The sequence below is a fragment of the Vibrio sp. AIC-3 genome, from assembly GCF_013114515.1.
Lineage (GTDB): Bacteria > Pseudomonadota > Gammaproteobacteria > Enterobacterales > Vibrionaceae > Vibrio > Vibrio crassostreae_C.
Genome location: NZ_VTXG01000004.1, coordinates 1 through 57,671 on the forward strand (window position 1 = coordinate 1; position 57,671 = coordinate 57,671).

At 45.7% G+C, this 57,671-nt stretch carries 47 protein-coding genes and 1 other RNA gene (1 of these 48 running past the window's edge); 9 read left to right on the forward strand and 39 right to left on the reverse strand.

Annotated features, from left to right (window positions below):
• Window positions 1–166 precede the first annotated feature (166 nt).
• The 21 genes from carB to rsmI all read right to left on the reverse strand — a co-directional run bounded on the left by carB (window position 167) and on the right by rsmI (window position 28,192).
• Window positions 167–3,397, reverse strand: coding sequence for a carbamoyl-phosphate synthase large subunit (carB, locus tag F0229_RS04315; RefSeq protein ID WP_017059294.1), 3,231 nt, complete (start codon window positions 3,395–3,397; stop codon window positions 167–169).
• Between the two features lie 16 nt (window positions 3,398–3,413).
• Window positions 3,414–4,568 (reverse strand): glutamine-hydrolyzing carbamoyl-phosphate synthase small subunit, encoded by a 1,155-nt coding sequence (gene carA, locus F0229_RS04320; RefSeq protein WP_010434758.1) that lies wholly within the window; start codon window positions 4,566–4,568, stop codon window positions 3,414–3,416.
• 503 nt (window positions 4,569–5,071) lie between these two features.
• Window positions 5,072–5,896: a 4-hydroxy-tetrahydrodipicolinate reductase gene (dapB, locus tag F0229_RS04325; RefSeq protein ID WP_020628676.1), complete on the reverse strand. Its 825-nt coding sequence runs from the start codon at window positions 5,894–5,896 to the stop codon at window positions 5,072–5,074.
• Window positions 5,897–5,988: 92 nt separating this feature from the next.
• Window positions 5,989–6,387: an 8-oxo-dGTP diphosphatase MutT gene (mutT, locus tag F0229_RS04330; protein WP_017062897.1), complete on the reverse strand. Its 399-nt coding sequence runs from the start codon at window positions 6,385–6,387 to the stop codon at window positions 5,989–5,991.
• 348 nt (window positions 6,388–6,735) lie between these two features.
• Window positions 6,736–9,462 carry a preprotein translocase subunit SecA gene (secA, locus tag F0229_RS04335; RefSeq protein WP_171732323.1) on the reverse strand — a complete coding sequence of 909 codons (2,727 nt, stop codon included), beginning with the start codon at window positions 9,460–9,462 and terminating at the stop codon, window positions 6,736–6,738.
• 390 nt (window positions 9,463–9,852) lie between these two features.
• Entirely contained in the window at window positions 9,853–10,770 is a 918-nt protein-coding gene (gene lpxC / locus F0229_RS04340; RefSeq protein WP_010434751.1) for a UDP-3-O-acyl-N-acetylglucosamine deacetylase, read from the reverse strand.
• A gap of 96 nt (window positions 10,771–10,866) precedes the next feature.
• A complete protein-coding gene (gene ftsZ / locus F0229_RS04345) occupies window positions 10,867–12,096 on the reverse strand; it encodes a cell division protein FtsZ (RefSeq protein WP_017059291.1) in 1,230 nt (409 codons plus the stop codon).
• 31 nt (window positions 12,097–12,127) lie between these two features.
• Window positions 12,128–13,396, reverse strand: coding sequence for a cell division protein FtsA (ftsA, locus tag F0229_RS04350; protein ID WP_010434747.1), 1,269 nt, complete (start codon window positions 13,394–13,396; stop codon window positions 12,128–12,130).
• Complete coding sequence (locus F0229_RS04355; protein WP_029235089.1) at window positions 13,389–14,168, reverse strand: cell division protein FtsQ/DivIB; 780 nt, start codon at window positions 14,166–14,168, stop codon at window positions 13,389–13,391. The genes ftsA and F0229_RS04355 overlap by 8 nt, the downstream gene beginning before the upstream one ends.
• A gap of 191 nt (window positions 14,169–14,359) precedes the next feature.
• Window positions 14,360–15,820: a UDP-N-acetylmuramate--L-alanine ligase gene (gene murC, locus F0229_RS04360; RefSeq protein ID WP_171732324.1), complete on the reverse strand. Its 1,461-nt coding sequence runs from the start codon at window positions 15,818–15,820 to the stop codon at window positions 14,360–14,362.
• Window positions 15,821–15,833: 13 nt separating this feature from the next.
• Complete coding sequence (gene murG, locus F0229_RS04365; protein ID WP_017062898.1) at window positions 15,834–16,895, reverse strand: undecaprenyldiphospho-muramoylpentapeptide beta-N-acetylglucosaminyltransferase; 1,062 nt, start codon at window positions 16,893–16,895, stop codon at window positions 15,834–15,836.
• A gap of 12 nt (window positions 16,896–16,907) precedes the next feature.
• A complete protein-coding gene (ftsW, locus tag F0229_RS04370; RefSeq protein ID WP_171732325.1) occupies window positions 16,908–18,104 on the reverse strand; it encodes a cell division protein FtsW in 1,197 nt (398 codons plus the stop codon).
• 22 nt (window positions 18,105–18,126) lie between these two features.
• Window positions 18,127–19,443: a UDP-N-acetylmuramoyl-L-alanine--D-glutamate ligase gene (gene murD, locus F0229_RS04375; RefSeq protein WP_065584710.1), complete on the reverse strand. Its 1,317-nt coding sequence runs from the start codon at window positions 19,441–19,443 to the stop codon at window positions 18,127–18,129.
• Between the two features lie 57 nt (window positions 19,444–19,500).
• Window positions 19,501–20,583, reverse strand: coding sequence for a phospho-N-acetylmuramoyl-pentapeptide-transferase (gene mraY / locus F0229_RS04380; RefSeq protein ID WP_017059284.1), 1,083 nt, complete (start codon window positions 20,581–20,583; stop codon window positions 19,501–19,503).
• Window positions 20,580–21,953 carry a UDP-N-acetylmuramoyl-tripeptide--D-alanyl-D-alanine ligase gene (murF, locus tag F0229_RS04385; protein ID WP_171732326.1) on the reverse strand — a complete coding sequence of 458 codons (1,374 nt, stop codon included), beginning with the start codon at window positions 21,951–21,953 and terminating at the stop codon, window positions 20,580–20,582. Before murF ends, mraY begins: the two co-directional genes overlap by 4 nt.
• On the reverse strand, window positions 21,953–23,437 hold the full coding sequence (gene murE / locus F0229_RS04390; protein WP_171732327.1) for a UDP-N-acetylmuramoyl-L-alanyl-D-glutamate--2,6-diaminopimelate ligase: 1,485 nt from the start codon (window positions 23,435–23,437) through the stop codon (window positions 21,953–21,955). The genes murF and murE overlap by 1 nt, the downstream gene beginning before the upstream one ends.
• An 18-nt stretch (window positions 23,438–23,455) precedes the next feature.
• Window positions 23,456–25,213 (reverse strand): penicillin-binding transpeptidase domain-containing protein, encoded by a 1,758-nt coding sequence (locus tag F0229_RS04395; protein ID WP_171732328.1) that lies wholly within the window; start codon window positions 25,211–25,213, stop codon window positions 23,456–23,458.
• Complete coding sequence (gene ftsL / locus F0229_RS04400) at window positions 25,210–25,527, reverse strand: cell division protein FtsL (RefSeq protein WP_019824585.1); 318 nt, start codon at window positions 25,525–25,527, stop codon at window positions 25,210–25,212. The genes F0229_RS04395 and ftsL overlap by 4 nt, the downstream gene beginning before the upstream one ends.
• A gap of 3 nt (window positions 25,528–25,530) precedes the next feature.
• Entirely contained in the window at window positions 25,531–26,481 is a 951-nt protein-coding gene (gene rsmH / locus F0229_RS04405) for a 16S rRNA (cytosine(1402)-N(4))-methyltransferase RsmH (RefSeq protein WP_017062902.1), read from the reverse strand.
• A gap of 228 nt (window positions 26,482–26,709) precedes the next feature.
• Window positions 26,710–27,149, reverse strand: an RNA gene (rnpB, locus tag F0229_RS04410) — RNase P RNA component class A.
• Window positions 27,150–27,325: 176 nt separating this feature from the next.
• Window positions 27,326–28,192: a 16S rRNA (cytidine(1402)-2'-O)-methyltransferase gene (rsmI, locus tag F0229_RS04415; protein WP_171732329.1), complete on the reverse strand. Its 867-nt coding sequence runs from the start codon at window positions 28,190–28,192 to the stop codon at window positions 27,326–27,328.
• Window positions 28,193–28,253: 61 nt separating this feature from the next.
• Here rsmI and F0229_RS04420 point away from each other — a divergent pair, with 61 nt between their 5' ends.
• From F0229_RS04420 to F0229_RS04435, 4 genes are read left to right on the forward strand one after another with little or no spacing between them, the layout of a single operon-like run.
• Window positions 28,254–30,071: a penicillin-binding protein activator gene (locus F0229_RS04420; protein ID WP_171732330.1), complete on the forward strand. Its 1,818-nt coding sequence runs from the start codon at window positions 28,254–28,256 to the stop codon at window positions 30,069–30,071.
• Window positions 30,058–30,456 (forward strand): YraN family protein, encoded by a 399-nt coding sequence (locus F0229_RS04425; RefSeq protein ID WP_017059277.1) that lies wholly within the window; start codon window positions 30,058–30,060, stop codon window positions 30,454–30,456. Before F0229_RS04420 ends, F0229_RS04425 begins: the two co-directional genes overlap by 14 nt.
• A 2-nt stretch (window positions 30,457–30,458) precedes the next feature.
• Window positions 30,459–31,049: a phosphoheptose isomerase gene (locus F0229_RS04430; protein ID WP_004729817.1), complete on the forward strand. Its 591-nt coding sequence runs from the start codon at window positions 30,459–30,461 to the stop codon at window positions 31,047–31,049.
• 16 nt (window positions 31,050–31,065) lie between these two features.
• Entirely contained in the window at window positions 31,066–31,671 is a 606-nt protein-coding gene (locus F0229_RS04435) for a BON domain-containing protein (RefSeq protein ID WP_017062905.1), read from the forward strand.
• Between the two features lie 254 nt (window positions 31,672–31,925).
• On the opposite strand, the gene sspB is transcribed toward F0229_RS04435, so the two are convergent.
• The 8 genes from sspB to zapE form a co-directional block, all read right to left on the reverse strand.
• Window positions 31,926–32,420: a ClpXP protease specificity-enhancing factor gene (gene sspB / locus F0229_RS04440; protein WP_017072808.1), complete on the reverse strand. Its 495-nt coding sequence runs from the start codon at window positions 32,418–32,420 to the stop codon at window positions 31,926–31,928.
• 6 nt (window positions 32,421–32,426) lie between these two features.
• On the reverse strand, window positions 32,427–33,062 hold the full coding sequence (gene sspA, locus F0229_RS04445; protein ID WP_009848943.1) for a stringent starvation protein SspA: 636 nt from the start codon (window positions 33,060–33,062) through the stop codon (window positions 32,427–32,429).
• A 97-nt stretch (window positions 33,063–33,159) separates the two neighbouring features.
• Window positions 33,160–33,897, reverse strand: coding sequence for a cytochrome c1 (locus tag F0229_RS04450; protein ID WP_048614931.1), 738 nt, complete (start codon window positions 33,895–33,897; stop codon window positions 33,160–33,162).
• Window positions 33,894–35,159, reverse strand: coding sequence for a cytochrome bc complex cytochrome b subunit (locus F0229_RS04455; protein ID WP_017061435.1), 1,266 nt, complete (start codon window positions 35,157–35,159; stop codon window positions 33,894–33,896). Before F0229_RS04455 ends, F0229_RS04450 begins: the two co-directional genes overlap by 4 nt.
• On the reverse strand, window positions 35,159–35,749 hold the full coding sequence (gene petA, locus F0229_RS04460) for a ubiquinol-cytochrome c reductase iron-sulfur subunit (RefSeq protein ID WP_017061434.1): 591 nt from the start codon (window positions 35,747–35,749) through the stop codon (window positions 35,159–35,161). Before petA ends, F0229_RS04455 begins: the two co-directional genes overlap by 1 nt.
• A gap of 330 nt (window positions 35,750–36,079) precedes the next feature.
• Complete coding sequence (gene rpsI / locus F0229_RS04465; RefSeq protein WP_004740758.1) at window positions 36,080–36,472, reverse strand: 30S ribosomal protein S9; 393 nt, start codon at window positions 36,470–36,472, stop codon at window positions 36,080–36,082.
• A gap of 13 nt (window positions 36,473–36,485) precedes the next feature.
• Window positions 36,486–36,914 (reverse strand): 50S ribosomal protein L13, encoded by a 429-nt coding sequence (gene rplM, locus F0229_RS04470; protein ID WP_010434689.1) that lies wholly within the window; start codon window positions 36,912–36,914, stop codon window positions 36,486–36,488.
• Window positions 36,915–37,161: 247 nt separating this feature from the next.
• Window positions 37,162–38,265: a cell division protein ZapE gene (gene zapE, locus F0229_RS04475; protein ID WP_017061433.1), complete on the reverse strand. Its 1,104-nt coding sequence runs from the start codon at window positions 38,263–38,265 to the stop codon at window positions 37,162–37,164.
• 219 nt (window positions 38,266–38,484) lie between these two features.
• Here zapE and zapG point away from each other — a divergent pair, with 219 nt between their 5' ends.
• The 3 genes from zapG to degS all read left to right on the forward strand — a co-directional run bounded on the left by zapG (window position 38,485) and on the right by degS (window position 41,645).
• Window positions 38,485–38,940, forward strand: a complete 456-nt coding sequence (gene zapG / locus F0229_RS04480; protein ID WP_017061432.1) for a Z-ring associated protein ZapG — start codon at window positions 38,485–38,487, stop codon at window positions 38,938–38,940.
• 126 nt (window positions 38,941–39,066) lie between these two features.
• Window positions 39,067–40,422: a Do family serine endopeptidase gene (locus F0229_RS04485; RefSeq protein ID WP_017061431.1), complete on the forward strand. Its 1,356-nt coding sequence runs from the start codon at window positions 39,067–39,069 to the stop codon at window positions 40,420–40,422.
• Between the two features lie 158 nt (window positions 40,423–40,580).
• Window positions 40,581–41,645, forward strand: a complete 1,065-nt coding sequence (gene degS / locus F0229_RS04490) for an outer membrane-stress sensor serine endopeptidase DegS (RefSeq protein WP_171732331.1) — start codon at window positions 40,581–40,583, stop codon at window positions 41,643–41,645.
• Window positions 41,646–41,747: 102 nt separating this feature from the next.
• Here the strand turns inward: degS and parC are convergent, their stop codons facing one another.
• The 6 genes from parC to nudF form a co-directional block, all read right to left on the reverse strand.
• Window positions 41,748–44,006, reverse strand: a complete 2,259-nt coding sequence (gene parC / locus F0229_RS04495) for a DNA topoisomerase IV subunit A (protein ID WP_171732332.1) — start codon at window positions 44,004–44,006, stop codon at window positions 41,748–41,750.
• A gap of 3 nt (window positions 44,007–44,009) precedes the next feature.
• Window positions 44,010–45,890 carry a DNA topoisomerase IV subunit B gene (parE, locus tag F0229_RS04500; RefSeq protein ID WP_017061428.1) on the reverse strand — a complete coding sequence of 627 codons (1,881 nt, stop codon included), beginning with the start codon at window positions 45,888–45,890 and terminating at the stop codon, window positions 44,010–44,012.
• A gap of 239 nt (window positions 45,891–46,129) precedes the next feature.
• Window positions 46,130–46,735 carry an esterase YqiA gene (yqiA, locus tag F0229_RS04505; RefSeq protein ID WP_171732333.1) on the reverse strand — a complete coding sequence of 202 codons (606 nt, stop codon included), beginning with the start codon at window positions 46,733–46,735 and terminating at the stop codon, window positions 46,130–46,132.
• 31 nt (window positions 46,736–46,766) lie between these two features.
• Window positions 46,767–47,591 carry a 3',5'-cyclic-AMP phosphodiesterase gene (gene cpdA / locus F0229_RS04510; RefSeq protein ID WP_108194883.1) on the reverse strand — a complete coding sequence of 275 codons (825 nt, stop codon included), beginning with the start codon at window positions 47,589–47,591 and terminating at the stop codon, window positions 46,767–46,769.
• Window positions 47,592–47,650: 59 nt separating this feature from the next.
• A complete protein-coding gene (locus F0229_RS04515) occupies window positions 47,651–48,091 on the reverse strand; it encodes a DUF1249 family protein (RefSeq protein ID WP_008222561.1) in 441 nt (146 codons plus the stop codon).
• Window positions 48,092–48,095: 4 nt separating this feature from the next.
• The gene (gene nudF / locus F0229_RS04520) at window positions 48,096–48,725 is read right to left on the reverse strand and encodes an ADP-ribose diphosphatase (RefSeq protein WP_171732334.1); all 630 of its coding nucleotides are present in this window, start codon (window positions 48,723–48,725) and stop codon (window positions 48,096–48,098) included.
• 227 nt (window positions 48,726–48,952) lie between these two features.
• On the opposite strand from nudF, the gene tolC reads away from it, so the two are divergent.
• Window positions 48,953–50,272, forward strand: a complete 1,320-nt coding sequence (gene tolC, locus F0229_RS04525; protein WP_171732335.1) for an outer membrane channel protein TolC — start codon at window positions 48,953–48,955, stop codon at window positions 50,270–50,272.
• 114 nt (window positions 50,273–50,386) lie between these two features.
• Here tolC and hldE read toward each other — a convergent pair whose 3' ends face one another.
• The 3 genes from hldE to F0229_RS04540 form a co-directional block, all read right to left on the reverse strand.
• On the reverse strand, window positions 50,387–51,817 hold the full coding sequence (hldE, locus tag F0229_RS04530; RefSeq protein WP_017069485.1) for a bifunctional D-glycero-beta-D-manno-heptose-7-phosphate kinase/D-glycero-beta-D-manno-heptose 1-phosphate adenylyltransferase HldE: 1,431 nt from the start codon (window positions 51,815–51,817) through the stop codon (window positions 50,387–50,389).
• 121 nt (window positions 51,818–51,938) lie between these two features.
• Window positions 51,939–54,788 (reverse strand): bifunctional [glutamate--ammonia ligase]-adenylyl-L-tyrosine phosphorylase/[glutamate--ammonia-ligase] adenylyltransferase, encoded by a 2,850-nt coding sequence (gene glnE, locus F0229_RS04535; RefSeq protein ID WP_017062913.1) that lies wholly within the window; start codon window positions 54,786–54,788, stop codon window positions 51,939–51,941.
• A gap of 226 nt (window positions 54,789–55,014) precedes the next feature.
• Window positions 55,015–56,271, reverse strand: coding sequence for a methyl-accepting chemotaxis protein (locus F0229_RS04540; RefSeq protein ID WP_171732336.1), 1,257 nt, complete (start codon window positions 56,269–56,271; stop codon window positions 55,015–55,017).
• A 97-nt stretch (window positions 56,272–56,368) separates the two neighbouring features.
• On the opposite strand from F0229_RS04540, the gene F0229_RS04545 reads away from it, so the two are divergent.
• Entirely contained in the window at window positions 56,369–57,118 is a 750-nt protein-coding gene (locus F0229_RS04545) for a potassium channel family protein (RefSeq protein WP_171732337.1), read from the forward strand.
• A 51-nt stretch (window positions 57,119–57,169) separates the two neighbouring features.
• Here F0229_RS04545 and F0229_RS04550 read toward each other — a convergent pair whose 3' ends face one another.
• On the reverse strand, window positions 57,170–57,671 hold the end of the coding sequence (locus F0229_RS04550) for an inorganic triphosphatase (protein ID WP_171732338.1). The gene runs 1,016 nt beyond the window's last position; only the last 502 of its 1,518 coding nucleotides appear in the window; its start codon lies beyond the right edge, outside the window; its stop codon occupies window positions 57,170–57,172.

Sequence of the window (57,671 nt, forward strand, 5' to 3'; positions counted from 1 at the left end):
TCACGGTGAACACCCTTGCATAGGCTAACGGTTCTCGCTCGACTGAGCCCGTAGAGGACTTTCACCTCCTAGATCAACGCCATGCTCGGCGCACCATAAAAAAGCCCACTCCGAAGAGTGGGCTTTGAGCATTTATATCCGCTTATCAGCGATACACTTTAGGCGATTAAGCTTGAGAAGCTTTAACCTGAGCGTGTAGCTCTTGAACTGAAGTTACTGACGTTTTCGCGTCTGCAGTGTGCGCCATACAAGTCGCGAATGCAGCGTTTAGCGTAGTCGTGTAGTTAACTTTCTCAGCAAGTGCACCACGACGAAGAACTTTAGAATCTTCAATCGCTTGACGGCCAGCTGCAGTGTTCACGATGTACGTGTACTCGTTGTTCTTGATACGGTCAAGAATGTGAGGACGACCTTCATGTACCTTGTTTACTAGACGTGGGTTGATGCCCGCTTCGCCAAGGATAACCGCAGTACCGTGCGTTGCGTCTAGCTGGTAACCAAGTTTAGATAGCTTAGATGCTAGGTCAACAACACGCTCTTTGTCGCCTTCGCGAACAGAAAGAAGTGCACGACCGCCTTCTGGGTAGATGTTGCCACAACCCAATTCAGCTTTAGAGTATGCTTCTGCGAACGTCGCACCAACACCCATAACTTCACCAGTAGAGCGCATTTCAGGGCCTAACAGTGGGTCAACACCAGGGAACTTGTTGAATGGAAGTACAACTTCTTTCACTGAGTAGTAAGGAGGGATGATTTCTTTCGTAAAGCCTTGAGACTCAAGAGATTGACCCGCCATTACACGAGCAGCAATCTTAGCGATTGGCGCGCCAGTTGCTTTAGATACAAATGGAACCGTACGTGCTGCACGAGGGTTAACCTCGATTAGGTACACTTCATTGTTCTTAACAGCAAACTGCGTGTTCATCAGACCACGAACACCCAACTCGAACGCTAGCTTTTCAACTTGCTCGCGCATTACGTCTTGGATTTCTTGGCTTAGCGTGTATGCAGGAAGAGAACATGCTGAGTCACCTGAGTGAACACCCGCTTGCTCGATGTGCTCCATGATACCGCCGATTACAACGCGCTCACCGTCACAAATCGCATCTACGTCAACTTCAACAGCGTCATCTAGGAAGCTATCAAGTAGTACTGGAGATTCGTTTGATACGCTAACTGCTTCGTTGAAGTAGCGACGTAGGTCTTGCTCGTCGTATACGATTTCCATCGCACGACCACCAAGTACGTAAGAAGGACGCACAACCAGTGGGAAGCCGATTTCGCGAGATTTCTCTACCGCTTGCTCCATTGTTGTTACTGTCGCGTTTTCTGGCTGAAGTAGGCCTAGACGGTCTACAGCAACTTGGAAACGCTCACGGTCTTCTGCACGGTCGATTGCGTCTGGGCTAGTACCGATGATTGGTACGCCAGCAGCTTCAAGAGCACGTGCCAGTTTAAGTGGCGTTTGACCACCGTACTGAACGATAACGCCTTTTGGCTTCTCAACGCGAGCGATTGCTAGTACATCTTCCAGAGTTACTGGTTCGAAGTACAGACGGTCAGACGTATCGTAGTCTGTAGAAACAGTCTCAGGGTTACAGTTAACCATGATAGTTTCGTAGCCATCTTCACGTAGCGCTAGTGATGCGTGTACACAACAGTAGTCAAATTCAATACCTTGGCCGATACGGTTTGGACCGCCGCCTAGAATCATGATTTTTTCTTTGTCTGTTGGGTTTGCTTCACACTCGTCATCGTAAGATGAGTACATGTAAGCCGTGTCTGAAGAGAACTCAGCTGCACACGTATCTACACGCTTGTATACCGGGTGGATATCGTATTGGTCACGTAGACGACGGATTTCGCTTTCTGCTACACCTAGAATCTTAGATAGGCGCGCATCAGCAAAACCTTTACGCTTAAGCTTGTTTAGCTCGTCTTTATTTAGACCAGCAAAGCCTTTCGCTTTAAGTTCTTGCTCTAGCTTAACGATGTCTTCGATTTGAACTAGGAACCAACGGTCGATTTGCGTTAGGTTGAATACACCATCTACCGACATACCAGCACGGAATGCGTCAGCGATGTACCAAATACGCTCTGCGCCAGCTTCTTTAAGTTCGTGACGGATAGTCGTTAGAGCATCTGGTGCGTCTAGGTCTACCATTTCGTCAAAACCAGTCGCGCCAACTTCTAGGCCGCGAAGTGCTTTTTGTAGAGATTCTTGTTGGTTACGGCCGATAGCCATAACTTCACCAACCGACTTCATTTGCGTCGTTAGGCGGTCGTTAGCACCTGCAAACTTCTCGAAGTTAAAACGAGGAATCTTAGTTACTACGTAGTCGATTGTTGGTTCGAATGATGCTGGAGTTGCGCCGCCAGTGATGTCATTCATTAGCTCGTCTAGCGTGAAACCAACAGCCAGTTTCGCTGCAATCTTAGCGATTGGGAAACCTGTTGCTTTAGATGCTAGTGCAGAAGAGCGAGATACACGTGGGTTCATTTCGATGATAACCATACGGCCATCTTTCGGGTTGATACCAAACTGTACGTTTGAACCACCTGTTTCAACACCAATCTCACGCAGTACTGCTAGAGATGCGTTACGCATTAGTTGGTATTCTTTATCTGTCAGCGTTTGAGCTGGAGCCACAGTGATTGAGTCACCTGTGTGAATACCCATTGGGTCGAAGTTTTCAATCGCACATACGATGATGCAGTTGTCGTTTTTGTCACGAACCACTTCCATCTCGTACTCTTTCCAACCGATAAGTGATTCATCGATAAGAAGTTCATTAGTTGGAGATAGATCCAAACCACGACGACAAATTTCTTCAAATTCTTCTTTGTTGTAAGCGATACCGCCACCAGTACCACCCATCGTGAACGATGGACGAATGATACAAGGGAAGCCAACCATGTCTAAAACTTTGTAAGCTTCTTCCATCGTTTTCGCTGTATCAGCAGTTGGACACTCAAGGCCAATTGCTTTCATTGCTTTATCGAAGCGTGAACGGTCTTCTGCTTTATCGATAGCGTCAGCCGTTGCACCAATCATTTCAACACCGAACTCTTCAAGAACGCCGTGCTTTTCTAGGTCTAGAGCACAGTTCAATGCAGTTTGGCCACCCATAGTAGGTAGAACTGCATCAGGCTTCTCTTTAGCGATGATGTTACGCACAACTTCCCATTGGATAGGCTCGATGTAAGTTGCATCTGCCATGTCTGGGTCAGTCATGATTGTCGCTGGGTTCGAGTTTACAAGAATAACTCGGTAACCTTCTTCGCGAAGCGCTTTACAAGCTTGAGCACCAGAGTAATCGAACTCACATGCTTGGCCGATAACGATCGGGCCAGCACCTAGAATAAGAATACTTTTAATGTCAGTACGTTTTGGCATTGTCTACTACTCCGAATTACGCTGTGTGCTGTTTGATTAGTTCAATAAAGTGGTCGAATAACGGCGCTGCGTCTTCTGGACCTGGGCTTGCTTCAGGGTGACCTTGGAAGCTGAATGCTGGTTTGTCTGTACGGTGAATACCTTGTAGAGAACCATCAAATAGTGATTTGTGCGTTGCACGTAGTGTCTCTGGAAGGGTTTCTTCGTCAGCAGCAAAGCCGTGGTTTTGCGAAGTAATCATCACAACATCACGATCTAAATCTTTAACCGGGTGGTTTGCGCCGTGGTGACCAAACTTCATCTTCACTGTCTTAGCGCCTGACGCAAGAGCAAGAATCTGGTGACCTAGACAGATACCGAAGATTGGTAAGCCTTTTTCTAGGAACACTTTTGTCGCTTCAATTGCGTAAGTACATGGTTCTGGGTCACCAGGGCCATTTGAAAGGAAAACACCGTCTGGGTTCAGAGCAAGTACTTCTTCAGCTGAAGTCTCAGCAGGAACAACCGTTAGGCGGCAGCCGCGGTCAACAAGCATTCGTAGGATGTTTCGTTTTGCACCGAAGTCATAAGCAACAACGTGGTATGGCAATTCTGAGTCTGCTTTCGCTTCAGGAAGTCCACCCGTAAGCGTCCACGAACCTTGTTTCCATTGATACGCTTCTTTTGTTGTAACTTCTTTCGCAAGGTCCATACCTTTCAGGCCAGGGAATTCTTTTGCTTTAGCTAGAGCCAAAGCTTCGTCTAGGTTTCCGTCGTTTACTGAAGAGCCAGCTACAATACAACCGTTCTGTGCGCCTTTTTCACGAAGAATACGCGTCAACTTACGAGTATCAATATCAGCGATACCAACAACGTTTTGCGACTTAAGGTAATCAGAAAGGGATTGTTCATTACGGAAGTTAGAAGCGATTAGAGGGAGATCGCGAATCACAAGGCCTTGAGCGTGGATTGAAGAAGATTCTTCGTCTTCGGAATTGGTTCCGGTATTGCCAATGTGAGGGTAAGTAAGGGTAACGATTTGTTGAGAATAGGAAGGATCAGTGAGGATTTCTTGGTACCCCGTCATCGAGGTATTAAAAACGACTTCACCAACTGCAGAACCTACAGCGCCAATGGCTTCACCGTGAAATACTGTCCCATCTTCTAGGACGAGTAGTGCTGACTTCTTCAAGACAACCTCCAGAAATAAAAATGCATTAAAATTGATTTAATTTGCAAATCTACCTTCCTGCAACACCAAAAACTGCGTGTTTATGGAAATTAGACAAATTGGCGGTATTTTAGTGATCTGCGTGATACGTGTCAACATTTAACTCAAAAGAAATTAAACATTTGTAAGGACTAATTCAATTTACCCCCTCAAAGCTCCAAAAGTTCAACTTTCATGCGCATTTAGCTCGAATATTACGATTTTCTAATTTTCACTCCTCATTTTAGCCAACCATAGAGTGATAAAAATATCAGCAACAAAACGCAATCGATAAATACCAAGAGAAAACATGACAATTTAAAGATCTAAAACAAAAAACACACTAAAGACCACATAAACAGCATAGAAATGGAGTCAAAAAGGCGATAAGAAGAAAGTAGAAGGAAGATCGGAGAAGTGAGATTACTAAGGAAAATGCACCAAATAAAGAAAGCGCCGGCAATTGCCAGCGCATAAATATCTATTTATAGGTCATTCAAACCAAGCACATCCGTCATGGTATAAAAGCCTGCTGGTTTATCATTTAACCAAACCGCGGCCTTGATTGCGCCATTAGCAAAGGTCATTCGATCAGTGGCTTTATGGGTAATTTCCACTCGTTCACCGATATCAGCAAACATAGCGGTGTGTTCACCAATAATGTCACCGGCACGAATCGTCGCGAAACCAATCTCATCTTTAGTGCGCTCGCCAGTAATACCCTCGCGTGACCATACAGCTACATCGTTCAGCTCGTTGCCCATAGCACCCGCAATAGCTTCGCCCATACCAATCGCAGTACCTGACGGTGCATCGACTTTATGACGGTGATGAGCCTCAACGATCTCGACATCACAGTAATCGCCCATCACTTTAGCGGCCTTCTCTAGCAGCTTAAAGACCAGGTTCACACCAACGCTGTAGTTAGGTGCCATTACGATAGCCATCTCTTTTGAAGCAGCATCAATCACCTGCTTCTCTTCTTCAGAGAAGCCCGTTGTACCGATGATCAGTTTTTTACCGTGACGTTTACAAAGTTCAATATTCGCTAATGTGCTAACAGGGGCAGTAAAATCGACAATCACATCAAACTCTTCGATGGCTTTAGACAAATCATCGACTAAAGCAACATCAAAACGACCTTCACCGCATAACTCGCCGACATCTACGCCGACCAAAGATGACTCTGGACGCTCTGAACCAGCTCCAACACTTGCTTCTGAATTATGATGAGCGGCTTTCACCAAGTTGCGGCCCATGCGGCCCGCTGCTCCTGCAATTGCAATTCTTACCACTGCGAATATCTCCATTGTTTTGGTTACCGTTGCCACTTATCTCTTGCAGCAACGTTCAATCGATTAATCTCTTTAAACTAACAACAATCTCAAACTCAGGCTAGCAATTACGAAAACTCTTTTATTACTCGCTCTAAAATTGGCACATTTGCCTCTGGGAAGGCGTATTGATTCAATGATTCTAGGCTTACCCATTCACCTTGCTGACCTTCTTTACCATAAGGCTGCTCTTCAAAATCAGTCACGAGAATGAAATCGAACTTAAGTGACTTATCCGTGTAATCAAATTCAAGATGCTCAAACAGAGACTGCTCGGTCACCTTGATACCGACCTCTTCATCAAGCTCGCGAGTCATCGCTTGCTCAATAGTTTCGCCCTCTTCAACCTTGCCACCTGGAAATTCCCAGAAGCCACCTTTGTGCTTGTCATCTGGACGCTTAGTGATAAAGACCTGTGACTTATCTTGATTGAAGATAATACCCGCTACGATATGGATTCTTTTCATTGATGGTGTTCCTTAATAAAACGCTGAACTCACATAGTCCCTAAATACGTCATCCTCAAGAAAGAGGAACGACTGAGTTGGGGATCTAAAACTACGCGAGCCTAACTAAACAAGATTCCCTACTACGCTCGCTCCTCGCTATAGGGAATGACAACTTCCTTGCGTAACAAAGTAAGCCATGAAATTTACATACAAAAAGAGCCGCCTAAGCGACTCTTTATATTCTATTTGTCAGTTTTATGAAGCTAAGTTGTAGTGTATGAGAGCAAGGCGGTGGCACGGAGCTTACGACTGTTAGTGAGTACCACCAACGCAGCTACCATGCGCTACAGCAACGATTCATTAAACTTACGCGATTTTACCGTGACACTGCTTGTACTTCTTACCGCTACCACATGGGCATGGCTCGTTACGGCCAACTTTACGCTCGTCACGCACTACCGTTTGTGGAGATGCCGCTTCAGCTTCATCGTCAGCTAGCTGGTTTTCAGCTGTTGCATGTTGCGCTTGTGCACGACGCGCCGCTTCTTCAGCTTGAGCTTGACGTTGAGCTTCCATCTTTTCAACTTCTTCTTGTTGCTGAACGCGCACTTTAGAAAGGATGGTAACAACGTCTGTTTTCAGTACATCTAGTAGGCCTTCAAACAGTTCAAACGACTCGCGCTTGTACTCTTGTTTCGGGTTCTTCTGAGCATAACCACGTAAGTGGATACCTTGACGAAGGTGATCCATCGCAGCCAAGTGCTCTTTCCAAAGGCCGTCTAGCGTTTGTAGCATCACAGATTTCTCGAAGTTACGCAGTACTTGAGCACCAACCACTTCTTCTTTCTGTTTGTACGAATCAACCGCCATACCAAGAATACGCTCACGCAATGCTTCTTCATAAAGCTTGTCGTCTTCGTCTAACCAACCTTGAATATCAAAGTCTAGATCGAAGTCATTCTTCAGACGATCTTGCAGACCCGCGATATCCCACATATCTTCAAGAGACTGAGGTGAGATGTATTCATCAATCACTGATGCCAATACATCTTCACGGTTGTGTTCGATCATCTCGCTGATATCGTCAGAGCTCATCAGTTCATCACGAAGCTCATAAACCACTTTACGTTGGTCATTGGCTACATCATCGTACTCAAGAAGCTGCTTACGAATATCGAAGTTACGACCTTCAACTTTACGTTGTGCTTTTTCAATTGAGCGAGAAAGCATCTTAGATTCGATCGCTTCGCCTTCGTCCATACCACTTTGGATAAGACCAGCCATACGATCCGATGTGAAGATACGTAGCAGAGAATCTTCCATTGATAGGTAGAAACGAGAAGAACCCGCATCACCTTGACGACCAGAACGACCACGTAGCTGGTTGTCGATACGGCGAGATTCATGACGCTCAGTACCAATGATGTGCAGACCACCTGACTCAAGCACTTTATCGTGGATTACTCTCCAGTCAGCTTTGATCTTCTCGATCTGCTCTTTGGTTGGATTCTCTAGCTTCTCAACTTGTGCCTGCCAGCTACCACCTAATACGATATCGGTACCACGACCAGCCATGTTAGTTGCGATAGTTACCGCACTCGGCATACCAGCTTGTGCAACGATCTCTGCTTCCATTTCGTGGAATTTAGCATTTAGAACGCTGTGCTTAATTTTTGCTTTTTTCAGTGCGTTAGACAGTAGTTCAGACTTCTCGATAGAAACCGTACCAACCAATGATGGCTGACCAGCAGCTACACGGTCTTTGATGTCTTCAATGATCGCATTGAACTTGTCTTCTTCGGTACGATAAACCACATCTGGCATATCGTTACGAACCATAGGCTTGTTGGTTGGGATAACCACTGTTTCTAGGCCGTAGATAGACTGAAATTCGAAAGCTTCTGTATCGGCTGTACCTGTCATACCTGACAGTTTTTCGTATAGACGGAAGAAGTTCTGGAATGTAATCGATGCTAGCGTCTGGTTTTCATTCTGAATCTTCACACCTTCTTTAGCTTCAACAGCTTGGTGTAAACCTTCAGACCAACGACGACCTGGCATAGTACGACCAGTATGTTCATCAACGATAACCACTTCGCCTTCTTCAGTAACGATGTAGTCGACGTCTTTCTCAAACAGTACGTGTGCACGCAGCGCTGCATTAACATGGTGCAATAGGCTGATATTAGTTGGAGAGTAAAGCGTGTCACCCTCTTCCATCAGGCCGTTTTTGACCATTAGCTCTTCTACAAATTCTTGACCGTTTTCAGTCAGGTGAACCTGTTTCGATTTCTCGTCCATGGTGTAGTGACCTTCACCACGGTACTCTTCAGAATCTTCTTTATCTTGGCGCTCAAGGTTAGGGATCAACGTGTTAATACGCGTGTAAAGATCTGAACTATCTTCAGCTGGGCCAGAGATAATAAGTGGAGTACGAGCTTCATCGATTAAGATTGAGTCAACCTCATCGACAACAGCAAAGAAGCGCTCACGTTGAACACGATCTTCAGCACGGAAAGCCATGTTGTCACGTAGGTAATCGAAGCCAAACTCGTTGTTTGTTCCGTATAGGATATCCGCTTGGTACGCTTCTTTCTTCTCTGGTGGAGCCATGTTTGGCACGTTTACGCCAACAGTCATACCAAGGAATTCAAATAATGGGCGGTTTGTTTCCGCATCACGCTTCGCTAGGTAGTCGTTCACCGTTACTACGTGAACACCTTTGCTAGGTAGGGCGTTAAGATAAGCTGGTAGGGTTGCTGTAAGAGTCTTACCTTCACCAGTACGCATTTCTGCAATTTGGCCAGCATTTAGAACCATGCCACCAATCATTTGCACGTCAAAGTGACGCATGCCGTAAACACGCTTAGACGCTTCACGTACCGTAGCAAATGCTTCAGGTAGAAGTTGGTCTAGCGATTCACCTTTATCTAAGCGCTCACGAAATTCAACCGTTTTTGCTTTTAGCTCTTCGTCTGAAAGTGCTTCAAACGTTGGTTCGAAGTTATTAATTTCTTTTACAATTTTTCTAAGGCGGCGCAGTGTTCTGTCATTGCGACTGCCAATTACCTTTGTCAGCAGCTTAGTAATCATGTGCTTGGAATCTCTTCGTTCTCAGATCGTCCGCGATCTATTTTAAATGCCGTCAGTGTCTCTACTAGCTATGAACTAGTCTTCAGTTACTAACCAAGGATACTGAGATAAATCTAGTATCTTTGATATTGTACTTGAGAGTAGAGTTTTCAAGGCTTGAGTTAAAATTAATGCCCTTTAGTGTAAGTAATTTTCACACCAACAACCATTTATAACCCCATTTGTTTGATGTGCTTGGAACTTTTCTTTCTAATTGCTGATGGATTAGCCAGACTGCAGCTCATTGGGAGACAACTTTCGGATGTTGACGACACTGTATCTGGAAAATAGATACAAAAAAACCAGGTCAATGACCTGGTTTTCGAAATCTTATATTGCTGTAAACAACAATTACGCTAGAACCATTCCTGGTTCAGCAAATGCAACAGGAGAGCCTACTTCTTCTTCGAATGTTGCCCATTCCCAAGCTTCTGCGTCAGCAAGTACTGCACGTAGTAGTTGGTTGTTTAGGCCGTGACCTGATTTGTATGCACGAAACTCACCAATAATAGCGTGTCCACACATGTACAAGTCACCAATCGCATCTAGTACTTTATGAGTTACGAACTCATTGTCAAAACGTAGACCCTCTTCATTAAGAATTCGGTATTCGTCAAGTACGATAGCATTATCAAAGCTACCACCAAGTACTAGGTTTTGAGATTGTAGATACTCAATGTCGCGCATGAAGCCGAAAGTACGAGCGCGAGAGATTTCTTTCACAAAACCTTGTGAAGAGAAATCAAACAACAAACGTTGCTCATCAGATTCAATTGCTGGGTGGTTAAAGTCGATCTCAAAGTCCATACGGAAGCCGTTAAATGGAACAAACTCTGCCCACTTATCGCCATCTTCAAAACGGATAGGCTTTTTGATACGAATAAAACGCTTCGCTGCATTCAGTGTTTCTACACCCGCTTGCTGTAGCAAGTATACGAATGGGCTTGCGCTACCATCCATAATTGGGATTTCAGGAGCATCTACTTCAACAATAATGTTGTCGATGCCCATACCCGCTAAAGCTGCGTTAAGGTGTTCCACTGTAGAGATACGTACGCCTTCGTCATTAACAAGAGCTGTACATAGCATAGTGTCACGAACTGACGCTGGATCAGCTGGGAAATCTACAGGTGGATTTACATCTGTACGACGATAAACAATACCTGTATTTGCAGCTGCCGGGCGAAGAGTAAGTGTGACTTTACGACCAGAGTGGAGACCCACACCAGTTGTTTTCACAATTTCTTTCAGAGTACGTTGTCTGATCATCTGCTTGCCTCGTTATCAGTGCTACAAATCACGGTCAGTATTTACCGACCGCGAATTTTACCATTAATTCGACGATAGTCAAATTTTGGGTATTTGTTAATCAGCCTGACGTCGTAAGAATGCTGGAATATCTAAGTATCCACTCTCTTTCTCAGCCTTAGGTGCTGCACTTTGGCTAGCGCCTGTACCTGAAGAAACAGGTGACGTTGTTGGTTGCGGCTTAACTTGAGGTTTAACCTCAGTTTTTTCTTGCAATGGTTGTGCCACTTTCTCTTCCACTTTTGGTGCAGTTTGAGCCGCTACCTGTGGTTGAGGAGTTGGTGCAACCTTAGCTTTACCACCAGCAACTAATGTAATGTCTGGTTTTTTCTCTGTGCCGATACCTGTTGCAACAACAGTTACGCGGATTTCATCTGTCATATCAGGGTCTAGAGAAGTACCAATCACAACTGTTGCGTTATCAGATGCGAATGCCTTAACTGTATTACCTACTGTTTCGAATTCATCTAGACGCATATCTAGGCCTGCTGTGATGTTCACAAGAACGCCACGTGCGCCAGCTAGGTCGATGTCTTCTAGTAGTGGGCTAGAAATTGCCGTTTCAGCAGCTTCTTCAGCACGGTCTTCACCTTTTGCGATACCGCTACCCATCATTGCATGACCCATCTCAGACATTACGGTGCGAACATCCGCGAAATCGACGTTAATCATACCAGGGCGAGTAATTAGCTCAGCGATACCTTGTACAGCGTTTTTAAGTACATCATTGGCACTTGCGAAAGCTTCTAGCAGAGTTACGCCGCGGCCAAGTACTTTAAGTAGCTTTTCATTTGGAATCGTAATTAATGAATCCACATGTTTAGAAAGCTCTTCAATACCTTGCTCAGCAAACGCTAAACGCTTTTTGCCTTCAAAGCTAAATGGCTTAGTTACAACAGCAACCGTCAGCACACCCAACTCTTTCGCAACTTCAGCAATAACTGGAGCAGCACCTGTACCAGTCCCACCGCCCATACCAGCTGCGATAAATACCATATCGGCGCCAGTTAGAACTTCTTTAATTCTTTCTCGATCTTCGAGAGCTGCATCACGGCCTACTTGTGGGTTTGCACCAGCGCCCAAACCTTTAGTGATATCACCACCAATTTGGATCACGCTGCTCACGCTTGTTTTACGAAGTGCTTGTGCATCAGTGTTAACACTGATGAATTCTACGCCTTCGATTGATTCACGTACCATGTGCTCAACAGCGTTACCGCCACCGCCACCAACTCCAACGACTTTAATTACTGCATCGTCAGACATTTCCATCATCGGTTCAAACATGTGTTATCTCCGTTTTTTCCTGCAACTCAGGTTAAAACTCTTTTTGTATCCAATTACGCAATTTGCCAAATAAACCAGACATAGAAGGTGCTGAACGCTTAGGTTCGCTGTAATCACCTTCATCACTGATCTGACAATCTCTTGCGTAATGAAGTAAACCAACCGCCGTAGAATGATACGGCTCTTTAACATAGTCAGTTAAGCCACTAACTTCTAACGGCTTACCAACTCGAACTTGATTGCGGAAAACACGTTCCGCACACTCTACCAATCCGTCAATTTGTGCCGCTCCACCAGTGAGAACGACGCCAGCTGCAAGGTGGTGTTTAATACCTTCATCTCGTAGCTGTAATTGAACCGTATCAATAGTTTGGTTAACGAGACCCATAAGTTCAGTGTAACGTGGTTCAATCACTTCCGACAAAGTTTGTCGTTGCAAACTTCTCGATGGGCGACCACCAACACTTGGGACGTTAACAGAGTCATCCTTGCTTACGAGTTCACTCAGAGCGCAACCATGGTTTACTTTTATCTCTTCAGCATCGCTCACTGGCGTGCCGAAAGCGAAGGCAATATCACTGGTTACTGCATTTCCTGCGTAGGAAAAGACTTCTGTGTGTCGAAGTGCGCCGCCAGTCCAAATGGAAATATCCATTGTACCCGCACCGATATCGACAACACATACTCCAAGCTCTCTCTCGTCTTCAGTAATTACCGCATTGCTTGAGGCAAGTCCTGAAAACACGATTTGTTCTACTGTGAGACCACATCGTTCAACAGCTTTAATAATGTTTCTCGCCATGTCGCTATGGCAAGAAATTAGGTGAACACTGACTTCCATTCGAACACCAGATAAGCCAAGTGGGTTCTTAATCCCTTCTTGATAATCAATGGTAAATTCTTGTGGGATCACGTGCAGAATTCTCTGCTCATCACCTATTTTAATTGATTTCGCGGTATGGATCGCTCGATCCATATCGTCTTGAGACACCTCTTCATCAGAGATAGTGCCCATGCCTTTTTCAATTCGGCTTGCGATATGTTTACCCGATAGCGAGATAAATACATTGCTGATTTGGCATTCCGCCATCAACTCTGCTTGATCAATAGCTCGCTGAACCGACTTAACTACCGACTCTAGGTCGTTTACACCACCTTTATCCATACCTCTGGATGGGCTTTGCCCAGAACCAATGATATTGATTTGACCATCAGGCAATATTTCACCAACCAGAGCTGATATGGTCGCAGTGCCTATATCAAGACCAACGATTATGTTGTCATCTGCGGTCTTAGTCATCTGTGCTCTCTTCTAACTCTTGCTCTGGAAACCAGCCTACAGCGGCTCCCGTATCATACCTGAGGTCGATGTAGCTCACTTGATTCGCTTTACTACCAAGTTCGTTGTAAAGCGAAATGAAGCGTTCAACACGCTCATCTAAAGAATCTTTACCTAGTTCTAAACGGATACCGTTATCTAGGATTATTTGCCAAGCGCGACGCTCATTGAGAACGAGAGAGGTAACGGTTAACCCTAGACTGTTAATCAAAGGGGTTATCTGTCGCCACTTTTCTATCACTTCTTGGCTGGTGCCGTCTGGGCCGTAAAGCTTAACTCTATCGCCCTTCAACAGGCCGATATCACCATTAAACACCTGACCATCGTCATTCAGCAGCATGTTACCGTTCCAGATTGCTGCCGCATGGTACTCAGTCAAAAATACTTTTATTGTGTCTGGCCACTGCTTACGAATGGAGACCACTGAAACCCAAGGTAACGCTTCTAAACTGTCTTGCAACACACCGATGTCTTGCGACATGAAGGTTCCAATGTGCTCTAGCTCGCTAAAGGCATGTTGAACATCACCAGCGGTTACGTAAGTTAAGTCGCCTTGAAGTACTATTTTGGAGAGAGGCAATCGCTGATCGTCCCACATCCAAGTTAGTGTGGTATAGAAAAGAAACCCAATGAATAGCAATACCATGACAAAAAAAGACCCGCCTAAGGCGTGTTTCTTGAGCGACGGTAAACTGAATAGGTGGCGGTTTTCGCTAAAAGTACTTTCTACCAAAGCCCGCATTCCCTGTCGTTGGTTCGCAATTCTATTCCCTATCTTCGTAATAGAGGTAAAAGCACTTACTTTAACCTATGAATTATACTGAGCAAAATCAAACTATCAAACGTTGATAATAAGATTTTTGGTCAATTTTAGGTCAATCGCAAGAAACGAGCGATCGACCACAGTATGTAGACGCTATTCTGTTACGCGTTCTGCATTTTATTAATGTCTAACTGTAACGATTCCAACTGCTTCGCCACTCGACCAACATCGCCTGCACCCTGCGTTAAAACAAGGTCACCGCCTTGAATTACGTTGGCTAAAGCCGATGGCAGCGTGTTGATATCAGCAACAAAGATGGGATCAATCTTACCACGCCCACGAATAGTTCGACTTAACGAGCGTCCGTCAGCCCCTGCAATAGGTTTCTCACCTGCAGAATAAACATCTAACAGAATAAGCACATCAACCTGCTCAAGAACGTTCGCGAAGTCATCATACAGATCGCGAGTGCGGCTATAACGGTGCGGTTGGAAGATCATCACAAGACGTTTATCAGTCCAACCACTTCGTGCAGCTTGAATGGTGACATCAACTTCGGTTGGGTGATGGCCGTAATCATCGACCAGCATTGCAACACCCTTACCCGTTTCATATTCACCAAGGTGATCGAAACGACGGCCAGTGCCTTCCGTTCCAGCCATCGCTTTTAGAATCGCTTCATCGCTGATGTCATCTTCCGTCGCAACCGCAATCGCCGCTGATGCGTTCAGTGCGTTATGGCGACCGGGAATGTTCAACGTAATATCGAGATTGGCTTTACCTTTACGAACAACCGTAAACTTGCCTTGCTGACCTTGTTGTACATAGTTTTCAATGCGGATATCAGCGTCTTCAGAGAAGCCGTAAGTAATCACTTGGCGGCTCACCTGAGGGATAAGTTCACGTACAACAGGATCATCTACACACATCACAGCCTGGCCGTAGAACGGCAGGTTGTGTAGGAAATCGATAAATGTCTGCTTTAGCGTTTCGAAATCGCCGCCGTAGGTATCCATATGATCCGCTTCAATGTTAGTTACGATACTAACCATAGGTTGCAGATGTAAAAATGAAGCATCACTCTCATCGGCTTCAGCGATAAGAATACGGCTTGAACCTAAACGTGCGTTAGTGCCAGCACTTTTAACCAAACCACCGTTTACGAAGGTTGGATCTAGGCCGGCTTCCGAGTAAATCTGTGTCACTAGCGCAGTCGTGGTTGTTTTACCGTGCGTACCTGCCACAGCAATACCGTGACGAAAACGCATCAGCTCAGCCAGCATTTCTGCACGACGAACGATCGGTGTGCGCGCTTCACGAGCTGCAATAATTTCTGGGTTTTCTTCGTTGATAGCGGTTGAAACAACCACCACACTTGCGTCGGCAACGTTACTCGCTTGGTGACCGATATAAACGGTCGCACCCTTGCTAACTAAACGATCAGTCACTGGGTTTTGAGCAATATCAGAACCCGTGATCTGGTAGCCTTCATTTAGCAAGACTTCAGCAATCCCGCTCATTCCGGCACCACCAATACCAATGAAGTGGATAGATTTAACACGGCGCATCTCTGGCACCATTGCACGGATTTGCGCTAAGTCTTGGGTATGTTCAATCGTCATCAATTCAATCTCATTATTTTGCTAAAGCTTTAATCGCTTCAGCGACGGTCACATCAGCATCAAGCTTGGCGGCTTGACGAGCTTTTGTTGCCATCATTTTTAATTCATTTCTATCAAGCTGCGCGATAGTGTTCGCTAGCTTATCAGCCGTTAGTTGAGGCTGTTCAATCATTAACGCTGCGCCACATTCAACTAAATGGTCGGCATTCAACGCTTGTTGTCTGTCTTTGTGCATAAACGGAACGAAGATAGAACCGACACCTGCCGCAGACACTTCTGATACGGTTAATGCACCTGAGCGACACACTAATAGATCTGCCCACTCATAAGCTTGCGCCACATCATCAATAAATTCAGTCACTTGAACATTACCAACAGAATGTGATTTGTATTGCTCAATAACTTGTTGTTGATTGTTCTTACCCGCTTGGTGCATCACAGTGAAGCCTTCACCAAGCTGCGCCATCGTTACTGGCAAGGTATCGTTTAGGATTTTTGCGCCCTGACTGCCGCCCATAACCAAGATGCGGATGTCACCATCACGCTCAGCCATGCGTTGCTCGGGTTCAGCTAAGGCAACCACATCTTCGCGTACTGGGTTACCCACCACTTCTGCGGTAGGGAAAGCACCAGGGAAAGCTTGGAAAACCTTTTTAGCAATCTTAGACAGCCATTGGTTGGTTAAACCTGCCACTGCATTTTGTTCATGGAGAACCACTGGAATGCCAGACAACCATGCCGCGATACCACCCGGGCCACTCACGTAGCCACCCATACCAAGTACCACATCAGGCTGCCATGCTTTGATGTGTTGCCTTGCTTGAAGTATGGCATTAATAATCTGGAACGGCGCTTTAATTAACTTGCTAATGCCTTGACCACGCAGGCCTTTCACTTTGATGAAGTCGATTTCAATGCCATGCTTTGGCACTAAATCCGCTTCCATTCTGTCTGCTGTGCCTAACCAGCGAATTTCCCAACCTTGTTGCTGAAGCTTTTTCGCTACTGCTAACCCTGGGAAAACGTGACCGCCAGTACCACCAGCCATCACTAAAAGTTTTTTGTTTTGTTTCATCACGTTAGATTCTTATTCTACTAATTCGTTTTGACTATCAGCTTGTTCTTTTTTTTGCATTCGGCATTCGTGGTCAATGCGCAGCAGCATTGATACCGCCACAGACATAACAATTAAACTCGAACCACCATAACTGATTAGCGGTAGGGTTAGACCTTTGGTCGGAACGATGCCAGATGCAGCACCTACGTTAACAAGCGTCTGAAACGCAAACCAAATACCAATACCAAAAGCCAGATAGCCGCTGAACACTTGATCGTGTTCAAAGGCTTTTTTACCTATCAGAATGGCTTTTAACACCAAGCTGAAGATCAACATTAATACTAAGGTAACACCGACAAAGCCAAGCTCTTCAGCCAACACAGCAAATACAAAATCGGTATGCGCTTCTGGTAAGTATTCGAGTTTTTGAATCGAGTTACCAAGCCCTTGCCCCATCCAATCACCACGGCCAAACGCCATCAATGACTGAGTTAACTGGTAACCACTGCCGAACGGGTCGTTCCAAGGTTCCCAGAATGAGGTAACACGTCGAACACGATAAGGTTCTATAACAATCAAACCGACGACCGCGGCAATACCTGCCACCATCAAGGCGATAAACTGTGAAAGCTTGGCACCAGCAATGAATAGCATGCCGAACAGGGTCACTAGCATTACGACCACAGTACCTAAATCGGGCTGGCCTAGCAGCAGCACGGCAAAAGCGCCGAATACCATGATCGGTTTACCAAAACCACCGAAGAAGGTTTTTCTCACTTCATCTTGCTTCCGAACCAAGTAGCCCGCCATAAAGATAAACAGCGATAACTTGGCAACTTCAGCGGGTTGTAAGTTAAATAGCCCTAATGGGATCCAACGCGATGCGCCGTTAACCGACTTACCGACGGCTAATACCACAATCAGCAAGAAGAAGGACAAGCCCAGTAGATACATACTGTATTGAAACCAGCGTTGCATCGGGATTTGCAATATGACGCTAGAGACACCTAACGCCAATACAAGGAAGATGGCATGACGGAACATAAAGTGAAACGGCTGATCGGTTAAACGAGCACTGATGGGGAACGAAGCAGACGTCACCATCACCAAACCTGTCAGCATTAGCCCAAGAGCAATCCACACCAATTGACGATCGTAAAGCGCCTCGGGAGTAGCACGGTTTAGCCACTGCCAGATGGATTGATTAATCTCTTTGACTCTTTGCACCGAATGTTAGTCCTTCAACACGTTAAGCATACTCATGAGCAAGCTCAGTGAACGCATCACCTCTTGCCATGAAATTATTAAATTGATCGAAGCTTGCGCACGCCGGAGACAGCATCACCATATCTCCAGCCACCAGCTGTGGCGAGATAGATTCGATTATCTGCTGCATGGTATCGAACTTTTGTGCCGATGGGTGCAGAGGCATGAATTGATCTGCATCTTCACCGAAACAACACAGCTGAACACGCTCAAGTTGCGCCAATACTGGTTCAAGCTCACTAAAGTCAGCACCTTTACCAACGCCGCCAACCAAAAGATATAACGTACCTTGATACTCCAACCCAGACAGGGCTGCCAATGTGCTGGCTACATTCGTTGCTTTGGAGTCATTAACCCATTTGATTTCGCGCTTGTCAGCCACGACTTGGCAACGATGCGTCAAACCGTTATAGGCCTTCAAAGCATCAAGACTTTTGCTGTAGTCGATACCAACTTGCTTCAATAGTGCAAGTGAGACTAACGCATTCGCCACATTGTGACGTCCAACCAATGTTAAATCTTGGGTAGCAAGGACAGGTTTACCGTGATCGACCAACCACTCAGTACTATCAATCGTTGATACACCAAACTCTTGGTTATCTAGGCCAAAAGTCAACAATGGCATTGTCTGGTCAGGGTAAGTCTCTTTGTCTTCACGATTAACAGTCGCACACTGCGCGTTATTAAAGATTCTTAACTTGGCCTCACGGTAATCAGCCATGCCTTGATAGCGATCCATATGATCTTCAGACAGATTTAAGAATGCCGCAGCGGCAAGTTTTAAATTCGATGTAGTTTCTAACTGAAAACTTGAAAGTTCAAGGACATATAAATCCGCATCAAGTTCTAGAAGGTCTAGGGCAGGAATGCCAATATTGCCGCCAACGCCAACATTAAGCCCAGCAGCCTTAGCAAGCACACCAGTCAGATCAGTCACGGTACTCTTACCGTTTGAACCAGTAATCGCCACAACAGGCTTATCTACAGCCCAACCAAACAGCTCGATGTCGCCAACGACAGGCGTACCCGCTTGAAGCACATCTTGAATTTCAGGTGTCGCTAAAGCAATGCCTGGGTTAGCAACCACCAGATCAGCCTCAGCTAGCCATTGGCTATTCCAGCTTCCAGAATGCAGCTCAACCGACTCAGGCAAAGATTCCTTTCCTGGTGGTAGCTCTCGCGTATCAATTACCTTTACGCAAGTATGGGGCTGATATTTTACGAGATGTTTAACGACAGAGAGCCCGGTAATACCGAGCCCCACAACCACTACATTTTGAATATTTTGCCAACGTTCCATTTAAACAAGATGCTCTTAATAGTTTTAAAGAGCCTCTAATCTGAGGCTCACATAGGATTAACGAACTTTCAGTGTCGCTAGGCCAACCAGTACTAATACCATTGAGATTATCCAAAAACGCACGATAACACGCGGCTCTGGCCAACCTTTAAGTTCATAGTGGTGGTGAATCGGTGCCATGCGGAAAATACGCTGACCACGCAATTTGTAAGAGCCCACCTGCAGAATCACTGACAGAGTCTCCATTACAAACACACCACCCATGATCACTAGTACCAACTCTTGACGAACGAGTACCGCAATCACACCTAACGCACCACCCAGTGCTAGAGAGCCAACATCGCCCATGAATACTTGTGCTGGGTAAGTGTTAAACCATAGGAAGCCAAGGCCTGCACCAACGATAGCAGTACATACCACCACCAGTTCAGAGGTGTATGGGATGTATGGAATGTGTAGGTATGCTGCAAAGTTAACGTTACCTGTCGCCCAAGCGATAACAGCAAAACCCGCAGCAACCATAACCGTTGGCATAATCGCCAAGCCATCTAGGCCATCAGTTAGGTTTACCGCGTTACTAGTACCCACAATAACAAAGTAAGTCAGCACGATGTACAGCAGGCCAAGTTGTGGCATCACATCTTTAAAGAAAGGCACCACTAATTGTGTCGCAGCAGTGTCTTGCCCATGAGCATACAGAGCAAACGCCACAACCAATGCAATAGCCGATTGCCAGAAGTACTTCCAACGCGCAATCAAGCCATCAGTGTTCTTACGAACGACTTTACGATAATCATCAACAAAACCAACTGCACCGTAACCGCCTAGCACGACAAGTACGGCCCAAACGTAAGGGTTTGATAAGTCAGCCCAAAGTAAGACCGTAATGATGATCGCAGCAAGGATCATCACACCACCCATGGTTGGTGTACCACGCTTACTGAAGTGAGATTCTGGGCCGTCATTACGAACAACTTGGCCAATTTGCAGCATTTGCAGACGCTCAATTAAACGAGGTCCCATCCACAGCGACAGACATAAAGCCGTCAAAATGCTCGCGATTGCACGAAACGATAAGTATTCGAACAAACGGAAAAAAGAAAAGTGTGGCTGTAGTAGCTCTGCAAGCCAAATTATCATGAAAAGTTCTCCTTTAAAGCAGCGGCTATTTTACTCATTCCTGCACTATTGGCGCCTTTTACCAACAAGGTATGTGGCGCGTTTTCTGGCAAGCTCAAGTGCTGCTCTATGTGCGCGATCATCGCTTCATGCGTTGCAAAGTGAGTGCCGTTACACACTTCACTAATCACCTTGGTATCATCACCGTAAGTGAGTACATGCTCAAAAGCGAATGGGGCAGCATATTCACCGACTTGACGGTGAAGTGCAAGGCTTTCATCGCCTAACTCAGCCATATTGCCTAAAATCAACCAACGTTGACCTTTGAAGCTCGATAGCAATTTAGCTGCCGCCTTCATTGCAGGCACGCTGGCGTTATAACTGTCATCTATCAGCTTGATATTCTGACTTAATTGTTGAACCTCAACTCGTCCTTTGACTGAGATAAGATTCGCTAAACCATTTTTTATTTCATCGAGCGTTGCGCCAAACTGAATGCTCAGTGCTACTGCGGCTAATGCGTTGGCTACATTGTGCTGACCAATAATGCCAAGTTCGACATCGATAGCGCCTTGCGGGGTCTGCATATCAAAGCAAGCTTCACCCTGCTCGTTGATGCGAATATTCGTCGAAAAGTAATCCGCCGTGTCATCACTTTCAGAAAAGGTCAGTACGTTTTTGTCTGCAAGCACATCTTTCCAGAAGTCACCACCATTGCTCTCTAGGTTAACAATAGCAGTATCACCAGCAGCAAGCCCCTGAAAAATTTCGCCTTTCGCTTGTTTAACACCATCAATTGAGCCAAAGCCCTCTAGATGCGCGGCAGCAACGTTATTCACTAAGGCCACCTGTGGTTTCACAAGCTGCGTGGTATAGGCAATTTCACCAATGTGGTTCGCGCCCAGTTCTATCACGGCATAGTCGTCATTGGGTTCACTGCGCAGCAAGGTTAGTGGTACTCCAATATCATTATTGAAGTTACCCGCTGTAAACAGCACTTTGCCACGTTGTTGTAGAATACTCGCGACCATCTCTTTGACGGTCGTTTTGCCACAGCTTCCTGTTATCGCCATGGTTGGCACGTTACATTGTTTGTGGATCCAAGCACTTAGCTGACCTAAAGCAAGTTTAGTGTCTTCAACAACAACTTGAGTAATATTTAGGTCAAGTTTTCGTTGAACTAATAACGCACTCGCATTGGCCTCAACAGCCTGACCACAAAAATCATGCGCATCAAAACGTTCACCTACAAGAGCAACAAACAGTGCACCTTCTTCAACGGTGCGAGTATCGGTAGAAACCGCATTGATCAAACTATTGCTCGATTTGCCAGCCTCTATCAGCTGACCGTACACCGCTGAGCAGATCTGCTCGAGTGATACATCAATCATTATGAAATACCTAAAAGTTGTAGTGCTGACTCTCGATCCGAATAGTGGATCGTTTTGTCTTTCAATACTTGGTAATCCTCATGGCCTTTACCTGCCAGAAGAATAATGTCGTTATTACCCGCCTGCTCTAGAGCAAACTTAACCGCCTGAAAGCGATCGTGTTCAACAAAGGCGACTTCAGGCTCACTTAAACCTGCCAGCATGTCTTTAACAATCAATGCCGGGTCTTCACTGCGAGGGTTGTCATCTGAAATAATAATGTTATCGGCGAACTGCTCTGCGGTAACCGCCATCATAGGGCGCTTGCCTGTATCTCGATCACCACCGCAGCCAAAGATTGCCCATAGCTTTCCAGAGCAATGTACACGTAGTGCTGCCAATGCTTTCTCTAATGCGTCAGGTGTATGCGCGTAGTCGACAACCACTTTCGCTTTGTTTGGTACTTGGAACAATTCCATACGGCCAATCACAGGTTGCAATTGAGGTGCTGTGTCGATCAAGGTTTGCTTGTCGATGCCTAGTACAAGTAGGGTCGCGAAAGCAACCAATACATTTGATGCGTTGAACTGGCCAATTAAAGGAACAGACAGTTGTCCCTGCCCCCAGCTACCATCAAAAGCGAGTTTGATACCCGTCTCTGCATAAGCAACATCCGATGCCCATACTGACTGCTGGTAGCCCGATAACGGAAGCAATGACACAGCTACTGCATTGGACAGATCAGCCATCCAAGCTTTACCGACTTCATCATCAACATTAATCACAGCGTGCTTACACTTATGCTGAGTAAACAAGCTCTTCTTAGCCAGAGCGTACTCTTGCATCGTGCCGTGGTAATCCAAGTGGTCACGGCTCAAGTTAGTAAATACACCAGCCTCAAAATCCAATGCCTTAACTCGGCCTTGAACCAAACCATGAGAAGATATTTCCATAGCTGTGTAAGCCGCGTTTTCTTCCGCTAACTCACTCAGTGTGCGTTGTATTTCAATCGCACTGCCGGTGGTATTCGCCGCGGTTTTTAGACTATCTAAAAAGCCATTACCCGTGGTGCCCATTACCGCAGAGCGTTGACCAACAAGATCAAGCCATTGAACTATCAATTGGGTGATGGTGGTTTTGCCATTGGTGCCGGTAACACCAATCAGCTTAGTCGCCTGAGACGAGTAAACACGACCGGCCAACTCAGATAACACCAAGTTAAGGTCTTTAATGTAAACAACCGGAACAGCATCCAACCACTCAATCAGACCATGGGCCTTTTCAGCATCAGCTTGTGCGATAACGGCATTGGCTCCCTGTGAGACCGCTTTGTCAATGAAACGACGGCCATCAACAGCATGCCCAACTACAGCAACAAAAATATCGCCGTCTTTGATGGCACGACTATCCAACTCCAACTGTTCAACGGCAATCGCATCCAGCTCAGGTGAACTAAAGTCACCCCAAGGGGAAAGTAAAGATGACAGCGTGAGGCTATTACTCATATTGAATCCTGATTGGCTCTATTCTTGAAACTTGTTTTCATCAGCAGGGACATTCAGTATTTGCAATGCACCCTTCATGATTTCAGAAAAAACGGGGGCAGCAACTGAACCGCCATAGTAAAGGTCACCTTGAGGCTCATTGACCACAACAACCAGCGCGACTCTTGGGTCACTAACCGGGGCAAAACCTGCAGTAATCGCAATGTATTCGTCGCTGTATCCGCCAGCTTCAGCCTTACGAGAAGTACCCGTTTTTGCTGCAACTCGGTAACCAGGAACGGCCGCTCTTGTTGCTGTGCCGCCTTTTTGAGTCACCCCTTCGAGCATATTCAAAACCAGTTCAGCGTTCTCGCGCTTGATGATCTGCTTAGAAAAGTCTTGGTCGTTACTCTTAATAATATGAATCGGTTCATACATGCCTTTGTTGGCTAGCGTCGCATACGCATGGGCCAACTGCATCGGTGTAACAGACAAACCGTAACCGAATGATAGTGTTGCAATTTCAAACTTAGACCAGCGACGACGATTCGGGAAAATACCGCTCGTTTCACCGATTAAGTTCAGCCCAGACATTTCGCCCAGACCAACAGAACTGTACATCCCTAGCAGAGCTTCTAAAGGCATGTTAAGTGCCAACTTCGCCACACCGATGTTACTCGACTTCTTGAGGATCAGCGCTAAATCAGCCTTACCGACTTTAGACGAGTCTCGCACACGACTGCCACCGATCTGCATGATGCCGTTGCCAGTATCAATAACGATATCTGGATCAGCTGTACCGTTCTCTAGCGCTGCTAAAACCACAAAAGGTTTCACGGTAGAACCGGGCTCCATCGCATCGGTAAGTACGCGGTTACGCATCTTAAAGCTTTGTAAGTCAGCACGATTGTTCGGGTTATAAGAAGGCGCATTAACCATCGCCAACACAGCGCCGGTTTTTACATCCAACAAAATCGCTGAGCCAGAAGTCGCCTTATGATCGGCCACCGCCTGTTTAATCGCTCGGTAGGCGATCGCTTGTAATCGTTGATCGATCGTTAGCTCGAGTGGTTTGCCTTCTTCACGCTCTTCTAAAGCAATGTTTTCAACAACACGTCCGTAGCGGTCTTTACGAATCGTTCGCTTACCGGCCTCGCCTGTGAGCCATTTGTCATAGCTGCGCTCAACGCCTTCTAGGCCGTGTCCATCAATGCCGGTAACACCGATAAGGTGCGCACTGACTTCGCCTGCAGGGTAGTAACGTCGAGATTCCGCTTTCAGGCCAACACCCACCAGCTTAAGCTCACGGATATACTTAGCCATTGCAGGGCTAACTTGTCTTTGCAGGTAAATAAATCGACGGGATTTGTTGCTAGAGATCTTGTCGATCATCGATCGTCGCTCTAAGCCAAGTACATCGGCTAACGCGTACCAACGATCAATTTGGGCCATGCCGTTTTTATCGAAAATCGTTTTAGGATCGGCCCATACCGCTTCAACTGGAACACTCACAGCAAGCGGCTCGCCATTGCGGTCTGAAATAATACCGCGAGCAGAAGGAATGGCCTTAACACGTACTGAGCGAAGGTCGCCCTGACGAATTAAGTTATCTGGTTCAATAATTTGGATGTAAGCCACACGACCAACCAGCGCAGCAAAGGCAAGAAACACGAAAGCAATAACGACGTTGAAACGCCATTTAATAAGAATTGGACCCGAATCCTTTTCGCTCTTCACTCGCTCTTTCGTTGGTTTCTTAACGGCTTTTGCGGGTGCTTTTTCCTTTTTACCGGTCATTTCAGTGTGATCACAACTTCTTTTTCAGAGTCTGGACGTTTCATGTCTAGCTCTCTTTTTGCCGATGCTTGAACGCGACTATGTTCAGCCAGAGCCGTCTCTTCAAGCATTAAATTTCGCCACTCATCATCAAGCTGTTCTCGCTCCACCAACGCCGTGTCTTTTTGCGTGATCGCCTGACGTGACATATGTGTCGTAAGAACGACCCCCATCGCACTCGCGAAGATACAGATAAGAAGCATCAATGGGACCTTGCCCACGGAGATCAAATCAAAAAATATTATCTTGGCTAAGTTCGGTTTGGAGGTCTTCATTGACTATAGCTTTTCTGCGATTCGTAATACTGAGCTACGCGAACGAGTATTCTCATCCACTTCATCTTTAGAAGGCTTGATCGCTTTACCAACAGGCTTAAGATCAGCACTGCCTAGCGCTTTGATCTGCTCTTCTGTTAGTGGCAGGCCATGTGGTACTTGCGGACCTTGGCTCTCTTTACGGATAAAGCGCTTCACCATGCGGTCTTCAAGAGAGTGAAAGCTAATAACAGACAAACGGCCTTGAGGAGCAAGAATGCTTGCTGCGCCTTTCAGGGCTGTATCGATCTCTTCAAGTTCACTGTTGATGTAGATACGGAAGGCTTGGAAAGCACGTGTTGCTGGGTGCTTTTTCTCTTTGAAGCTTTTTGGAGCTACATCCGAGATAAGCTTAGCCAACTGACCGGTACGCGTTAGTGGTTCGTTCTCTTCATTCTCTTGATAAGCAATGATGCCTTTCGCGATACGACGAGCGTGTTTGTCTTCACCGAACTCACGAATAACCCATGTGATGTCATCAAGATCGGCTTCAACTAACCACTGAGAGACAGGAATACCGGTTGTTGGGTCCATACGCATATCAAGCGGACCGTCTTTCATGAAGCTAAAGCCACGCTCAGCGTCATCTAGCTGTGGTGAAGAAACACCTAGATCCAGTAACACACCATCCACTTGACCGACTAAGTCATAACGCTCTGCATATTCAGCCATACCTGAGAACGGGCCGTGAATAATCGTAAAACGAGGGTCATCAATCTTTTGCGCTTCTGCAATCGCTTGTGGATCGCGGTCAATACTAAAGAGTCGTCCATTCTCGCCCAGTTTAGACAGGATTGTACGGCTGTGACCACCACGGCCAAAAGTACCATCGATGTAGGTACCGTCAGGTTTGATCGCAAGTCCGTCAATAGATTCGTTAAGCAATACTGAAATATGTTTGAATGCTTCTGTCATAGTCTTCTCAGTGAGTGGATTGAGCCATTAGTTCGGCAATAATTTGTTCTATTAACGTTTTAGTGTACTGATTTCACGCCGTATCTCCACCATATTGTGTATAGGCTTTGGGAATTTTTGACCCAAGCTCATATCAGGGTGAAGGATTCTAAGGAAATCTAAATAAATTACGTCAATATAAAGCAAAAAACCCATCACTACCGTTAAGTAATGATGGGTTCTTTATATAGGTGGAGTTGACACATACGCCGGGTTCTGTTCCGCTTGCGCGGCGGTAACCATTCGTCTAGGCCTGCAATCGCTCACAGGCTCAAGCAATCTACCCGCCCCCATACGCGAGCAACGCAATGTGAGGGCCTATTTGATCTTGCTCCGGGTGGAGTTTACCTTGCTACGAACTGTTGCCAGCCGCACGGTGCGCTCTTACCGCACCCTTTCAGCCTTACCTGTGCCCCTTCCGAAGAAATGAGGCCATCGGCGGTCTTCTCTCTGCTGCACTTGTCGTGGGCTCGCGCCCCCCAGACGTTATCTGGCACCCTGCTCTATGGAGCCCGGACGTTCCTCCCCTCTACCAGTCTCCCGAAGGACTTCAACGTCAGTTTCCCGAAGGACCTCAACGTCAGTCTCCCGAAGGACATCAGCAAAGCAGCGATTACCCGTTCAACTCCGAGGGCGAATTGTATAGAGATTAGGGTGCAGTGTCTAGCGAGATCACAAATATGGTGCAAACCTCTAAGCAACTGCGTGAATTTTACACAATTCAGACAAAAAAAGAGGAATAACGGCAATACCATCACTCCTCACAAGCTTTTCAATACAGGTTAGCTACTCTATAAAGAGGTTTCTAGTGGTCTAGATGCTCAAGGCCCCACTTGTACAGCGCGTTCTTTTTCAGGTTGTAGATTTCAGCTGTCATTGCCGCCGCTTTTTTAAGAGGTAACTCTTTAGTTAGGATACCCAGAGTACGAGTCGCTTCGTCTGGCAGTTCTGTGCTCGCTTCTTCACGATGACCATGAATCAGTAACACCATCTCACCGCGCTTACGGTTCGAATCTTCTTCAATCCACTCAATCAACTCACCCAGTGGCAATCCTTGAATTGTTTCGAATGTCTTAGTCAGCTCACGTGCCAAGACAACTTCACGGTCTGGGCCTAAGATCTCAAGCATATCTTGTAGAGAATCTGAGATTCGATGTGGTGATTCGTAGAAGATACACGTGCGCTCTGCTTTCGCGATCTCTAGGAACTTATCTTTACGACCTTTGCTCTTTGGCGGCAAAAAGCCTTCAAAGCTGAAACGATCAGACGGTAAACCAGACGCACTCAATGCCGTAATCACTGCACAAGCACCAGGAAGTGGCACAACTCTCACACCCGCTTGACGACATTGTGAGACAAGATGGTAACCTGGGTCACTAATTAAAGGAGTACCCGCATCAGAGACTAATGCGATAGACTGACCTTCTAATAACCTTTCGACTAGAACTTGTGCTTTAGTTTGTTCATTATGATCATGTAAAGCGAACGTTCTGGTTGATATATTGAAGTGAGCAAGCAGCTTACCCGTGTGGCGTGTGTCTTCGGCTGCAATAACATCGACACTTGATAAAATTTCAATTGCTCTTTGAGTGATATCTCCCAAATTTCCGATTGGGGTTGGCACAATGTAGAGAGTTGGGCTCTCTGTGAGCAAGGTTTTGTTATCTGTCATTTGTTTACCATCACTTCAACGATTAATATAGATACAAATTTATACGGAATTTAAAGAACTCATGGCAACGATGAACCATAAGAGACTCAGTGTACCACGCTTACTAACTCCAATTGCATTAGCAATTACATTGGCGGCTTGTTCTTCAGGTCCTCAAGCACCAACGAGCGTTGATATTACACTAGATCCAGCGCAATCAACTGAAAGTTACATGATGCAGGCGGATAGTAGCAAAGGAAGTCTACAAAACGACTGGTTAATCATGGCGCTTAAGGCTTCTGTGCAAGTTGGAAAAACCGATCAAGCAACTCTGCTGATTAAACGCTTAGCAAAACAAGAGCTGAGCGAAACGCAACAAGCGGAATGGCAATTAGCGCGCGCTCAGCTGCTGGTGAATAACTCACAGCCAGATCAAGCTTATAGCCAACTAAACTTCCAGCCTTGGTGGAAGCTTCCGAACGAGCAGTGGAAAGATTATCACGAGCTACGCGCGAACATCTCAGAGATGAAGAGTGAGTATTTTGAAGCAAGCCGTGAGTTAGTGCTCTATTCAGAGTACCTAGAGGCTGACGACGAGCTTCAACAGCAAACTGCCGACCGTATTTGGCAAAACCTGAATAGCTACTCTCAATACGAGATTCTAGAACTGAAAACATCACCGACAGAAGATGTGCTTTCAGGTTGGTTACAACTGGCAATCTACATGAAGACGCTGAACTCAAATCTTCCAAACCTGCAGGAAACCTTATCGGATTGGTTAGCCGAGAATCCTCAGCACCCAGCTGCTACTTACACACCTCAGGCGATCACCGACATCTTGGCGCTAGAGATCAGCAAGCCAACCAGCACTGCACTGTTGCTGCCGCTAACGGGTAAATACGGTAAGCAAGCACAACTGGTACGTGATGGCTTCATCTTTGCGATGATGAACGACAAAGAACGCGAAGAAGATGCAACGCTGACAGTAATGGATACCAACGTGCAAAGTGCTGCTGAGATTAAAGCGATACTGGAAGAGAACAACGTTGATTTCATTGTGGGTCCGCTGATCAAGAGCAACATTACTAAGCTTCAGCAAGCGCAGAAAAACCACGAGAATTCGATTCCAGCTTTAGCTCTGAACATTCCAACGCAACTAGAACCTGATACCAATATTTGCTATCTCGCTCTATCGCCTGAACAAGAAGTTGCTCAGGCAGCGAAACACCTATTTGCTCAAGGCTACAAGTATCCGCTTATCCTTGCGCCAAGAGGACGTTTAGGTGAGCGTGTTGAGCAAGCGTTTAAAGAAGAGTGGAAAAAATACAGCAGCAACGATGTGGCTATCAGCTTGTTCTCTGACAAACGCCAACTGCAACGTAATGTGAATCAGGTATTTGGCTTGCAAGAGAGCCAACAACGTATCGCTCAAATGGATGGGTTACTGAACCTAGACCTAGAAACCGAGCCACGCAGCCGTCGTGATATCGATTCTGTCTACATTGTGGCTAAGAACTCAGAGCTAACGCTAATCAAACCCTTCATTGAAGTTGCAATTAACCCAGATGCGAGCCAACCCGCTCTGTTCTCAAACTCACGCAGCAACAGCGGTGATAAGCAGTATGAAGACCTAACCGGCGTGTTCTACAGCGACATCCCACTATTGGTTGAGAACAAAAACGAGCTTAATAAAGAGCTAAACGACCTATGGCCTGCACACTCAAACGGCCAAAAGCGTCTGCAAGCACTGGGAATGGATGCATACTACCTAATGGATGCACTGCCACAGATGAAAGCCGTACAGGGTTACAGCATTCCAGGTGAAACGGGTGTGCTAACCATCGATAACAACTGTGTGGTTCAACGTGAAATCAGCTGGGCAGAGCATGGGGCTTTTTAGCCGAAAGTTCCTATCCAAACCAACCATCACCCACAAACAAGTGGGTGATAAATACGAGGCCGTGGCAAAATCTTATCTGATTAACCACGGTTTATCGTTAATAGAAGAAAACTTCATAGCAAAATGTGGCGAGATTGATCTTATAATGCGCCATAACAATACGGTTGTGTTTGCTGAGGTAAAATACCGCAAGCAAACCCGCTACGGACATGCCGCTGAAATGGTGACTGCCAAGAAGTCACAGAAACTGCTCAAAACAGCCAATGTTTGGCTTATGCAGCAAGGCTTGTCGGTGCACTCTACAGATTTCAGGTTTGATATTGTTGCCATTGAAGGGCCGAATGACACTATCGACTGGATTCAAAACGCGATTACCCAAGGATAAACATGCTAGACAGCATTAAAGAAAGTTTCACAGAAAGTATTCAAATCCAAATTGCGGCTGCAGAAGCTCTGCCTGACGCAATCACGCATGCCGCTCAAGCAATGGTTGCGACCTTGCTTAACGGAAACAAAATTCTTTGTTGTGGTAATGGTGGTTCGGCGTCGAATGCTCAGCAATTTGTATCGTGCCTACTCAACCGGTTTGAAACAGAGCGCCCTAGCCTTCCAGCAATGGCACTCACAGCAGACAACACCACGCTAACGGCTGTGGCTAACGACTACCACTATGAAGAGATCTTCTCTAAGCAGGTGCGTGCATTCGGTCAAACTGGCGATATTCTGTTGGCTATCTCGACTAGCGGTAACAGCAAGAACATCATCAAGGCAATGGAAGCGGCGGTAACTCGCGACATGACCATCATCGCCTTTACCGGTAAAGATGGTGGTGAGATGGCAGGTTTGCTTGGTGAACACGATGTAGAGATTCGTATCCCGTCACACCGTACAGCGCGCATTCATGAAGTACACATGGTGACACTGCACTGCCTATGTGACCTAATCGATCAAGTACTCTTCCCTGCCCACGAAGAGTGATATACGGAGCATCACAATGAAATCATTAACCTCTATGAGGCTGTTTAAGCTGATTAATGTTTCGCTACTTACACTGTCTCTGTCTGGTTGTGCTGGCATTTTCATTGCTGGTGCTGCAACTACTGCAAACCTAGTCACAGATACGCGAACAACCAAAGAGATTTGGAACGACAACAACATCGAATTTGAAGTTGCAGCGATTACCAATAAACAACCATTCCGTGGCAATGTACGTGTCACCGCAAGCTCATACCGAGGTTCAGTGGTGTTGATGGGGCAAGCAACCACAGATTCAGAACGTCGCGCTTTTGAAAACCAAGCCAAAGAAGTGGCTGGCGTTGAGAGCATCCACAATCAAGTTCGAGTGAAAGAACCTTTGTCTGTAAGTGCTATCAGTAAAGACAGCTGGATTACCACTAAGGTGAAATCAGCTCTGCTTGCGAATGCTGAGCTTAACGGCATCAAAGTAAAAGTGATTACTGAGGATTCAGAAGTATTCCTACTTGGACTCGTGACTAGAGAGCATGCCGATATCGCGACAGAAGTTGCGCGTAACATATCTGGCGTAAAACAGGTTATTCGAGCGTTTGAATACGGTGAAGAAGAGACGGCTGTTAACTAGCCGTAAGCCAGTCAACTAAATGCGATATAGCAGAAAAGAAAAAGCAGCGACGAGTCGCTGCTTTTTTATTTGGTTCGTTATCTAATACCAATCGTAATAAATAATATATCATTCTAGCTTGTTAAAAATTTCGATAACTGCGTTAGAATTTTTGATTGTAGAATAACTACTTATCAAAAAATTCCACCTTGCTCTCAAGCTTTTTTCCTGCGCTATTTCTGATCACTTACTTACTGTGATTGGTATAACTAACGTTATTTGATAACACGAAGGCTTGGGCGACCTTTCGCTGGACGAGGTGGCTCAGGATCTGAGTCTGGCTCTTCAGCATCTACGTCTGCCGTTGCTACGCTCAAAGATGGGCCTTTTTCTGGTTCTTCAAAAGGACTTTCTTCAATCCCTTCTTCAAACGCTTCCATGTAAGCCTCTTCAGGTTCAAACATGGTACCAGCACCATTTTCACGAGCATAAATCGCTTGTACTGCGTAAAGCGGAACGATCACAGAGTGTGGACGACCACTAAAGCGAGCACTAAACGTCACAGCTTCGTTACCCAGTTCAAGTTGTCCAACCGCACGAGGCGCGATGTTCAGAATGATCTGACCATCTTGAACAAACTCTTCTGGAACTCGCACACCCGGTAATGTTGCTTCAACAACAAGGTGTGGAGTTAGTTCGTTATCAACCAGCCACTCATAAAATGCACGAAGCATGTATGGTCGGCGTGGAGTCATATTAGAAATATCCATAAACGCTTAGCGAACGAGTCGCATCTCACGCTCAGCTTCAGTTAGAGAAGCTAGGAATGAATCACGTTCGAATACGCGGTTCATGTAAATCTTAAGCTCTTTAGAACCAGGACCAATTAGTTCGATACCAAGCTCAGGTAAACGCCATAATAGCGGAGCTAGGTAACAATCAATTAGGCTAAACTCTTCGCTCATGAAGTATTCATACTCAGCGAAGATAGGAGCAAGAGTCAGTAGGTCGTTGCGCAGTTTAACGCGAGCTGCTTCAGATTCTTCAGCGTTGCCTTTAACGATCTTCTCTGCAACTGAATACCAGTTACGCTCAATGCGGTACATCATTAGACGGCTGTTACCACGAGCAACCGGGTATACAGGCATCAACGGTGGGTGAGGGAAACGCTCATCTAGGTATTCCATGATGATCTTCGAGTCATATAGAGCAAGCTCACGATCAACAAGAGTAGGTACTGATTTGTACGGGTTCAGTTCAACAAGCTCTGCTGGTAGATTTTTTTCATCAACCAACTCAACTTCAACACTTACGCCTTTTTCAGCAAGAACGATGCGCACCTGATGGCTATACATATCAGAAGCACTTGAGAAAAGAGTCATTACAGAACGTTTATTGGCAGCTACAGCCATGGAGCCCTCCAGTACACTTTAAATAAAAACAATGGAGGCCTAAAGCCTCCATTGAACATTAACATAATTTGGGAATTAGCACGGTATTATAGCACAATTAGTGCACATCACGCCAATACTCTTTCTTCAGCAAAATCACGATGATAGTGAAGATTACTAAGAAGGCCATTACCCACCAACCCATAGCGTGACGCTCAAGTTGAACTGGGTCGCCCGAGTAAACCAAAAAGTTAACAAGGTCACGAACTGCTTCGTCGTATTCACCAGCACTTAATTCGCCAGAGCCGTCAGTCTCAGTGCCAACAACAACCGTCACTTCCTCGCCATCTACCATATGAGTATCGTAGATTGGTGTTGGGATACCTTGCAGTTCTTCAAGAACGTGCGGCATACCAACGCTTGGGAAAACAATATTGTTCACGCCAAATGGACGAGACGGATCTTCATAGAAAGTACGAAGGTAAGTGTACAGCCAGTCTGCGCCACGAACACGAGCAACCAATGTTAGGTCTGGTGGCGGAGCACCAAACCAACTTGCCGCTTGATCAGAAGGCATAGCATTAACCATCAAGTCACCGATTTTCGCTTCAGGGTCGAAAATCAGGTTTTCCTTCATAAGATCAACGGGGATCTCTAAATCATTCGCAACACGTTCATAGCGCTGGTACTGCGTTGAGTGACAAGCAAAACAGTAGTTCATGAACATTTTAGCGCCATTTTGCAATGAAGCTTTGTCTGTTAAATCATTGTTCGCTTTATCTAATGGTACGTTTGCACCCGCTGCCATCGCCAGTGACGGCAACATAGCAAATAAAATTACAATCCACTTTTTCATTTGAATGTCACCCTTTCTGGTAATGGTTTCGTCGCTTCATTTTTACTGTAGAACCACAGTAGAACGAAGAACATGAAGTAACCTAAGCTAAAGATTTGAGCCAGTAGCGTGTATGTTGGCGTTGCTGGAAGCGCACCAAGTACACCAAGCGCAATAAAGCTTATTGTGAATTGGATGATGTTAATCAAATGCAGTTTGCTACGGTAACGGTAAGAACGCACTTTACAACGGTCGAACCATGGTAGTAGGAATAGCACAACAATAGATGCGCCCATTGCTACAACACCTAGCAACTTATCAGGAACAGCACGCAGAATTGCGTAAAACGGCGTGAAGTACCATACCGGAGCGATGTGCTCTGGTGTTTTCAGTGGGTTAGCAGCTTCAAAGTTTGGCGGCTCAAGGAAGAATCCACCCATCTCTGGGTTAAAGAACAGCACATAACAGAAGAAGAATAGGAAACCGGCCACACCAACCATATCTTTCACGGTCCCGTATGGGTGGAAAGGAATAGAGTCAATGATGTCGTATTTCTTAGTGTAATCCTTGTGGAATGGGAACTGCGTTTTGTAGTCGTCGCCCATTGTGCCTTTAGGAAGTTTCGTCTCAATACCGTCTGGGTTGTTCGAACCCACTTCGTGCAGTGCTAGTACGTGAAGTACGATAAGCAGCAGAAGTACAATTGGTAGAGCGATAACGTGCAGTGCGAAGAAACGGTTCAGCGTTGCACCAGAGATGATGTAGTCACCACGGATCCAAAGCGTTAGGTCATCACCGATAACAGGGATCGCACCAAACAGAGAAATGATTACCTGAGCACCCCAGTAAGACATTTGACCCCATGGTAGTAGGTAACCCATGAAAGCCTCAGCCATAAGCACTAAGAAGATCAACATACCGAAGATCCAAAGTAGCTCACGAGGCTTTTGGTAAGAACCATAGATTAGGCCACGGAACATGTGCAGGTAGATAACAACGAAGAATGCCGAAGCACCTGTTGAGTGCATGTAACGTAGTAGCCAACCGTATTCCACATCACGCATGATGTATTCAACAGAAGCAAATGCACCCTCACCTGACGGTACGTAGTTCATTGTTAGCCAAATACCCGTAAGGATTTGGTTAACCAATACCAACATTGCCAAAGAACCGAAAAGGTACCAAAAGTTAAAGTTCTTAGGCATTGGGTATTCAGATAAATGCTTTTTATACGCATTCATCGCGGGTAGACGTTTCTCTACCCAATCAAGCAATCCTTGCATTACGCGTCTCCCTCGTCCACACCGATCATGATCTTAGTGTCACTCAAATACATATGCTTTGGTACAACAAGATTCAATGGAGCTGGTACGCCTTGGAATACTCGACCTGCCATATCAAACTTTGAACCATGACAAGGACAGAAGAAACCAGACTTAACACCCTGAACTTGTTCTGCAAAAGAATCCGGCAGGTAAGTTGGAGAACAACCTAAGTGCGTACAGAAACCAACAGCAACGAAGAATTCCGGCTTAATTGAACGGAACTCGTTCTGTGCGTATTCTGGTTGTTGTTCAGCTTCAGATTGAGGGTCACGAAGTTGACCACCGATCGATTTTAGGTTTTCTAGTACCGACTCAGCACGGCGTACAACCCATACAGGTTTACCTTGCCACTCGACACGAACCATTTGTCCCGGTTCTAACTTACTGACTTCCACTTCCACCGGCGCGCCCGCAGCTTTCGCCTTGGCACTCGGATTCCATGATTTAATAAAAGGCACGGCTACAGCAGCTGCTCCTAAACCACCAACAACGGCTGTTGTTGCGGTTAAGAAACGCCTGCGACCGTTATTTAAAGGCGCGTTGCTCATCCAAACATTCTCCCATTTGCTCCTTGTGGATTGAAATAATTCCGATTAAAGAGCATGGCTAACAAAATATGTATTTAGTTCTATTTATTGACGGCAAATGATAAATAAAACCCTACTTTTTGACAAGATAAAGCTACCTTTTTGTAACAATCATGAGGCAAAGCGCACATTGGGTTACAAAAGCTTTCAAAATATAAGAATTTGGAAATAAAACGAGGAAGGGAAAGCGTTTAGAGGGGGTATAAAAACAAAAAGCCCGGCATATAGCCGAGCTTTGAACCACAATTCCAGTCGTAAAACTGGGGGCGTGTACTTTTTCGTAAAGAAAAATTAACGCTTAGAGAATTGAGGTTTACGACGTGCTTTACGTAGACCAACTTTCTTACGTTCAACGCAACGAGCGTCACGAGTAACGTAGCCAGCTGCACGTAGAGCAGGACGTAGAGTTTCATCGTACTCCATAAGAGCGCGAGTGATACCGTGGCGGATTGCGCCAGCTTGACCAGAAATACCACCACCAGAAACAGTGATGTAAAGGTCAAGTTTCTCAGTTAGTTCAACTAGCTCAAGAGGTTGCTTAACAACCATACGAGAAGTTGGACGACCGAAGTAAACATCAAGGCTACGCTTGTTGATTACGATCTCACCAGAGCCTGGTTTGATGAAAACACGAGCTGCTGAGCTTTTGCGACGACCAGTGCCGTAGTATTGATTCTCTGCCATTTTCATAATCCCCTTAGATGTCTAGTACTTGTGGCTGTTGAGCAACATGGTTGTGCTCAGTACCAGCGTACACTTTAAGCTTACGGTACATCGCGCGGCCTAGAGGACCACGTGGAAGCATACCTTTAACTGCTAGTTCTAGAACCATTTCTGGTTTCTTAGCAATTAGCTTTTCAAAAGTGATAGTTTTAAGACCACCTGGGAACTCTGAGTGACGGTAGTAAACCTTACCCTTAGCTTTGTTACCAGTTACAGCAACTTTCTCAGCGTTAACAACGATGATGTAATCACCAGTGTCTACGTGAGGAGTGTATTCTGCTTTGTGCTTGCCGCGTAGGCGAGAAGCGATTTCACTTGCTAGACGGCCAAGAGTTTTGCCTTCAGCGTCTACAACATACCAGTCGCGTTTTACAGTTTCTGGTTTAGCAACGAAAGTTTTCATGCTAATAATTACCTATTTAAAAAATTTACACTTAAGGAATACTCGCGTATTCCCACTGTCTAAGAGTTACCATTCATCACCCCTTCGAGTGTTGGAAAACTCTTGGCATAGCGTGATTTTACTCATCGCTAGAGGCCCGCAGTAACGGTAGGTCGCAGGATTATAGAGAAGAGCGAAGAAAAAATCACCTCTTTTTGAACAAAATCACGATTTTTTTAATTCTATTTCTTATTCGAGATAATCAAAGCTAACTTAAGTGTTCTTTTGCCAAATATTCATGGCTCTGCATTTCAATTAAACGCGACTGACAACGTTTAAATTCAAACTCTAGCTGACCATGGGTGTATAGCTTTTCTAGCTCCACTTCCGCTGAAATAATCAGCTTCACATTGCGCTCGTAGAACTCATCAACTAATGCAATGAAGCGCCTCGCAGCGTCATCTGAAGTCGCGCCCATTTGCAATACATCCGCCAATAGAACTGTGTGATAAACCCGAGACAACTCAATATAGTCGTTCTGGCTACGAGCCGACTGACAAAGCTGAGCAAAGGTACCATGCAGTACGCCATCACTCGCTTCGACTACATCTAATTGACGGTGGTTAACCTCTATCTGCTTAAGCTTCTCTTTATCTTCACCAACGAGCTGAGCGTAATACTTTTCGAGATTAATATTCGCTTGGCTATCTAGCGGGTAATGGTAAATCTCAGCCTGTTCTAAGGTACGTAGACGATAGTCAATACCACTATCGACATTAAGGATATGACAGTTGTCTTGAATGAGCTTGATGGCAGGTAAGAAACGCGCTCGCTGTAACCCGTTGCGATACAGATCCGCAGGTGGAATATTAGAGGTCGCAACCAAGATAGCGTTTCGAGCGAATAACTCTTGGAACAAGGTTCCTAGGATCATCGCATCGGTGATGTCTGAAACAAAGAATTCGTCGAAACAGATAATGTCCGCTTCTTCCTTCAACTTGTCTGCGACTAAAGGCAATGGATCACTCACATTACCTAGCGCCTTTAGCTCATCATGAACTCGATACATAAAGCGGTGAAAGTGAACACGCATTTTTTTAGTGGTCGGTAAGGCATCATAGAACGTATCCATTAGGTACGTTTTTCCTCGCCCTACGCCACCCCAAAAATAGAGACCTTTCGGTGGTTGTGGCAGTTCTGGCTTTTTGCCTAGTAATTTCTGGAAGCGAGTCAGTTGAGGAATGGGCGTATTCATGTAATCTTGAAATTGATGAAAGAGTTCATCTAAAGATTTTACGGCTTGCTCTTGTGCTGGATCTCTTTGAAATCCATGTTCTTTTATATCTTGTTCGTATTTTTTAATAGGATTCATGACGACATTTCCACAATGAAAGCAATATCAGACAACAACTAAAAATGAGCCCAAACAGTACGAGGAATAACGTGATGTGGTGAATAATTCAGCATCAAACTGCTAACTAGCGCACACGCATTTCTCTTTATACTGCGGCTTTCTCATAGTACCATGGAGCCGTATCACGTGTAACTAAGCAGTAACAAACATGTTAAAAAACAATAATAAGGAGCTGTTATGCCTTGGATGTATGCCGTTGCCGGTTTACTAGTCGGAGTTATTTTAGGGGTCGCTATTTCTCGTCTCATGACACCTGAATACAAAAAACAAAAGAACGTACAGAAAGAATTGGATAGCGCAAAGTTTGCCCTTGAGCAGCAGCGACAAGAGCTGGCTGATCACTTTGCGAAATCAGCAGAAATGTTGGACACATTAGGTAAAGACTACACAAAACTGTACCAACACATGGAAAAAACAAGCTCAGAGCTGATTCCTAACCTGCCAGAGCAAGATAACCCGTTTGTGAAAACAGCCGCTGCCCATTCGGACAAGCCACAAGAGAAGCCTTCAGTAAAAGAGGCGACACTTGAGGAACAACCGAAAGATTACGCTAATGGCGCAACCGGTTTATTTACAGAGCAGAAGAAAGAAATCATGAATGCTCCCGATGTTGTTACAGCAAAAGCATCGTAAACATTTAACACTTCTGTGAACTTTACAAAGGTTTTTGAGTCATAACTTTCACTCAGGTCATTTGAAACTTATCATACTTATTAAACGTATAAGAGGGTTAAGACCTTAACTAGAGAGGAGTTTATGATGAAAAAACCTTTGCTTGCTTTATCAGTGCTAACTTTAAGCTTAAGTTCAATCATCACCCCCATTAAAGCAACAGCCGCACTGCCATTAAGTGTGGGTAATGAACAATTACCGAGCCTTGCTCCTATGCTTGAACAAGTGACCCCCGCTGTGGTTAGTATTGCCGTAGAAGGCAAACAGGTACAACGTCAGCAAATCCCTGAACAATTTCAATTCTTTTTTGGTCCAGAACAAACACGAGAGCGTCCCTTCCGCGGATTAGGCTCTGGTGTCATCATTGACGCCGAGAAAGGTCATATCGTGACCAATTACCATGTCATTAATGGTGCGGACGATATCAAAGTAAAACTGCATGATGGTCGAGAGTACGATGCTGAGCTAATCGGCGGCGACCAGATGTCTGATATCGCACTGCTAAAATTAGAAGAAGCCAAAAACCTGACCCAGATAAAAGTCGCAGACTCAGACAAACTAAGAGTTGGTGATTTTAGTGTCGCGATCGGTAACCCATTCGGACTTGGGCAAACCGTGACATCCGGTATTGTTTCTGCACTCGGCCGTAGCGGCCTGAATCTAGAAAACTTTGAAAACTTCATTCAAACCGATGCAGCAATCAACAGCGGCAACTCTGGTGGTGCGCTAGTGAACCTTAACGGTGAGCTAATTGGTATCAACACCGCCATTCTTGGCCCTAACGGAGGTAATGTCGGTATCGGCTTTGCAATCCCTTCTAATATGATGACAAACCTGACAGAACAAATTCTCGACTTCGGTGAAGTAAAACGCGGCATGCTTGGCGTTCAAGGCGGAGAAGTGACCTCTGAATTGGCAGAAGCACTCGGTTATGAATCAAGCAAGGGCGCCTTTGTTAGCCAAATCGTCCCTGACAGCGCAGCCGATAAAGCAGGACTGAAAGCGGGCGATATTATTGTCTCTATTAATGGCAAACGCATTGATACCTTCAGCGAGTTAAGAGCTAAGGTCGCAACACTCGGCGCTGGTAAGCAGATTGAACTGGGTGTGGTTCGTGACGGTAAGAGCAAAACCTTTGATGTGACGCTTGGTGAATCCACCAATAATAAAACACAAGCTGAGAAGCTCCATGAAGGACTAGCTGGTGCTGAGTTAACCAACACAACAGAGAGTGACTCTGCAACGGGCGTCAAGGTATCGAATGTTGCTCAAGGTTCACCAGCCGAAGCCTATCAACTCCTGAAAGATGACATCATCATCGGAGTAAACCGCCAGCCCGTTAAGAACCTTGCTGAGTTTAGAGAGATTCTTGAAAAACAACCTGGTGTACTGGCGCTTAATATCCAGCGAGGCGACCGAACTATCTATCTTGTGATTCGATAGTCTTACGTCAGCGCAATTACAGGGAGGCTCAGTAAGTTTGCTTTAAACTTACTCAGTCTCCCTTTTCTTTAGATCAATCAAAATGCTATGCTTCACTTGTAATCAAATCAGTCATCCATTGATGGAGGCTTCACACCTTACTTGTTGAAGAGGGAAACATGCTGTCCTTTCTATTTCGTTCTATTTCCCTTGGACTCGTTTCAGCGGCGCTTATTCTTCTCGCCTTCCCGAGCTTAAGACCAGCGATTGTCGCTGACGTCACTAGCCCTAAAGTCGATAATATTGGCTCTCTTCAGATTTCATTTAACCAAGCAGTTCGCCGCGCGGCGCCTGCAGTGGTTAACATTTATAGCCGTAAATACGCTGAAAGCGATCGAAACAAACTGCTCACACAAGGTTTGGGCTCTGGGGTGATTGTTAGCGAGAAAGGCTACATCATTACCAACTTCCATGTGGTGGCTCAAGCAGACCAAATAGTTGTGGCACTTCAAGATGGCCGAGTAGCAGCTGCGCAACTTGTCGGTTCAGACAAACGCACCGATATCGCGATACTTAGAGTCAGCGGTGATAATCTACCGGTGATCCCACTCAATCCTAATTACAAAGCCAATGTCGGTGATGTTGTACTGGCTATCGGTAACCCATACAACCTAGGTCAAACAACAACCTTTGGTATCATCTCTGCAACCGGCCGTTCTTCGATCAGTGCCGATGGCCATCAAGCCTTTATCCAGACCGATGCGGCAATCAATGAAGGTAACTCAGGTGGCGCACTGGTGAACTCACAAGGTGAGCTAGTCGGTATCAATACCGCCTCTTTCCAGCAAGCTACCGACATGGAAACCTATGGGATCTCATTCGCTATCCCCTATCCGCTTGCTAATAAAATCATGGAAAAGATCATCGCCGATGGTCGTGTGATTCGTGGCTATATTGGTATCGATGGACAAGACATCAACTCAGTCACCTCACGCATGTTGGGTACTAAGAATATCGGCGGGATCGTTGTGTTGGGGATAGACCCTAATGGTCCGGCTGCCGATGCGGGTTTTGAAGCTCAAGACATTATTGTCAGTATCAACGATAACCAAGTAAATGGTCGCCAGAGTGTAATGGACATCGTTACCGACCTGCGACCTGGTACAGTTATCGATGTGGGTATATTGCGCCAAGGTGAAAGCAAAACCTTAAAGGTGACCATTGCCGAAGATGCTCGCCTGTAGAGCAAACTCTGTAAGCAATGATTCAAGCTGCTAATACACAAGTACAAAAAACCCAGCTCATAGGCTGGGTTTTCTTTTATCTAAAGATTGTTTCAAGTATCTCTACGATTCACTTTGCTCTTCGATATCGATGCGAGTCACTCGCTGTAGTCCTCTAGGCAGTAGACCACCACGACGACCACGTTCACCACGGAAGTTTTCAAGATCCGCAGGTTTCAAACCAAGCTTACGTTTACCGGCGTAGATAGTCAGCGTCGCATTCTCTGGGATAGCCATAAGATGTGAGACAAACTCTTCACGCTCTTTTGCTTTCGCAGAAGGGATGTTGATGATCTTGTTGCCTTTACCTTTGCTCAGCTGAGGGAGATCTTTAATCGGGAACAACAACATACGACCTTGGTTAGTAATCGCCAGAATCTGATTACTGTCCAAGTCAGCAATAGGGCTTGGCATCATCACTTCAGAAGCTTGTGGCAAGTTAACCAAGGCTTTACCGCTCTTGTTCTTGGACAGCAGATCGCTACCCTTACAAACAAAACCATAACCTGCATCAGAACCGACTAACCATAATTGTTCATTCTCTCCCATCACCACTTGGCGAATAGAAGTGCCCGCGCTGATATTCAAGCGACCAGTAATTGGCTCACCTTGACTTCGCGCAGATGGTAATGAGTGAGACTCTAGGGAGTAGCTTCGGCCATCACTGCCAAGGAACACCGCTTGCTGATTACTCTTACCCTTAGCACTTGCTAAGAATTTATCACCAGACTTGTAGTTCAAGCCTTCAGCGTCCACTTCGTGCCCTTTGGCATGACGAATCCAACCTTTCTCAGACAACACAACCGTGATTGGTTCGCTTGGTACTAAGTCGCGTTCAGTTAGCGCTTTCGCTTCAGCACGTTCAATCAGAGGTGAACGACGATCATCGCCGTACTTATCCGCATCTGCTTGGATTTCTTTCTTGATCAGCGTATTCAAGCGACGCTCTGAACCGAGCAGCTTTTCAAGCTTTTCACGCTCAGCTTCAAGCTCTTCTTGTTCCGCTCGGATTTTAAACTCTTCTAACTTAGCTAAGTTACGAAGTTTAATATCAAGAATCGCATTGGCTTGAATTTCAGAAATGTTGAAACGGCTCATTAGGACAGGACATGGTTCGTCTTCTGTACGAATGATTTCAATCACTTCATCGATATTAAGATAAGCAGCAAGCAAACCTTCTAAGATGTGCAAACGTGCCAATACTTTATCTAAACGGTACTGCAAACGACGGCGAACCGTTGTGCGACGGAACTCGATCCACTCTTTCAGGATTTGAACTAAGCCTTTAACTTGAGGACGGTTATCTAAACCAATCATGTTCAAGTTAACGCGGAAGTTTTTCTCTAGATCCGTCGACGCGAACAGGTGACTCATCAATTGGTCACAGTCGATACGATTAGAACGAGGAACAACAACGATACGCGTTGGGTTCTCGTGATCCGATTCATCACGCAAGTCGTCAACCATTGGCAGCTTCTTAGCGCGCATCTGGTTAGCGATTTGCTCAAGTAACTTCGCACCTGACACTTGATGAGGTAAAGCCGTGATAACAATATCAGAGCCTTCCTTGTGCCAAACCGCGCGCATCTTGATGCTGCCACGTCCAGTACGGTAGATCTTTTCGATGTCCGATTTCGGAGAGATAATCTCAGCTTCAGTCGGGTAATCAGGACCTTGAATGAAACCCATCACGTCTGAAAGCTCAGACTTCGGCGTATCAATTAGGTGAATGGCTGCATTAGCGACTTCACGCACGTTGTGTGGTGGAATATCGGTCGCCATACCTACCGCGATACCAGTGATACCGTTAAGTAGGATGTGAGGTAGGCGAGCAGGCAACATTTGAGGCTCTTTCATGGTGCCATCAAAGTTTGGTTGCCAGTCAACAGTGCCTTGACCTAGTTCACCTAGAAGAACCTCAGCAAACTTAGATAATTTCGCTTCGGTATAACGCATCGCAGCGAACGATTTCGGATCATCAGGTGCACCCCAGTTACCTTGACCATCTACCAATGGGTAGCGGTAAGAGAAAGGCTGCGCCATCAATACCATCGCTTCGTAACAAGCAGAGTCACCATGTGGGTGATACTTACCTAATACGTCACCAACGGTACGTGCTGATTTTTTGTATTTCGATGCAGCCGATAAGCCTAGCTCAGACATCGCGTAGATAATACGACGCTGTACTGGCTTCAAGCCATCACCGATATACGGCAATGCACGATCCATGATCACGTACATTGAGTAATTTAAGTAGGCATCTTCGGTGAACTTGCGCATTGGCAGCTGTTCAACGCCATCATATGTAATTTCGTTAGACATCCATTATACCTCGGCCATATCACCGTTAGTCTGTAGCCATGTACGGCGATCATCTGCACGTTTCTTACCAAGCAGCATGTCCATCATCTCGTTGGTTGCTTCGCTGTCATCAATCGTTAACTGCACAAGGCGACGAGTGTTTGGATCCATGGTGGTTTCACGCAACTGAAGTGGGTTCATTTCACCCAGACCTTTGAATCGTTGCACGTTGATCTTGGCTTTCTTCTGCGATAGTCGCTCAAGCACACCGTCTTTCTCTGCGTCATCAAGTGCGTAGAACACTTCTTTACCGCAATCGATACGATACAGAGGAGGCATTGCCACATAGATATGACCCGCTTCAACTAATGCATGGAAATGGCGAGTAAACAAAGCACACAGCAGTGTCGCGATATGAAGACCATCCGAGTCCGCATCGGCAAGGATACAGATCTTACCGTAACGCAGGCCGGATAAATCATCGTTGTCCGGGTCGATGCCTAGAGCCACCGAGATGTCGTGCACTTCTTGCGAAGCCAATACTTGGTCTGCTGACACTTCCCATGTATTTAGGATCTTACCGCGAAGTGGCATAACTGCTTGGAACTCACGATCACGTGCTTGTTTAGCAGAACCACCCGCCGAGTCCCCTTCCACGAAGAAGATTTCGGTACGGCTTAAGTCTTGAACTGAACAGTCAGTTAGCTTACCCGGCAGTGCTGGGCCTGAAGCGATTTTCTTACGCACAACCTTTTTGCTTGCGCGCATACGGCGGTGGGCATTCGCAATACAAGCTTCTGCTAGCTGTTCTGCCAGTTGTGGCTTTTCGTTCAACCACAGGCTAAACGCATCTTTTACCACACCAGACACAAACGCAGCAGTTTGACGTGAAGACAAGCGCTCTTTTGTTTGACCAGCAAACTGCGGATCTTGCATCTTCACCGACAGTACGTACGAACAGCGATCGAAGATATCGTCGCCCGTTAGCTTAACGCCACGCGGCAGCAAATTACGGAATTCACAGAACTCACGCATTGCATCAAGAAGACCTTGGCGAAGACCGTTTACGTGTGTACCACCTTGTTTAGTCGGTACTAAGTTCACGTAACTTTCGGTGATCATGTCGCCGCCTTCTGGCTGCCAGATGATCGCCCAGTTTGCCATTTCTGTTTCAGCAACGAATTCGCCAACATACGGTTCTTCAGGCAGCAAGGTGTAACCTTTCACGCCTTCGGCAAGGTAGTCTTTTAGACCATCTTCATAGAACCATTTATGCTCTTCACCACCGACTTTGTCGATAAAGGTAATTTCTAAACCTGGGCAAAGCACTGCTTTTGCACGTAGGTTGTTAATCAGACGAAGTGTCGAGAATTTAGGGCTATCGAAGTACTTAGGATCAGGCCAGAAATGTACTGATGTACCACTGTTACGATGACCACAAGTGCCCGTCACAGTAAGCTCTGTTACTGCATGACCGCCTTCAAGTGCGATCTCGTGAACCTGACCTTCTCGGCGTACGGTCACTTCAACACGTTTTGACAGCGCGTTTACAACCGAGATACCTACACCGTGCAGACCACCAGAGAACTTATAGTTGTTATTCGAGAATTTACCGCCAGAGTGGAGCTTAGTTAAAATCAGCTCAACACCTGAGATCCCTTTTTCAGGGTGGATATCGACAGGCATACCACGGCCGTCATCGGTAACTTCTAACGATTGGTCTGCATGAAGTACCACTTTGATCTTCTTAGCGTGTCCCGCTAGTGCTTCATCGACCGAGTTATCAATGACTTCTTGGGCAAGGTGGTTAGGTCTTTCTGTCTCGGTATACATTCCCGGGCGGTGTCGCACAGGGTCGAGACCTTCAAGTACCTCGAGGTCTTTTGCATTATATTGTTCAGTCATAATACGGAGTTTACTCAAAAAGTTTGCGTCAGTTCGCTGGCTCCAGTTTCACTAAAGCAGAATCATTACTATGAACCGTCATAGTAGAGCGAACGAGCGAAGTATTGGGGAATATAGTCTGGAAGCTGAGTAATGATGTCAAGCTAGTTCAAAAACTAAGACATCAAACTATGATATTTCACCATTGATAGATGAAATAACAGGCAAACAAGAGAAAATCACTTGGTTGGTGGAACAGATTAAAGATTTAGAAAGGTGATGATTTGTTGTGGGTAGCGTTCAAAATCAACAAAGCTATGATCCCCGCCCTCTTCTACTGTCTGTGTTGCACCTTGGTACTTCTCTACCGCTTGTCGGTAATCCAGAACTTCGTCTTCCGTTTGCTGAAGTAACCAGAAGTCGCTCGGCTTAGCGATAGCCGAAACCTCTAACGCCTTCAGTTCATCAATATGCTTTGTTTCCAGTACATATCGCTCATGTGTGTATGGGTTTACTTGTTCACCCAAATAGTCGGCAAGAAGCTCATACGGCTTCACTGCTGGATTTACAACAACCGCTTTAAAACCATAATGACTATTCAGCCATGTTGAAAGATAGCCACCCAATGAGCTACCGACCAATGCAATCTGATATTGCTCTTTATATTGTTCCACCAGATGTTGCAGATGAAGTGCCGCTTGCTGAGGGAAACTCGGCAGTTGAGGAGTGACGACTTTAATATCAGCCCGATGCTCCGCACAGTAATTAGCCATCACATTCGCTTTATGAGAACGAGATGAACTGTTAAACCCATGAATATAGAGAAGCAATGATGGCTTAGCGACTTGCTGATTAGAACCGGACATTAATAGCCTCCTACAACAATAATCACTAACATCAATAACCACCCGCTTCAAAATCAGGTAAGAACTGCCCATTAGGCAAGCGGCGCACTTGAGTGCTTACTGTGCCATCTTGATGTAATTCAATCTCTCTCCAGCCCGGAGACAAAGTATCAACCGCGAAGTCATCTGAGTTAGGTTTGAATTGCACACAAGTCGACGGTGTTGCCATGACTTGTACACCATGATGATCTCGGTTCATGTCTTGATGAACGTGACCACACAGTACGGCTTTAACATTGGTGTGCTGTTGAACCACATCCCAAAATTGATCGGCGTCTTTTAGGTTATGTTGATCTAACCATGCGCTGCCAACCAACAATGGATGGTGGTGCAATAGAACCAAGGTATTACGTTCAGGGAACTCCGTCAGCTTCTGTTCTAATAGGTCAAGCTGTTGATCGCTGAGGCGACCATGAGGCACACCAACCACCTGCGAGTCTAGCATCACCATCTGCCAGTTATCGCCTAGCAAGACATGCTCAACACACTGTATTTGTGGTGATGGTAAAACACTGCCCATATTAGGCTTAAAGTCATGGTTCCCTGGCAGCCAATAGCATGGCTTTTCCAAAGGCTGAATCCCTGACTCAAATTTCTGGTACGACTCAGCACTGTGATCTTGAGATATATCACCGGTTGCTAAAATCGCTTGATAGTCAAAGCCCTGACTAACAATGCCATCGACTACAGCACGAAAGCTATCTTGAGTGTTGATGCTTAATAAGCTGCCATTGCTCGGCGCAAATAAATGCGTGTCCGTTAGCTGCACAAGCTTAATAGTGCTCTCATCAAATTTTGAAGTGTGTGATAATTCCAAAATAACAAATCCAGATACGTTACTGTTTAGACTTTAAAAGTGTTGATAAATAGGCTCAATTAAAAGGCAATTGGGGTTCGGCTGATACCCGTTTTTAAACAAAACGTTAACCATTCCCCAAGAAATTTATTCAATTGAAATTTCTCGTCCTTTTGCAGAAGCTTAGTGTTGGGGTAGTCATATTTCGCTTTGACTCGCGAAAAATCCCCGCTAGCGCACACTTCTGCAACTCGAGCGTCGTGATATAGCCTGACAGACATTTTTGGCAAAGGAAACACTGGCATCGCATCACTCTGACATATATCTATTAATGTGGTGTATTTTGTGACCTCATTCACTGTCAATTGATACACCATATTAACGGCTTGGTAACAGCGAACGTCACCAACCTCATGCCCAACCGGTAACAAAGCGTTCAGTTTGGCATAGTTAGTCTCGTAAACTCGCATCAATTCAGCAAGATCAACATGATACGGTTTTTTGACCGCGATATTTGGCATGACGTTAATCTATCCACTCTGACTGTAATTCTTGGTAGTTCAATTGTAGCCACTGTAGCGCAATGATCGTGGCTCCATTTTCAAATACACCATCTTTTACCAACTGATAAGCAGCTTCGCGACTCATCACTTGTACACGAATGTCTTCACCTTCGTAGTCCAATCCGTGTACCCCTTTGGCTGTCGTTGCATCAACACAGCCAATAAAGACGTCGAGCTTTTCAGAGCAACCACCAGATGAAGGATAATACGAAGTAATAGGCAATACAGATCCGACTTCGACTCCGGCTTCTTCCATTGCTTCACGACGAGCGACGTCTTGTGGCGATTCGTCCGTATCAATGATCCCAGCAACAATTTCGTATTGCCATGGGTTCTCATGCTCTAGGGCTCCGACACGGATCTGTTCGACGATCACCACTTCATCACGCACAGGATCATAAGGTAGCAAAGCGGCAGCATGTCCACGCTCAAACATCTCACGCTCTATTGGTTGGCTCCAGCCTCCCTCAAATAGTCTATGTTTAAATGTGTACTTGACCATTTTGAAAAAACCACGAAACAGCGTCTCTTTTGAGACTATTTCCACATCTTGCGGAGTAAACTCATGTCGTTGATTGTCATACTGTTGCATTTGGTACCTCACTAAGTGATCTTTATAGTTTACTCATTGTCCGAGTTAACTACCAAGGATAAGGTTCAACTTTTTATATAAAATTTATAATTAAAGTTAAGCTTTAAAAAATAAATATTGCACAAGTGGACAGTTAACTGTAAAAAAGTGCAAATTTTCGAGTAAACTACCACCAAACTGGGTTAAACTCTTCTAAAGAAAATTCCATAAAAGGCAGGAATAGGAAAATGAAAAAACTGCTTCCACTATTTATCAGTGCAGCAATTGGCAGCCTGAGTTCGTCAGCTTTTGCTGATACGCTAGCTGAAGTTTACGACCAAGCAAAACAGAACGATCCACAACTTCTTCGTTCAGCAGCGCAGCGCGATGCCGCTTTTGAAGCAGTAACGTCAAGCCGTAGCTCTTTGTTACCGCAAATTAATCTAACAGCTAACTACGATATTAATCGTGGTGACCGAAGCGATATGAGCAATGATAACAACCAATGGGGTGTTGGCATTGGTTTCAGTCAGGAGCTTTACCAGCGTTCTTCTTGGATCACTCTAGACACGGCAGAGAAAACTGCTCGTCAATCTGATTCAGCTTACGCGGCAGAACAACAAGCCTTGATCCTTCGTGTTGCGACAGCATACTTCGAAGTGCTTCGAGCTCAAGATAACCTAGAGTTTGTTCGTGCAGAGAAAGCAGCGGTTGCTCGTCAACTAGAGCAAACTAAACAGCGTTTTGAAGTAGGTCTTTCAGCAATCACCGATGTACATGATGCGCAAGCTCAGTACGATGGCGTTTTGGCTGATGAAGTTCTTGCAGAGAACGACCTAACGAATAGCTACGAAGGTCTACGCGAGATTACAGGTCAGGAACACTCTAACCTAAGCATCCTAGATACTGATCGTTTCTCAGCAAGCAAATCTTCTGAATCTGCAGTTGCACTTGTTGAACAAGCAGAACAAAAGAACCTTAGCTTATTGGCTGCACGTATCTCTCAAGATGTAGCGAAAGATAATATCTCTCTAGCAAGCTCTGGTCACCTACCAAGCTTAACGTTAGATGGTAGCTACGGTCTTGCAGAACAGACGGACAGCTCTAACAGCGTAAATGACTACGACTCTGACAACCTAAACATCGGTTTGAACTTAGTTGTACCTCTATACACGGGTGGCAACACAACTTCATTGACTAAACAGGCTGAATACAACTACGTTGCAGCAAGTGAAGATCTAGAAGCGACTTACCGTAGCGTTGTAAAAGACGTACGTGCGTTCAACAACAACATCAGTGCTTCGATCGGTGCGCTACGCGCTTACGAACAATCTGTAGTTTCTGCTCAATCAGCTCTAGAAGCAACAGAAGCTGGTTTTGATGTAGGTACTCGTACTATCGTTGACGTACTAGATTCGACTCGTCGTCTATATGATGAGAACAAAAACCTTTCAGATGCTCGTTACAACTACATCCTAAGTGTACTTCAGCTTCGTCAAGCAGTTGGTACGCTAAGCGAACAAGACATTGTTGATGTAAACGCAGGTCTAAAAGTAGCAAGTAAGTAACTCTTAATTACTCAAGTTACCGTTACAAAAATGCCGCTCATTGAGCGGCATTTTTATTATCGATTAAAGCGAGATTTACTGCCTAACTAAAAGCTTAACGCCAAAAACTAAAAACTAGCCTCGACCACCTTTAATCGCTTTAATGATTTCAGTGGTAGAGCAACCATCTTCAAAGTTAAGTACTTTCACTTCACCACCAGCAGCAATCACTTCCGCACCACCAGCAATCTCTTCAGGCTTGTAATCACCACCTTTCACAAGAATGCTTGGCAGTACCTCAGAGATTAAACGTTGAGGGGTATCTTCAGAGAATGGCACAACCCAATCAACTGCACCTAAGCCAGCCAATACCGCCATACGACGATCAGTTGGATTCACAGGGCGACCAGGGCCTTTCAAGCGTTTCACTGATTCATCGGTATTTACCGCAACGATCAAACGATCGCCCAGCTCAGCCGCGTGATTCATGTAAGAAACATGACCAGCATGTAGAATATCAAAGCAGCCATTGGTCATAACTACCTTCTCGCCTTTCGCACGAGCACGCTTCACCGCTTCAACCAGTGCCGCTTCTGAGATCACACCGTAGTCTGTGTCTTGACTGCCGTGAATCGCTTCAGCTAGCTCTATCGTGGATAACGTTGACGTACCTAGCTTACCAACAACGACACCAGCTGCAGCGTTCGCTAATGCACACGCCTCATCCAATGGCTTACCAGCTGCAACAGACGCAGCCAGTACTGAGATAACCGTATCACCAGCACCAGTTACGTCGTACACTTCTTTCGCTTGGGTTGGCAAGTGGAATGGTGCCTGACCTTTACGTAATAAAGTCATACCATTTTCACTGCGAGTCACCAATAGAGCTTCAAAGTCATACTTCTCGATCAAGGCAATACCCTTCTCGATAAGATCTTCTTCTGATTTCACTTTACCTGCAACCAGCTCAAACTCTGCCATGTTTGGTGTAAGTAATGTCGCACCACGGTAGCGCTCTAAATCCGCGCCTTTGGGATCGATGAATACAGGAACATTGGCTGCGCGTGCTTTTTGAATGAAGCTCTGTACATGCTCTAATGCACCTTTCGCGTAATCTGACAAGATAACCGAACGTACATTTGGTAGGGCTTGCTCCATGCGAGACAGAATAAGCTCTGGGTTGGTGTTTTCGAATTTGTCTTCAAAATCCAAGCGAATCAACTGCTGACCACGGCTCATCACTCGTAGTTTGGTGATGGTTGGATAGTCTTCTAACTCAACGAAATCACACTTAACCTTCAGAGCACCTAAAGTGCTTTTCAACACCTCAGCAGGCTCATCTTTACCAGTCAAACCAACAACATGAGCATGCCCACCAAGAGAGGCAATGTTCATTGCTACGTTGGCAGCACCACCAGGACGCTCTTCGTTATTTTCTACTTTCACAACGGGGACTGGTGCTTCTGGTGAAATACGGCCAGTTGGGCCATACCAGTAACGGTCAAGCATTACGTCACCGACAATAAGAACACCTGATTGGCTGTAGTCAGGTAGAATTGGTTTCATTGTTGAGCTCCAAAAATCGAATCTGGCTAGAGTCTAGCACACTGATTACAGTGGCTAAACTACAGATAAATGAGTAAAAGCCTATCAAGATAAACATAGCACTCGCTACGCTATGACTGAATTATGCTTCCATCCACTGCTTCCATGCCTGAACAACATGTTCTCTTTCCATTTCGAACTTTTCAATCGCCACATCCGCATCAAGGTTAAGTAGATTACGGTGGTGGATTTCATCCCTTAATGTGGTGTACGCATTGGTCAATGCCATACCTTGTTGCTCGTCCATTATCCCTTGCGACAACAAGCTTTCAAAGATTCTCACATTGTCACACCAACGAGTAAGCTTAGGTTTCTCGTTGCTGTATCTCAGCACTAAGTATTGCGCCAAGAACTCAATATCAGTAATACCGCCCGCATCTTGTTTAAGCATGAATCGATCGGCTTTTTTACCGCCTAAATGGCCACGCATTTTTTCACGCATATCCACAACTGACTTTTTGAGTGTTGCCTCATCTCGTGGCAAGCACAAAACCTCATGCCTAGTTTTGTTAAACGCAGATACCAATAAGTCATCACCGTAAATCATACGAGCACGAGTGAGGGCCTGGTGCTCCCATGTCCACGCGTCATTGTGCTGATACTCGTCAAAGGCATCGGTTGGACTCACCAATAGACCAGATGCACCAGAAGGGCGTAGGCGAGTATCGACTTCGTACAAAATGCCAGAAGCAGTTCTGGTCGAGAAAATATGAATAATACGCTGCGCTAATCTTAAGTAGAATTGGCGTCCATCGATCTCTTTCTTTCCATCAGTATAGATGTGTACCGGGCAGTCGTGCATGAACACGATATCGAGATCGGAGTTATAACCAAGCTCCCAACCACCGACTTTGCCATAACCAACGACAGCAAAACCGCGACCTTCGCGATCTTTAACATGGGTCGGTTCACCAAACTTGGCGGATACTTGTAACCAAGCTTGATTGACCCCCGCCTCCACAATGGCTTCTGCTAAGTAGGTCAGGTGATCACTGACCTTCATGACAGGTAGAGCACCCGCAATATCCGCGGCTGCAATTCTCAATATACAGGTCTGCTTAAACTGACGCAGACCTTCCATCTGTTGCTCCATATCATCTTCAGGGATACGGGCTAGATAATCACGCAACTCGGTCTTGTAAGACTCTAAAGGCACGGGATTGTAGAGTTGCTGAGGGTCGATAAGTTCATCTAACAGAATTGGATAACGACCCAACTGCTCCGAAATCATCGGGCTTGCCGTACACAGGCGAACTAGCTGAGTCAACGCGGCAGGGTGTTCATCTAGTAGTTCAAGGTAAGTGGTACGCGTAACGATTTTATGCAGCAGATGCAGTACTCGCGACAAACCAAACTCGGCATCCTTAGCGGTGTACAGCGCTTGAAACACTTTCGGCATCAGTCGATTGAGGACTTCCCGCCCACGAGGGCCAAGGGTCTTTTTAGCCAAATCGGCTTTAAACTGAATGATCGTTTTCGCCGCATCAGGCGGGCTCGCGACCGCAATGTCGTGTTCCAACACGTGCTCAATTACATCGGGTTTATGGGCCATATCCCACAACTCGCTAAAGTGGCTCGCGATCGGATTAGCGTCATCTTCATCAACGCCAATTAGGTCTTCGAACACGGTATGTACATTCGCCATATGGGCGCGAGTTGCCACAATCAAGCTATCCCAATCGGAAAATTGCATGGCAACTGCAAGCTGCAGTTGTTCGAATTCACCGTCAGGTAAGGTTTGAGTTTGCTTATCAGCCATGGCTTGTAACAGGTTCTCAAGGCGACGCAAAAACAGATAAGCTTCACGTAGGTGCCCCACCTCTTCAGACTCTAGCAGATGAAGGGATTCAATCGCACTTAAGGTTTCGAGTAACCCTCGACCGCGTAAGCTAGGCTCGCGTCCACCACGAATCAATTGGAAGACTTGTGCGATAAACTCAACTTCACGAATACCACCAGAGCCAAGCTTGATGTTGTTCGAGAGACCACGACGACGCACTTCGCTGCTGATCATAGACTTCATTCGGCGCAGAGATTGAATCGCACTAAAATCAATATAACGGCGGAACACAAACGGGCGTAGCATTTGGCGAAGCTCTTGATACTCAGGGTACATCTCACTGCCCATCACACGCGCTTTGACCATAGCGTAGCGTTCCCAATCGCGACCTTGTTCTTGATAGTAATCTTCTAGCGCAGCGTAACTCATGACCAGTGGACCACTCTCACCGAATGGACGCAGGCGCATGTCTACTCGATAACAGAATCCATCGAAGGTTTGCTGATCAAGCGCCTTAATAATACGTTGCCCGAGACGTGTAAAGAACTGCGCATTAGCAATGCTGCGTCTTGCACCTTGGGTTTCACCATTCTCTGGGTAGGTGAAGATCAGATCGATATCGGAAGAGAAGTTAAGCTCACCGCCCCCTAGCTTGCCCATACCAATGATCAACATCGGCTGTGCTTCGCCTTGTTCATTACAAGGTGTGCCCCACTCTTTACAACAAATATCGTACTGCCATTGGTAGGTTTCGAAGATCATCGCCTCAGCCAACATCGATAGATGATTTAGGCTCTGCTCTAGCTCCCACGAACCCATAAAATCACGCCAAGCAATGTAGGTCATTTCTCGATTTCGGAATTGACGCAGCACGCGCTGACCGCTCATTTCATCGGTGCAACTAGAAAGTAATTCAGCCAAGCGTTCTCGGTATCCTTCAGCGCGTTCTTCGCATGCCAACATATTAGGTAAGTCACCACATAAAACCGTATCACGCTGCAGGCAATCACCAATAAAACAGCTTAAACCGAGTACACGTTTAAGATCTTCAGTCAGTGGCTCAGACCAAGTATTGATGGCTTCACTTTGATGCTCTAATAATTGCTCAAAAGCAGACTGGGAGTGAGTGATGAGTTGAGAAGGCAATGGCATGTTTCTTCCTTGTATAAGCTGCGCGCCGAACAATCGGTTTATCGATTCAGTTCTTCAATAACGAGTTTTCATAACTAAAGATAAGTTATACCAAAGTTACGCCAATAAAAAACGCCCACATTAGCAATGTGGGCGTTTTATCAGTTAACTTATCGAGTAGTGCCTTCGTCTATAGTAATAAACCTCTAGGGATATCCCCCTGAGAACAAAGGCTAGAACCTAAAATTTACACCTTAAACTGCTTAATCTTACCGTCCAGTTCTTGCGCGTTGGTTTCCATGATCTGAGATGTTTCAAGAAGCTCACCAACGACAACTACAGATGCTTCAACCAACTCACGAACATTGGTGAGGTTGACACTCATCTCTTCCGCTACACTGCTCTGCTGCCCCGCAGCCGTTGCAATTTGGAAGTTCATATCATTAATCTGATTTACTTGGCTCACGATACCATCGAGTTCAGACCCAGCATTAGTAACAAGTTCAACACCTTCAGCCGCTTCCACCACGCTTTTTTCCATCAGTTCTACCGCAGAGTTAGCGCTGCTTTGTAGGTGACTGATCATGTCTTGGATTTCTACTGTTGCTTGTTGAGTACGCTGCGCAAGGTTACGAACCTCATCGGCAACAACCGCAAAACCACGACCCGCTTCACCGGCACGTGCCGCTTCAATTGCAGCGTTCAATGCTAGTAGGTTTGTCTGTTCTGAAATGCCTTGGATAGTACCAACCACACTGCCAATTGAGTCAACGCGCTCTTCAACTTGGTTTACCGCAGCAGCAGAGGCTGCGATATCTGAAGACAACTCACTCATCTTGGAAACAGAACCTTGAACGAACTTTTGACCAGTCAGAGCTTGGCCTGAAGCCTGCTCAGTCAATGAAGAAGCACTTTGTGCATGCTCGGCTACGGTTTGCACGGTAGATGTCATCTCACTCATTGCAGTTGCTAGCTGGTCGATTTCGTTGAACTCTTCTTGAGCTGACTCTTTGGTTTCAGACATGCTGATGGTCATCACTTCCGTCAGAGCAAACAGCTCATCAGAAGAGGCCACCTGAGTTTTGATCATATCGTTCAGTTGAACGCGAGTTTTTTCGAGTTCACGTGCCACATCGCCGTATTCATCTTTACAGTCCATTTGAATCGGCACTGATAAGTTCTTGTCGGCCATGGTTTTAATGGCGTCATTAAGGTATTGAGTCTGACGCAGCATAACGCGCGCCGCTGCTAATAGAAGAACCACAAACACAATGATCATCAAGGCTGTTTGCCAAGCCACTTGAACTAGGTAAGTCTCGTAATGCTGCTGTGCCACTTGCGCATTGTTGGTTACAGCAAGCAATGAATCGTAAAACGTACTTGCGTCCCAAAGCTGCTTCGAAATGATCAAGATAGTGCTGAATATCATCAGCATGACCATTTTTGGAACGAGACGAACGTCAGAGATTATCCTTTCCCACGGCTTGAATGACAGTTTAGTCATTGTCAGTTCTCCATTAATTCTTATATATTGATGGCTTCTATATCCGCGAGGTGGCTATTTCAGTCAAAGTTCGCGATTTATTTTGAGCCTCGTATGAATGTTAAATAGTATCAAAGACACAACCAAGCCGATGAGCTTATTATCACTGATTCTCTCTTTCTTAGCGTTATTTGTGATCTCAGGCTTATTGTTTGCACCGATTGATAAAGAATCAAAACAAGTTCTTATCGGCCTCGATTTTATAATCTGTAGTGTTTTTCTTTTTCAGCTCACGATTGATCTATTGAGATCACAAAATAAGAAAGAATATCTAAAAGTACACTGGATCGATTTCTTAGCAAGCATCCCAATGATCGAACCACTTCGTTTCGCTCGCATTTTTCAGATCTTACGTGTCATTCTCGTTTTGCGGTCAGGTAAACGAGTGTTAAGAGAGCTATTTCGCAATCGTAAAGAAACCACCCTCGCCTCGATTATATTGCTGCTGATCATTCTCCTGACCATAGGAGCTGGGACAATACTGCTGTTAGAGCACAAAGATCCCAACGCCAACATCACCACTGGACAAGATGCGTTATGGTGGGCTTTCGTTACCATCAGTACCGTAGGGTACGGCGATCATTACCCCGTGACGAACTCAGGGAAATTAGTCGCCTCTCTGGTGATCATTTGCGGTGTGGGTGTTTTTGGTATGATTTCAGGCTTGATTACTTCTCTGATCACCTCCCCAACTCACCATGAGAATCAACGAGCAGAAAACAAAGAGAAGCATCTTGAAAAGATCATAGAGCAACAACAAAAAATACTAGAGCGACTAGAAAAGCTCGAGCAACAAACAAAAAAATAGGGCCGAAGCCCTATTTTCAAATTCATACTTATACTGATATCGGTATTGAGTTTAGTCTTGCCAGTATGGCTCAACCTCAACGCTGATTTGTCGTGTCTGCTCCATCGCATGCAGAATAGACACTTCTTGGCGAGCCAACCAACGCTCTAGCTGAACTTTCTCATCGCCTTCTAACTTCTCAGTTAACGGCTCTAATGTTTTAAGTGCCAGCAAATCATCAATACCTTGTACCATGTCAGCCCATGGCAAACGGAAGCTGTTACGCTCTTCATCGTCATACAAGCTCGCAAAACCCACACCAGAGTATAGATTGCGCATCAAACGGTATTGCTGATCAATATACGCTTGGCTGGTCATCACTCGCTCTGGCGGGAAAGCTTCCATCAAGTCTGCCCATGTGCGATCGAGTTGCTGCACGGAAAACCATTCGATACCACGACCCATTTGCTCACGCGCTTTCTCATCTAAGAAAGGCTGCCAGCCACGAGACAAGATCCAACGGCTCAAATCTAACAATAAACCGGTGTAACGAGCAGAGCTCAGCAAGGTAAGC

What these genes read in the sequence shown, in the direction of transcription:
- carB (WP_017059294.1), bottom strand. Translation starts at nt 3,397, where the DNA reads ATGCCAAAACGTACTGACATTAAAAGTATTCTTATTCTAGGTGCTGGC.
- dapB (WP_020628676.1), bottom strand. Translation starts at nt 5,896, where the DNA reads ATGGAGATATTCGCAGTGGTAAGAATTGCAATTGCAGGAGCAGCGGGC.
- mutT (WP_017062897.1), bottom strand. Translation starts at nt 6,387, where the DNA reads ATGAAAAGAATCCATATCGTAGCGGGTATTATCTTCAATCAAGATAAG.
- secA (WP_171732323.1), bottom strand. Translation starts at nt 9,462, where the DNA reads ATGATTACTAAGCTGCTGACAAAGGTAATTGGCAGTCGCAATGACAGA.
- lpxC (WP_010434751.1), bottom strand. Translation starts at nt 10,770, where the DNA reads ATGATCAGACAACGTACTCTGAAAGAAATTGTGAAAACAACTGGTGTG.
- ftsZ (WP_017059291.1), bottom strand. Translation starts at nt 12,096, where the DNA reads ATGTTTGAACCGATGATGGAAATGTCTGACGATGCAGTAATTAAAGTC.
- ftsA (WP_010434747.1), bottom strand. Translation starts at nt 13,396, where the DNA reads ATGACTAAGACCGCAGATGACAACATAATCGTTGGTCTTGATATAGGC.
- murC (WP_171732324.1), bottom strand. Translation starts at nt 15,820, where the DNA reads ATGACGATTGAACATACCCAAGACTTAGCGCAAATCCGTGCAATGGTG.
- murG (WP_017062898.1), bottom strand. Translation starts at nt 16,895, where the DNA reads ATGAAACAAAACAAAAAACTTTTAGTGATGGCTGGTGGTACTGGCGGT.
- murD (WP_065584710.1), bottom strand. Translation starts at nt 19,443, where the DNA reads ATGGAACGTTGGCAAAATATTCAAAATGTAGTGGTTGTGGGGCTCGGT.
- mraY (WP_017059284.1), bottom strand. Translation starts at nt 20,583, where the DNA reads ATGATAATTTGGCTTGCAGAGCTACTACAGCCACACTTTTCTTTTTTC.
- murF (WP_171732326.1), bottom strand. Translation starts at nt 21,953, where the DNA reads ATGATTGATGTATCACTCGAGCAGATCTGCTCAGCGGTGTACGGTCAG.
- murE (WP_171732327.1), bottom strand. Translation starts at nt 23,437, where the DNA reads ATGAGTAATAGCCTCACGCTGTCATCTTTACTTTCCCCTTGGGGTGAC.
- F0229_RS04395 (WP_171732328.1), bottom strand. Translation starts at nt 25,213, where the DNA reads ATGACCGGTAAAAAGGAAAAAGCACCCGCAAAAGCCGTTAAGAAACCA.
- ftsL (WP_019824585.1), bottom strand. Translation starts at nt 25,527, where the DNA reads ATGAAGACCTCCAAACCGAACTTAGCCAAGATAATATTTTTTGATTTG.
- rsmH (WP_017062902.1), bottom strand. Translation starts at nt 26,481, where the DNA reads ATGACAGAAGCATTCAAACATATTTCAGTATTGCTTAACGAATCTATT.
- rsmI (WP_171732329.1), bottom strand. Translation starts at nt 28,192, where the DNA reads ATGACAGATAACAAAACCTTGCTCACAGAGAGCCCAACTCTCTACATT.
- F0229_RS04420 (WP_171732330.1), top strand. Translation starts at nt 28,254, where the DNA reads ATGGCAACGATGAACCATAAGAGACTCAGTGTACCACGCTTACTAACT.
- F0229_RS04425 (WP_017059277.1), top strand. Translation starts at nt 30,058, where the DNA reads ATGGGGCTTTTTAGCCGAAAGTTCCTATCCAAACCAACCATCACCCAC.
- F0229_RS04430 (WP_004729817.1), top strand. Translation starts at nt 30,459, where the DNA reads ATGCTAGACAGCATTAAAGAAAGTTTCACAGAAAGTATTCAAATCCAA.
- F0229_RS04435 (WP_017062905.1), top strand. Translation starts at nt 31,066, where the DNA reads ATGAAATCATTAACCTCTATGAGGCTGTTTAAGCTGATTAATGTTTCG.
- sspB (WP_017072808.1), bottom strand. Translation starts at nt 32,420, where the DNA reads ATGGATATTTCTAATATGACTCCACGCCGACCATACATGCTTCGTGCA.
- sspA (WP_009848943.1), bottom strand. Translation starts at nt 33,062, where the DNA reads ATGGCTGTAGCTGCCAATAAACGTTCTGTAATGACTCTTTTCTCAAGT.
- F0229_RS04450 (WP_048614931.1), bottom strand. Translation starts at nt 33,897, where the DNA reads ATGAAAAAGTGGATTGTAATTTTATTTGCTATGTTGCCGTCACTGGCG.
- F0229_RS04455 (WP_017061435.1), bottom strand. Translation starts at nt 35,159, where the DNA reads ATGCAAGGATTGCTTGATTGGGTAGAGAAACGTCTACCCGCGATGAAT.
- petA (WP_017061434.1), bottom strand. Translation starts at nt 35,749, where the DNA reads ATGAGCAACGCGCCTTTAAATAACGGTCGCAGGCGTTTCTTAACCGCA.
- rpsI (WP_004740758.1), bottom strand. Translation starts at nt 36,472, where the DNA reads ATGGCAGAGAATCAATACTACGGCACTGGTCGTCGCAAAAGCTCAGCA.
- rplM (WP_010434689.1), bottom strand. Translation starts at nt 36,914, where the DNA reads ATGAAAACTTTCGTTGCTAAACCAGAAACTGTAAAACGCGACTGGTAT.
- zapE (WP_017061433.1), bottom strand. Translation starts at nt 38,265, where the DNA reads ATGAATCCTATTAAAAAATACGAACAAGATATAAAAGAACATGGATTT.
- zapG (WP_017061432.1), top strand. Translation starts at nt 38,485, where the DNA reads ATGCCTTGGATGTATGCCGTTGCCGGTTTACTAGTCGGAGTTATTTTA.
- F0229_RS04485 (WP_017061431.1), top strand. Translation starts at nt 39,067, where the DNA reads ATGAAAAAACCTTTGCTTGCTTTATCAGTGCTAACTTTAAGCTTAAGT.
- degS (WP_171732331.1), top strand. Translation starts at nt 40,581, where the DNA reads ATGCTGTCCTTTCTATTTCGTTCTATTTCCCTTGGACTCGTTTCAGCG.
- parC (WP_171732332.1), bottom strand. Translation starts at nt 44,006, where the DNA reads ATGTCTAACGAAATTACATATGATGGCGTTGAACAGCTGCCAATGCGC.
- parE (WP_017061428.1), bottom strand. Translation starts at nt 45,890, where the DNA reads ATGACTGAACAATATAATGCAAAAGACCTCGAGGTACTTGAAGGTCTC.
- yqiA (WP_171732333.1), bottom strand. Translation starts at nt 46,735, where the DNA reads ATGTCCGGTTCTAATCAGCAAGTCGCTAAGCCATCATTGCTTCTCTAT.
- F0229_RS04515 (WP_008222561.1), bottom strand. Translation starts at nt 48,091, where the DNA reads ATGCCAAATATCGCGGTCAAAAAACCGTATCATGTTGATCTTGCTGAA.
- nudF (WP_171732334.1), bottom strand. Translation starts at nt 48,725, where the DNA reads ATGCAACAGTATGACAATCAACGACATGAGTTTACTCCGCAAGATGTG.
- tolC (WP_171732335.1), top strand. Translation starts at nt 48,953, where the DNA reads ATGAAAAAACTGCTTCCACTATTTATCAGTGCAGCAATTGGCAGCCTG.
- hldE (WP_017069485.1), bottom strand. Translation starts at nt 51,817, where the DNA reads ATGAAACCAATTCTACCTGACTACAGCCAATCAGGTGTTCTTATTGTC.
- glnE (WP_017062913.1), bottom strand. Translation starts at nt 54,788, where the DNA reads ATGCCATTGCCTTCTCAACTCATCACTCACTCCCAGTCTGCTTTTGAG.
- F0229_RS04540 (WP_171732336.1), bottom strand. Translation starts at nt 56,271, where the DNA reads ATGACTAAACTGTCATTCAAGCCGTGGGAAAGGATAATCTCTGACGTT.
- F0229_RS04545 (WP_171732337.1), top strand. Translation starts at nt 56,369, where the DNA reads ATGTTAAATAGTATCAAAGACACAACCAAGCCGATGAGCTTATTATCA.